The organism is Streptomyces sp. NPDC031426, assembly GCF_055581585.1.
Genome location: NZ_JBVIJE010000009.1, coordinates 145,921 through 201,759, shown reverse-complemented (window position 1 = coordinate 201,759; position 55,839 = coordinate 145,921). Strand labels below are relative to the sequence as shown.

General features: G+C 71.5%; 54 protein-coding genes (1 of these 54 only partly in view). 27 read left to right on the top strand and 27 right to left on the bottom strand.

All coding sequences use genetic code 11. The features are described from left to right. From ACZ5NH_RS20805 to ACZ5NH_RS20790, 4 genes are all read right to left on the bottom strand, one after another. On the bottom strand, nt 1-553 hold the 5' portion of the coding sequence (locus ACZ5NH_RS20805) for a gluconeogenesis factor YvcK family protein (protein ID WP_468777172.1). It extends 539 nt beyond the left edge of the window; only the first 553 of its 1,092 coding nucleotides appear in the window; its start codon is at nt 551-553; the stop codon falls past the left edge of the window. Then, complete coding sequence (gene rapZ, locus ACZ5NH_RS20800) at nt 550-1,569, bottom strand: RNase adapter RapZ (protein ID WP_388621176.1); 1,020 nt, start codon at nt 1,567-1,569, stop codon at nt 550-552. Before rapZ ends, ACZ5NH_RS20805 begins: the two co-directional genes overlap by 4 nt. Next, nucleotides 1,566-3,662: an excinuclease ABC subunit UvrC gene (gene uvrC, locus ACZ5NH_RS20795; protein WP_388621178.1), complete on the bottom strand. Its 2,097-nt coding sequence runs from the start codon at nt 3,660-3,662 to the stop codon at nt 1,566-1,568. Before uvrC ends, rapZ begins: the two co-directional genes overlap by 4 nt. 67 nt (nt 3,663-3,729) lie before the next feature. Next, nucleotides 3,730-4,104, bottom strand: coding sequence for a hypothetical protein (locus tag ACZ5NH_RS20790; RefSeq protein WP_468777170.1), 375 nt, complete (start codon nt 4,102-4,104; stop codon nt 3,730-3,732). Nucleotides 4,105-4,387: 283 nt separating this feature from the next. Between ACZ5NH_RS20790 and ACZ5NH_RS20785 the strand changes: the two genes are divergently transcribed. Further along, complete coding sequence (locus ACZ5NH_RS20785) at nt 4,388-5,335, top strand: hypothetical protein (protein ID WP_388621182.1); 948 nt, start codon at nt 4,388-4,390, stop codon at nt 5,333-5,335. A gap of 93 nt (nt 5,336-5,428) precedes the next feature. Here the strand turns inward: ACZ5NH_RS20785 and ACZ5NH_RS20780 are convergent, their stop codons facing one another. Further along, nucleotides 5,429-5,857 carry a Rieske (2Fe-2S) protein gene (locus tag ACZ5NH_RS20780; protein ID WP_468777169.1) on the bottom strand — a complete coding sequence of 143 codons (429 nt, stop codon included), beginning with the start codon at nt 5,855-5,857 and terminating at the stop codon, nt 5,429-5,431. 261 nt (nt 5,858-6,118) lie between these two features. On the opposite strand from ACZ5NH_RS20780, the gene ACZ5NH_RS20775 reads away from it, so the two are divergent. Both ACZ5NH_RS20775 and ACZ5NH_RS20770 read left to right on the top strand, forming a co-directional pair. Then, on the top strand, nt 6,119-7,249 hold the full coding sequence (locus ACZ5NH_RS20775; protein WP_468777167.1) for a LacI family DNA-binding transcriptional regulator: 1,131 nt from the start codon (nt 6,119-6,121) through the stop codon (nt 7,247-7,249). Beyond that, entirely contained in the window at nt 7,246-8,157 is a 912-nt protein-coding gene (locus tag ACZ5NH_RS20770) for a carbohydrate kinase family protein (RefSeq protein WP_468777165.1), read from the top strand. Before ACZ5NH_RS20775 ends, ACZ5NH_RS20770 begins: the two co-directional genes overlap by 4 nt. A 162-nt stretch (nt 8,158-8,319) precedes the next feature. On the opposite strand, the gene uvrA is transcribed toward ACZ5NH_RS20770, so the two are convergent. After that, nucleotides 8,320-11,346, bottom strand: coding sequence for an excinuclease ABC subunit UvrA (uvrA, locus tag ACZ5NH_RS20765; RefSeq protein ID WP_451553939.1), 3,027 nt, complete (start codon nt 11,344-11,346; stop codon nt 8,320-8,322). A gap of 224 nt (nt 11,347-11,570) precedes the next feature. Here uvrA and ACZ5NH_RS20760 point away from each other — a divergent pair, with 224 nt between their 5' ends. The 5 genes from ACZ5NH_RS20760 to ACZ5NH_RS20740 all read left to right on the top strand — a co-directional run bounded on the left by ACZ5NH_RS20760 (nt 11,571) and on the right by ACZ5NH_RS20740 (nt 15,839). Continuing rightward, the gene (locus ACZ5NH_RS20760; protein ID WP_468777163.1) at nt 11,571-12,257 is read left to right on the top strand and encodes a maleylpyruvate isomerase family mycothiol-dependent enzyme; all 687 of its coding nucleotides are present in this window, start codon (nt 11,571-11,573) and stop codon (nt 12,255-12,257) included. Nucleotides 12,258-12,302: 45 nt separating this feature from the next. Then, nucleotides 12,303-12,959 (top strand): MBL fold metallo-hydrolase, encoded by a 657-nt coding sequence (locus tag ACZ5NH_RS20755; RefSeq protein ID WP_468777161.1) that lies wholly within the window; start codon nt 12,303-12,305, stop codon nt 12,957-12,959. 341 nt (nt 12,960-13,300) lie between these two features. Then, nucleotides 13,301-14,185, top strand: coding sequence for an ABC transporter substrate-binding protein (locus ACZ5NH_RS20750; protein ID WP_388621196.1), 885 nt, complete (start codon nt 13,301-13,303; stop codon nt 14,183-14,185). Beyond that, on the top strand, nt 14,182-15,084 hold the full coding sequence (locus ACZ5NH_RS20745; protein WP_468777159.1) for an amino acid ABC transporter permease: 903 nt from the start codon (nt 14,182-14,184) through the stop codon (nt 15,082-15,084). The genes ACZ5NH_RS20750 and ACZ5NH_RS20745 overlap by 4 nt, the downstream gene beginning before the upstream one ends. Then, a complete protein-coding gene (locus tag ACZ5NH_RS20740) occupies nt 15,081-15,839 on the top strand; it encodes an amino acid ABC transporter ATP-binding protein (RefSeq protein ID WP_388621202.1) in 759 nt (252 codons plus the stop codon). Before ACZ5NH_RS20745 ends, ACZ5NH_RS20740 begins: the two co-directional genes overlap by 4 nt. Before the next feature lie 22 nt (nt 15,840-15,861). Here the strand turns inward: ACZ5NH_RS20740 and aroQ are convergent, their stop codons facing one another. Continuing rightward, entirely contained in the window at nt 15,862-16,335 is a 474-nt protein-coding gene (aroQ, locus tag ACZ5NH_RS20735) for a type II 3-dehydroquinate dehydratase (protein WP_388621204.1), read from the bottom strand. Between the two features lie 211 nt (nt 16,336-16,546). Between aroQ and ACZ5NH_RS20730 the strand changes: the two genes are divergently transcribed. Beyond that, on the top strand, nt 16,547-17,818 hold the full coding sequence (locus ACZ5NH_RS20730; protein ID WP_468777404.1) for an MFS transporter: 1,272 nt from the start codon (nt 16,547-16,549) through the stop codon (nt 17,816-17,818). Between the two features lie 64 nt (nt 17,819-17,882). Here the strand turns inward: ACZ5NH_RS20730 and ACZ5NH_RS20725 are convergent, their stop codons facing one another. From ACZ5NH_RS20725 to ACZ5NH_RS20700, 6 genes are all read right to left on the bottom strand, one after another. Further along, on the bottom strand, nt 17,883-18,983 hold the full coding sequence (locus ACZ5NH_RS20725) for a calcium:cation antiporter (protein WP_468777156.1): 1,101 nt from the start codon (nt 18,981-18,983) through the stop codon (nt 17,883-17,885). 88 nt (nt 18,984-19,071) lie between these two features. Continuing rightward, nucleotides 19,072-20,073: a TerC family protein gene (locus ACZ5NH_RS20720; protein WP_468777154.1), complete on the bottom strand. Its 1,002-nt coding sequence runs from the start codon at nt 20,071-20,073 to the stop codon at nt 19,072-19,074. A 222-nt stretch (nt 20,074-20,295) separates the two neighbouring features. After that, nucleotides 20,296-22,386 (bottom strand): TerD family protein, encoded by a 2,091-nt coding sequence (locus ACZ5NH_RS20715; RefSeq protein WP_468777152.1) that lies wholly within the window; start codon nt 22,384-22,386, stop codon nt 20,296-20,298. A gap of 60 nt (nt 22,387-22,446) precedes the next feature. Continuing rightward, complete coding sequence (locus ACZ5NH_RS20710; RefSeq protein WP_388621212.1) at nt 22,447-23,025, bottom strand: TerD family protein; 579 nt, start codon at nt 23,023-23,025, stop codon at nt 22,447-22,449. 157 nt (nt 23,026-23,182) lie between these two features. Continuing rightward, nucleotides 23,183-25,321, bottom strand: coding sequence for an excinuclease ABC subunit UvrB (gene uvrB / locus ACZ5NH_RS20705; RefSeq protein ID WP_468777150.1), 2,139 nt, complete (start codon nt 25,319-25,321; stop codon nt 23,183-23,185). 40 nt (nt 25,322-25,361) lie between these two features. Beyond that, nucleotides 25,362-26,228 carry an MHYT domain-containing protein gene (locus ACZ5NH_RS20700; protein WP_468777148.1) on the bottom strand — a complete coding sequence of 289 codons (867 nt, stop codon included), beginning with the start codon at nt 26,226-26,228 and terminating at the stop codon, nt 25,362-25,364. A gap of 277 nt (nt 26,229-26,505) precedes the next feature. Between ACZ5NH_RS20700 and ACZ5NH_RS20695 the strand changes: the two genes are divergently transcribed. Both ACZ5NH_RS20695 and ACZ5NH_RS20690 read left to right on the top strand, forming a co-directional pair. After that, a complete protein-coding gene (locus ACZ5NH_RS20695) occupies nt 26,506-27,375 on the top strand; it encodes a glycerophosphodiester phosphodiesterase (RefSeq protein ID WP_468777144.1) in 870 nt (289 codons plus the stop codon). 41 nt (nt 27,376-27,416) lie between these two features. After that, a complete protein-coding gene (locus tag ACZ5NH_RS20690) occupies nt 27,417-27,971 on the top strand; it encodes a methylated-DNA--[protein]-cysteine S-methyltransferase (RefSeq protein ID WP_450980570.1) in 555 nt (184 codons plus the stop codon). Between the two features lie 48 nt (nt 27,972-28,019). On the opposite strand, the gene ACZ5NH_RS20685 is transcribed toward ACZ5NH_RS20690, so the two are convergent. After that, a complete protein-coding gene (locus tag ACZ5NH_RS20685; protein WP_468777141.1) occupies nt 28,020-28,451 on the bottom strand; it encodes a VOC family protein in 432 nt (143 codons plus the stop codon). A gap of 116 nt (nt 28,452-28,567) precedes the next feature. Between ACZ5NH_RS20685 and ACZ5NH_RS20680 the strand changes: the two genes are divergently transcribed. Next, entirely contained in the window at nt 28,568-29,476 is a 909-nt protein-coding gene (locus ACZ5NH_RS20680; RefSeq protein ID WP_451556196.1) for a pseudouridine-5'-phosphate glycosidase, read from the top strand. After that, nucleotides 29,461-30,396 (top strand): carbohydrate kinase family protein, encoded by a 936-nt coding sequence (locus ACZ5NH_RS20675; protein WP_468777139.1) that lies wholly within the window; start codon nt 29,461-29,463, stop codon nt 30,394-30,396. The genes ACZ5NH_RS20680 and ACZ5NH_RS20675 overlap by 16 nt, the downstream gene beginning before the upstream one ends. Nucleotides 30,397-30,577: 181 nt before the next feature. Here ACZ5NH_RS20675 and ACZ5NH_RS20670 read toward each other — a convergent pair whose 3' ends face one another. Continuing rightward, nucleotides 30,578-31,375: a methyltransferase domain-containing protein gene (locus ACZ5NH_RS20670; RefSeq protein WP_388621228.1), complete on the bottom strand. Its 798-nt coding sequence runs from the start codon at nt 31,373-31,375 to the stop codon at nt 30,578-30,580. A 217-nt stretch (nt 31,376-31,592) separates the two neighbouring features. Here ACZ5NH_RS20670 and corA point away from each other — a divergent pair, with 217 nt between their 5' ends. Further along, nucleotides 31,593-32,720 carry a magnesium/cobalt transporter CorA gene (gene corA, locus ACZ5NH_RS20665; protein ID WP_450980575.1) on the top strand — a complete coding sequence of 376 codons (1,128 nt, stop codon included), beginning with the start codon at nt 31,593-31,595 and terminating at the stop codon, nt 32,718-32,720. Between the two features lie 34 nt (nt 32,721-32,754). On the opposite strand, the gene ACZ5NH_RS20660 is transcribed toward corA, so the two are convergent. Then, nucleotides 32,755-33,387, bottom strand: a complete 633-nt coding sequence (locus ACZ5NH_RS20660; protein WP_468777138.1) for a nucleoside/nucleotide kinase family protein — start codon at nt 33,385-33,387, stop codon at nt 32,755-32,757. A gap of 233 nt (nt 33,388-33,620) precedes the next feature. On the opposite strand from ACZ5NH_RS20660, the gene ACZ5NH_RS20655 reads away from it, so the two are divergent. From ACZ5NH_RS20655 to ACZ5NH_RS20640, 4 genes are all read left to right on the top strand, one after another. Then, nucleotides 33,621-34,001, top strand: a complete 381-nt coding sequence (locus ACZ5NH_RS20655) for an NAD(P)-dependent oxidoreductase (RefSeq protein ID WP_468777137.1) — start codon at nt 33,621-33,623, stop codon at nt 33,999-34,001. Between the two features lie 44 nt (nt 34,002-34,045). Continuing rightward, complete coding sequence (locus tag ACZ5NH_RS20650) at nt 34,046-34,741, top strand: DUF2293 domain-containing protein (RefSeq protein WP_468777135.1); 696 nt, start codon at nt 34,046-34,048, stop codon at nt 34,739-34,741. Between the two features lie 101 nt (nt 34,742-34,842). Next, the gene (locus ACZ5NH_RS20645; RefSeq protein WP_468777402.1) at nt 34,843-35,322 is read left to right on the top strand and encodes an anthrone oxygenase family protein; all 480 of its coding nucleotides are present in this window, start codon (nt 34,843-34,845) and stop codon (nt 35,320-35,322) included. Between the two features lie 201 nt (nt 35,323-35,523). Continuing rightward, the gene (locus tag ACZ5NH_RS20640) at nt 35,524-37,011 is read left to right on the top strand and encodes a glutamate synthase subunit beta (RefSeq protein ID WP_468777134.1); all 1,488 of its coding nucleotides are present in this window, start codon (nt 35,524-35,526) and stop codon (nt 37,009-37,011) included. 183 nt (nt 37,012-37,194) lie between these two features. Here ACZ5NH_RS20640 and ACZ5NH_RS20635 read toward each other — a convergent pair whose 3' ends face one another. After that, nucleotides 37,195-37,713 carry a carboxymuconolactone decarboxylase family protein gene (locus ACZ5NH_RS20635; RefSeq protein ID WP_468777132.1) on the bottom strand — a complete coding sequence of 173 codons (519 nt, stop codon included), beginning with the start codon at nt 37,711-37,713 and terminating at the stop codon, nt 37,195-37,197. A 46-nt stretch (nt 37,714-37,759) separates the two neighbouring features. Here ACZ5NH_RS20635 and pdxR point away from each other — a divergent pair, with 46 nt between their 5' ends. Further along, nucleotides 37,760-39,181, top strand: a complete 1,422-nt coding sequence (gene pdxR / locus ACZ5NH_RS20630) for a MocR-like pyridoxine biosynthesis transcription factor PdxR (RefSeq protein ID WP_468777130.1) — start codon at nt 37,760-37,762, stop codon at nt 39,179-39,181. A gap of 151 nt (nt 39,182-39,332) precedes the next feature. Here pdxR and ACZ5NH_RS20625 read toward each other — a convergent pair whose 3' ends face one another. The 3 genes from ACZ5NH_RS20625 to ACZ5NH_RS20615 form a co-directional block, all read right to left on the bottom strand. Further along, entirely contained in the window at nt 39,333-40,094 is a 762-nt protein-coding gene (locus tag ACZ5NH_RS20625; RefSeq protein ID WP_468777129.1) for an SAM-dependent methyltransferase, read from the bottom strand. Nucleotides 40,095-40,191: 97 nt separating this feature from the next. Further along, nucleotides 40,192-40,446: a DUF397 domain-containing protein gene (locus tag ACZ5NH_RS20620; protein WP_388621247.1), complete on the bottom strand. Its 255-nt coding sequence runs from the start codon at nt 40,444-40,446 to the stop codon at nt 40,192-40,194. After that, nucleotides 40,447-41,307, bottom strand: a complete 861-nt coding sequence (locus ACZ5NH_RS20615) for a helix-turn-helix domain-containing protein (protein ID WP_388621249.1) — start codon at nt 41,305-41,307, stop codon at nt 40,447-40,449. Between the two features lie 221 nt (nt 41,308-41,528). On the opposite strand from ACZ5NH_RS20615, the gene ACZ5NH_RS20610 reads away from it, so the two are divergent. The 3 genes from ACZ5NH_RS20610 to ACZ5NH_RS20600 all read left to right on the top strand — a co-directional run bounded on the left by ACZ5NH_RS20610 (nt 41,529) and on the right by ACZ5NH_RS20600 (nt 45,051). After that, complete coding sequence (locus ACZ5NH_RS20610; protein ID WP_468777126.1) at nt 41,529-42,302, top strand: ATP-binding protein; 774 nt, start codon at nt 41,529-41,531, stop codon at nt 42,300-42,302. Nucleotides 42,303-42,514: 212 nt separating this feature from the next. Next, a complete protein-coding gene (locus ACZ5NH_RS20605) occupies nt 42,515-42,892 on the top strand; it encodes a hypothetical protein (RefSeq protein ID WP_468777401.1) in 378 nt (125 codons plus the stop codon). 146 nt (nt 42,893-43,038) lie between these two features. After that, a complete protein-coding gene (locus ACZ5NH_RS20600; RefSeq protein ID WP_468777124.1) occupies nt 43,039-45,051 on the top strand; it encodes an ABC transporter ATP-binding protein in 2,013 nt (670 codons plus the stop codon). A 24-nt stretch (nt 45,052-45,075) separates the two neighbouring features. On the opposite strand, the gene ACZ5NH_RS20595 is transcribed toward ACZ5NH_RS20600, so the two are convergent. The 4 genes from ACZ5NH_RS20595 to ACZ5NH_RS20580 form a co-directional block, all read right to left on the bottom strand. Further along, on the bottom strand, nt 45,076-45,252 hold the full coding sequence (locus ACZ5NH_RS20595) for a hypothetical protein (protein WP_388621255.1): 177 nt from the start codon (nt 45,250-45,252) through the stop codon (nt 45,076-45,078). A gap of 153 nt (nt 45,253-45,405) precedes the next feature. Beyond that, nucleotides 45,406-46,062 carry a DUF899 domain-containing protein gene (locus ACZ5NH_RS20590; RefSeq protein WP_468777122.1) on the bottom strand — a complete coding sequence of 219 codons (657 nt, stop codon included), beginning with the start codon at nt 46,060-46,062 and terminating at the stop codon, nt 45,406-45,408. Between the two features lie 162 nt (nt 46,063-46,224). After that, complete coding sequence (locus ACZ5NH_RS20585; RefSeq protein WP_468777120.1) at nt 46,225-48,075, bottom strand: FUSC family protein; 1,851 nt, start codon at nt 48,073-48,075, stop codon at nt 46,225-46,227. A gap of 148 nt (nt 48,076-48,223) precedes the next feature. After that, on the bottom strand, nt 48,224-49,009 hold the full coding sequence (locus ACZ5NH_RS20580; RefSeq protein ID WP_468777118.1) for a nucleotidyltransferase domain-containing protein: 786 nt from the start codon (nt 49,007-49,009) through the stop codon (nt 48,224-48,226). Between the two features lie 293 nt (nt 49,010-49,302). Between ACZ5NH_RS20580 and ACZ5NH_RS20575 the strand changes: the two genes are divergently transcribed. The 3 genes from ACZ5NH_RS20575 to ACZ5NH_RS20565 all read left to right on the top strand — a co-directional run bounded on the left by ACZ5NH_RS20575 (nt 49,303) and on the right by ACZ5NH_RS20565 (nt 50,578). After that, on the top strand, nt 49,303-49,626 hold the full coding sequence (locus ACZ5NH_RS20575; protein ID WP_468777116.1) for a hypothetical protein: 324 nt from the start codon (nt 49,303-49,305) through the stop codon (nt 49,624-49,626). An 83-nt stretch (nt 49,627-49,709) separates the two neighbouring features. After that, nucleotides 49,710-50,126: a RidA family protein gene (locus ACZ5NH_RS20570; protein ID WP_468777114.1), complete on the top strand. Its 417-nt coding sequence runs from the start codon at nt 49,710-49,712 to the stop codon at nt 50,124-50,126. Continuing rightward, nucleotides 50,123-50,578, top strand: a complete 456-nt coding sequence (locus ACZ5NH_RS20565) for a GNAT family N-acetyltransferase (RefSeq protein ID WP_451551364.1) — start codon at nt 50,123-50,125, stop codon at nt 50,576-50,578. The genes ACZ5NH_RS20570 and ACZ5NH_RS20565 overlap by 4 nt, the downstream gene beginning before the upstream one ends. Nucleotides 50,579-50,625: 47 nt before the next feature. On the opposite strand, the gene ACZ5NH_RS20560 is transcribed toward ACZ5NH_RS20565, so the two are convergent. Both ACZ5NH_RS20560 and ACZ5NH_RS20555 read right to left on the bottom strand, forming a co-directional pair. Beyond that, on the bottom strand, nt 50,626-51,348 hold the full coding sequence (locus ACZ5NH_RS20560) for an aspartate/glutamate racemase family protein (RefSeq protein ID WP_468777112.1): 723 nt from the start codon (nt 51,346-51,348) through the stop codon (nt 50,626-50,628). 5 nt (nt 51,349-51,353) lie between these two features. Further along, a complete protein-coding gene (locus tag ACZ5NH_RS20555) occupies nt 51,354-52,811 on the bottom strand; it encodes an NCS1 family nucleobase:cation symporter-1 (RefSeq protein ID WP_468777110.1) in 1,458 nt (485 codons plus the stop codon). A 190-nt stretch (nt 52,812-53,001) separates the two neighbouring features. Here ACZ5NH_RS20555 and ACZ5NH_RS20550 point away from each other — a divergent pair, with 190 nt between their 5' ends. After that, nucleotides 53,002-53,664, top strand: a complete 663-nt coding sequence (locus ACZ5NH_RS20550) for a GntR family transcriptional regulator (RefSeq protein ID WP_468777108.1) — start codon at nt 53,002-53,004, stop codon at nt 53,662-53,664. Between the two features lie 59 nt (nt 53,665-53,723). Here the strand turns inward: ACZ5NH_RS20550 and ACZ5NH_RS20545 are convergent, their stop codons facing one another. Further along, entirely contained in the window at nt 53,724-54,419 is a 696-nt protein-coding gene (locus ACZ5NH_RS20545) for a uracil-DNA glycosylase (RefSeq protein ID WP_468777106.1), read from the bottom strand. A 323-nt stretch (nt 54,420-54,742) separates the two neighbouring features. Between ACZ5NH_RS20545 and ACZ5NH_RS20540 the strand changes: the two genes are divergently transcribed. Next, the gene (locus ACZ5NH_RS20540; protein ID WP_468777104.1) at nt 54,743-55,510 is read left to right on the top strand and encodes an RNA-binding S4 domain-containing protein; all 768 of its coding nucleotides are present in this window, start codon (nt 54,743-54,745) and stop codon (nt 55,508-55,510) included. Nucleotides 55,511-55,839: the final 329 nt, after the last annotated feature.

Below are 55,839 nucleotides of genomic sequence, written 5' to 3'. Positions count from 1 at the left end.
CATGCCCCTTGACCAGGGCCTGCAGCTCCAGCGGCACGGCGGACATGGGCAGCACCCGGCCGTGCGCGCCGAGCAGCTTGCCGACCAGGTCCAGGGCCTGCACATGGTCGCCGAGCTGCTCCCACAGGGCGACGATCAGCAGATTGCCGACCGCGTGCTCGTGCAGATCGCCCTTGGACTGGAAGCGGTGCTGGATGACCCGGGCCCAGGTCTGGCCCCACTCGTCGTCGCCGCACAGCGCGGCCAGCGCCTTGCGCAGGTCGCCGGGCGGCAGCACACCCAGTTCGTCGCGCAGCCGGCCGCTGGAGCCACCGTCGTCGGCCACGGTGACGACGGCGGTGAGGTCGCCGGTGATCCGGCGCAGCGCGGCGAGCGAGGCGGACAGGCCCATGCCGCCGCCGAGCGCGACGACCTTCGGCTGAGCGCCCCGACGCCGGGGCCGGCCGCCGCGGGCCTCGCCGGGGCGGGCCGTCCCTTCGGTCGTGGCACGGCTGGAGCGCTCCTCCGGCACCATCCGGCGCAGCCTGCCGAGCCGCCGTGTACGTTCCGTCATTCCCGTCCCATGTCCCGGTGTACGACCACCGTCTCCACGCCCTCGGCCGCGAGGCGCGCGGCGAGCTTCTCCGACATCGCGACCGAGCGGTGCTTGCCGCCGGTACAGCCGATCGCGATGGTCACATACCGCTTGCCCTCGCGCCGGTAGCCGGCGGCGATGAGCCGCAGCAGTTCGGCGTACCGGTCGAGGAACTCCTTCGCGCCGGGCTGGTTGAAGACATACGCCGACACCTCCTCGTTCAGTCCCGTGAACGGGCGCAGCTCCGGGACCCAGTGCGGGTTGGGCAGGAAGCGCATGTCCGCGACCAGGTCGGCGTCGACCGGGAGGCCGTACTTGAAGCCGAAGGACATCACGGTGGCCCGCAGCTCGGGCTCCTCCTCGCCGGCGAACTGGGCGTCCATCTTGGCGCGCAGCTCGTGCACGTTGAGGCTGGAGGTGTCGATCACCAGGTCGGCGTCGCCGCGCAGCTCGCGCAGCAGCTCGCGCTCGGCGGCGATGCCGTCCACGATGCGGCCGTCGCCCTGCAGCGGGTGCGGGCGGCGCACCGACTCGAAGCGGCGCACCAGGGCCTCGTCGCTGGACTCCAGGAACACGATCCGCCGGGTGACGCCTCGGGTGTCGAGGTCGGCGAGGGATTCGCGCAGATTGTCGAAGAAGCGCCGGCCGCGCACGTCCACGACGACCGCGATCCGCGCCACGTTGCCCTGCGAGCGGGCGCCCAGCTCGACCATGGTGGGGATGAGGGCGGGCGGGAGGTTGTCCACGACGAACCAGCCGAGGTCCTCCAGACACTTCGCCGCCGTGGACCGTCCCGCTCCGGACATGCCGGAGATGATCACCAGCTCGGGGATGGCCGCTTCCTGGCCCGAGACCGGCGTACCGTCCGTACTCACCTGTGCTCCGTTTTCCTGGGCCGCGGGCTGTTCGCCCGCCGCGGGGGGTGGCAAATCCCGCCCCGCTTCCTTGCGGGCCCGATCTCGCTCCGCTGTGGGCTGTGCGTCGTGCTCCGTCATCTCTCCTGCCCCCGTCGTTCGTCCGGGAGGCCCGCGGTTACGGGCTCCCCCGAGGAGCCCGCCGTCGTATCGGGTTCCTCGTCATCAATGATCTCCCCGGTCGCCGTGTTCACGGCGGGTGCGGCCGGAGCCGCCTGGGCGAGGGCCGCGGCGATGGTCTCGGCCGTCTTCCGGCCTATCCCGGGCACCTCCTGGATCTGTTCGATTGTGGCGGACCGCAGCCGCTTCACCGAGCCGAAATGCTTGATGAGCGCTTGTTTGCGGGTCTCGCCGAGGCCGGGAACGTCGTCCAGGGGGCCGGCCCGGAAGCGCTTGGCGCGTTTGGTGCGCTGGTAGGTGATCGCGAACCGGTGGGCCTCGTCACGGACGCGCTGGAGCAGATAGAGGCCCTCGCTGGTGCGGGGCAGGACCACCGGGTCGTCGTCGCCGGGCAGCCAGACCTCCTCCAGGCGCTTGGCGAGGCCGCAGACGGCGATGTCGTCGATGCCCAGCTCGTCCAGGGCGCGCCGGGCCGCGGCGACCTGCGGCTGCCCGCCGTCGACCACGACGAGCTGGGGCGGATAGGCGAACTTCTTCGGACGGCCGTCGTCGTCCTTGAGGGAGTTGGTGATCTCGTCCGGGTCGGTGAGGGTGCCGTCGCCGTCGGTGAGGGCGTCCTCGCTGCCGGAGCCGTCGGCCCACTCCCCCGTCTTCTCCTTCTCCGCGAGGTACCGCCTGAAGCGGCGGGTGATCACCTCGTGCATGGAGCGGACGTCGTCCTGCCCCGCGAAGCCCTTGATCTGGAAGCGGCGGTACTCGCTCTTGCGCTGCAGTCCGTCCTCGAAGACGACCATGGAAGCGACCACGTCGTCCCCCTGGAGATGCGAGATGTCGTAGCACTCGATGCGCAGCGGGGCGCTGTCCAGGTCGAGGGCCTCGGCGATCTCCTCCAGGGCGCGAGAGCGCGTGGTCAGGTCGGAGGCGCGCTTGGTCTTGTGCAGCGCGAGCGCCTGCAGGGCGTTGCGCTGCACGGTCTCCATGAGGGCCTTCTTGTCGCCGCGCTGCGGGATGCGCAGCGAGACGTTCGCCCCGCGGCGGCCGGTCAGCCACTCCTGGACCGGCTCGACGGGCTCGGGCAGCGCCGGGACCAGGACCTCCTTGGGGACGGCGTCTCCCATCTCCTCGCCGTAGAGCTGCTGCAGGGCGTGCTCGACCAGGGCGCCGGTGGTGATCTCCTCGACCTTGTCGGTCACCCAGCCGCGCTGGCCGCGCACCCGGCCGCCGCGCACATGGAAGATCTGCACGGCCGCCTCCAGCTCGTCCTCGGCGACGGCGATGAGGTCGGCGTCCGTCGCGTCGGCGAGCACGACGGCGTTCTTCTCCATGGCCTTCCTCAGGGCCTCGACGTCGTCGCGCAGCCGGGCCGCCCGCTCGTACTCCATCTCCTCGGCCGCCTCCATCATCTGCTTCTCCAGACGGCGGAGGTAGGTGCCGGTGCGGCCGGCCATGAAGTCGCAGAACTCCTCGGCCAGCTCCCGGTGGTCCTCGGGGCTGATCCGGCCGACGCAGGGGGCGGAGCACTTGCCGATGTAGCCGAGCAGGCAGGGGCGGCCGGTGCGGGCGGCGTTCTTGAACACGCCGGCCGAGCAGGTGCGCACCGGGAACACGCGCAGCAGCAGGTCGACGGTGTCCCGGATGGCCCACGCGTGCCCGTACGGCCCGAAGTACCGGACGCCCTTCTTCTTGTGACCGCGCATCACCTGCACGCGCGGGAACTCCTCGTTCATCGTCACCGCGAGGTACGGGTAGCTCTTGTCGTCGCGGTACTTGACGTTGAACCGGGGGTCGTACTCCTTGATCCAGGAGTACTCCAGCTGGAGGGCCTCGACCTCCGTGGACACCACGGTCCACTCCACGGACGCGGCGGTGGTCACCATCGTCCGGGTGCGCGGGTGCAGGTGCGCCAGGTCCTGGAAGTAGTTCGCCAGGCGCTGGCGCAGGCTTTTCGCCTTTCCGACGTAGATCACCCGGCGGTGCTCGTCACGGAACCTGTACACCCCCGGGGAGTCCGGGATCTCACCCGGCCTGGGGCGGTAGCTGGAGGGATCGGCCATGTCTCACACCCTACTGGCGACCACCGACACCGCGTCGGGCCTGTGGACAACGCCCGCGGCGTGCCGCTCAGCCGTCCACAACCCATCCGGTGTCCGTCGGCGGCAGGCCCGTCCCGATCAGGTGCCGGACGATCCGGAACGCCTCGTCGAGCGGCACGGTGTCCTGGTCCGGGTATGTGTCGCACTGCCCATCGGCCAGGACAAAACCCCCGCTCGCCCCTGCGGATCCCACGGAGACGGCGTGGGATCCGGGGTCGTCCGCTCCGTCGAGAAGCATCACCAGCGCGCGTTCGGTGTTGCTCACCACGGACAGCAGGCGCCCGGTGGAGCCGGTCAGCCAGGTTTCGAGACGGCCCTCGGCGATCCGTCGCCGCAGCACCGCGACCGCCTCCTGCGCCGTCACGGCCGTGCGATCACCCCCGAAGGTCCAGGTCTCCGTCACGCGGCGATCTTCCCATCGGCCGGCTCCGGCGCGCCTGACGCTCGCGGCCGCAGGCCCCCGGCGCAGAGCAACGGCCCGGCCAGGGGTGGCCATGGCGGGTTCGAGGTGTTGTCGGGGTCTGGTCAACACGCTTCAATGCGGGGGAACTCGGGGCCGTGCACGCACGCGGACAGGCGAGGCGTGCTCAGCCAGGGGCGTCCACGACGTCCACGGGGGTGGCCCCGCACACCAGCGCAGGCGGTCTGACCAGCCGTAGCGACACCTCACAGAAAGGCGCCCCGGTATGCGGCATGCCACGGAGCACGCGCACCTCCCCACCGCGGAACTGGACACGGCCCTGCGGGGCGGCCCCTTCCATGTGGCGCTGCGCGCCGCGATCGCCGCGCGCGGGCTGCCGCTCCAGCGCGTCCAGCACCATCTGTCCCGGCACGGGGTCAAGGTCGGCGTCACCAGCCTGAGTTACTGGCAGCAGGGTGCCCGCCGCCCCCAGCGCCCGGAGTCTCTGCGGGCCGTACGGGCGCTGGAGGAGATCCTCCAGCTGCCGGACGAGTCGCTGATCCGGCTGCTCGCCGAGGCCGACGGGTCCGCCGCGGCCGGTCGCCCGGCGGGGCGCTCCTACCGCTCCCTGATCGAGGCCTCGGACGTCCTGGACCGGCTCCGGGCCGAGCTCGGCTGGTCCCTCGACGGCGGTCTGCACACTCTGGGGCACCACGAATGCGTCCGCATCGGCGCCCGGCGCGAGCTGGCCGGCCGCGAGGCCCATCACATCGTGCGGGCCCACCGTGACGGCGTCGACCGCTTCATCGCCGTGCACCACGGCGACCCCGGCTGCCGCCCGCACGACATCAGGGTGCGGGCGCTGGAGAACTGTCGCACCGGACGCGTCCGCTGGGACCAGGGCACCGGCGTGCTGGCCGCGGAGCTGCTCTTCGACACCCGGCTGCGCGCCGGCGAGACCTACCTCTTCCGGTACGGGATCGAGGACGGCACGGCCGGCCCGAGCCGCGAGTTCCTCCACCGCTTCGGCTTCCCCGGCGGCCAGTACGCCCTCCAGGTGCGATTCGACGCAGCCGCGCTGCCGGCCCACTGCCATCGGTTCACCCAGCACTCGACGGCGGCCCCCCGCAGCGGCCGCCACCAGCTGTCGGTCACCGGCCCCCACCACTGCGTCCACGTGGTCGAACCACGGATCCGCCCGGGGATCGTCGGGATCGCGTGGGAATGGGAGTGAACTCGCCTCGGGTGTGAGTCCCGGCCGGGAAGTGTGGCGCGGGGCCGCCGTACAGTCCGTTCTCGCACCCGGCGTGTCAGCGTGACTGTCGGGTCAGGCGCCCGGGCCGGCGATGATCCTGCCGTTCGTGGTCTTCACCGGCAGCTCGGCCAGGGGCTCGGTGGCCGGTGACTGGACCACCTTGCCCGTCGCGGCGTCGAACTGGCTGCCGTGGCAGGGGCAGATCAGGGTCGTCCCCTGGAGCTTGTTGATGGGGCACCCCGCGTGCGTGCAGATCGTGCTGTAGGCCTTCAGCGCGCCGCTCCCGTCGCGGCTGACGACCACGTTGTGGTCCCGGTAGAGCTTGGCGCCGCCCTTCGAGACCTCGCTCTCGGCACCGAGGTCCACCGGCGCGGTCGGGGTGGCCGCCACCGAACCACCCTGACCGGGCCCCGCGCACGCGGCCAGGCCGAGACCGGCGACCGGGACCGCGGCGGCCCCTCGAAGGACGGTACGACGGCTCGCGGACGGTCGGGCGGGCATCTGGGACTCCACTGCTCAAGGGGTGTGCAGGGCGACGATACCCGGGCACAAGGGCCGGCCTCGGGGCGGGGGCGACGACTGCGGCGGGAGGTTGTGTCCGGCGCGGCACAGGAGAGAGAGGGAGCGCCAGGGGAGGGCTGTTGGGGATGGTGGGCGAGGGAGTCTACGTAAACGCTTGCGCAATCGTTTACGCCAGGTCGGTCCATGGGATACCGTCCCGCGCGGAAGGACAGCGCTCGATCGGTTCAGGAGGGAGCCGCGATGCCCACCATGGCGGATGTCGCACGGAGCGCCGGGGTCTCCGTGGCGACCGTGTCCCACGTCCTGAACGGCACCCGCCCCGTGCTGCCCCACACCCGCCAGGCCGTGCTCGACGCCATCGACGCCCTCGGCTACACCCCCAACACGCTGGCACGGTCCCTGGTGACCTCCCGCACCCGCTCCATCGGGCTCGCGGTGTCGGCGATCAGCAACCCGTACTTCACGGAGATCCTCCAGGGCGTGGAGGCCGCCGCCCTGGAGGCGGGCTACAGCCTGCTCCTCGCGGACCCGCACGACGACCCGGGGCACGAACGCAAGGTCGTGCAGCTCCTCCATGAGCGCCGGGTGGACGGCGTGATCGTCGCGCCCTCCGCGCGCCCGCACGAACTGGTCGGCTATCTCCGCCGCCACGCCGTACCGACCGTGTTCCTGGACCGGGTGGTCGACGCCGGCGTGCCGGGCGGCTCCGCAGTGGGTGGCGGAGCGGGTGCCGCTCCCGATCAGAACGCGCCCTGGTACGACCAGGTATGCGCCGACAGCGCCGAGCCGACCGCCCGTCTGGTCACCCATCTCGCCGGGCTGGGCCATCACAGGATCGGCCTGGTCGCGGGTCTGCCCGGCCTCAGCACCACCAGTGAGCGTGTCTCCGGCTACCGGCACGGCCTCGGCGCAGCCGGCCTGGAGCTCGATGAACGGCTCCTGGTGTCCGGCAACTCCGAGTCCACCGGTGCCGAGCAGGCCACCGCCGCACTGCTCGCCCTCCCTGAACCGCCCACGGCACTCGTCACGGCCAACAACGCCATGACGATCGGCGCCCTGCGCGCCCTGCGCCGGCACGGCCTGTCCGTACCGGACGACATCGCCCTGTGCTGCTTCGACGACTTCGCCTGGGCCGATCTGTTCTCACCCCGGCTCACCGCCATCGCCCAGCCCAGCAGGGAGTTGGGCGCGCAGGCCGTCCGGGTGCTCCTGGACCGTCTGGACGAGCCAGGTCGGCCGATCCGGACGGTCCGGCTGCCGTGCGCGTTCGTCCATCGCACGTCCTGCGGGTGCCCGGAGGAGCCCGGCGGGTCCCAGGAGCCCGGGCACACCGCATCATCCACGCCGTCGGAGAAGGGAACCGCCTCGTGATCGTCGTCGCCGGTGAGGCACTGATCGACCTGGTACCGCAGGGCTCCGGCGCCCTCGCGGCCCTGATGCCGGCGCTCGGCGGCGGCCCTTACAACACCGCCGTGGCCCTCGGCCGGCTCGGTTCCCGCACCGCTTTCTGCTCCCGGACGTCGCACGACGCCTTCGGCGAGGCCCTGCTCGACGGGCTGCGGCGCGCGGAGGTGGATGTGTCGAGCGTGCAGCGAGGGACGGAGCCGACGACGCTGGCGGTGGCCACGATCGACGACAGTGGCTCGGCCGCTTACTCCTTCTATGTGGACGGCACCGCCGACCGTCTGTTCACCGCCCCCGCCGCGCTGCCGGCCGGTACCCGCGCGGTGTCCTTCGGCACCTGCTCGCTCGTCCTGGAACCGGGAGCGAGCGCCTATGAGGAGCTGATGCACGCGGCGGCCGGGCAGGGGCTGTTCACCGCCCTCGACCCCAACATCCGGGCGGGGCTGATCCCGGACGCGGACGCTTACCGGGCGCGTTTCAAGAGCTGGCTGCCCTCGGTAACGCTGCTGAAGCTGTCCGCTGAGGATGCCGAGTGGCTGGGCGGCACCCCGCGCGAGTGGCTGGCCGCGGGACCGGCGGCCGTGGTGGTGACCCGGGGCGGGGACGGTCTGACCGCGTTCACCCGGGACGGCGCGGAGTACTCCGTACCAGGTGAGAAGGTCACCGTGGTGGACACCATCGGCGCCGGTGACACGGTCAACGCCGCCTTGCTGCACGGGCTGTCCGCCCTGGACGCGCTGTCGGAGGAAGCGCTCGCCGCCCTCGGGACGGAGGGCTGGACGCGGCTGCTGCGCTTCGCGGCACGCGCGGCTGCGATCACCTGCTCGCGGGCGGGGGCCGAGCCGCCGTTCGCGGCCGAGCTCGGTGAACTGTGAGCGGCCCCTTTTCTGTCCGGGGTTTCCCTCTCTGCTGTTGTCAAGGTGCGGCCGGACCCGGGGTGCGGGGAGCTGGCAAACCTCGGAGCCGGGGTGGCTGATGGTGGAACGAGTGGCGCCCCGCGGGGAGTTCCCGCGGGGCGCCACTTTTCTGGTGATGTGTCAGGCCTTGCGTGCCCGCGTCGTCTTCTTCGCGGGCGTCGCCTTCTTCGTGACCGCGTCGGCCTTCTTGGTCGCCGTGCTGTTGGCCTTCGCCGTCACCGTCTTCTTCGCCGCCGTCCTCGCCGCGGCCGTCTTCCCGGCCGTTGCGGTGCGCTGCGCCGGCACGGATTCGGCGTCGCTGATGCGGTCGGCACCGAGGATCTCGCGCAGGAACTTGCCGGTGTGGCTGGCCGGAACCCCGGCGACCTCCTCGGGGGTGCCCTCGGCGACCACGAGGCCACCGCCGGCGCCGCCCTCCGGACCCATGTCGACGATCCAGTCGGCGGTCTTGATCACATCGAGGTTGTGCTCGATGACGATGACCGTGTTGCCCTTGTCGACCAGGCCGCCGAGGACCTTCAGCAGCTTGCTGATGTCCTCGAAGTGCAGACCGGTGGTCGGCTCGTCCAGGACGTAGACCGTGCGTCCGGTGGATCGCTTCTGCAGCTCGCTGGCCAGCTTCACGCGCTGGGCCTCACCGCCGGAGAGGGTGGTGGCGGACTGGCCGAGGCGGACGTAGCCGAGGCCGACGTCCTTCAGCGTCCTCAGGTGCCGGGAGATGGCCGGGACGGCCTCGAAGAAGTCGGTGGCCTCCTCGATCGGCATGTTCAGCACATCGGCGATGGACTTGCCCTTGTAGTGGACCTCCAGGGTCTCCCGGTTGTACCGGGCGCCGTGGCAGACCTCGCACGGGACGTAGACGTCCGGGAGGAAGTTCATCTCGATCTTGATCGTGCCGTCGCCCGCGCAGTTCTCGCAGCGGCCGCCCTTGACGTTGAAGGAGAAGCGGCCGGGCTGGTAGCCGCGGACCTTCGCCTCGGTGGTCTCGGCGAACAGCTTGCGGATGTGGTCGAAGACGCCGGTGTACGTCGCCGGGTTGGACCGCGGGGTGCGGCCGATCGGCGACTGGTCGACGTGCACGACCTTGTCGACCAGGTCGTCGCCGTCCACGCGCGTGTGTCGTCCGGGGACGTTCCTCGCGCCGTTCAGCTCACGCGCCAGGTGCGTGTACAGGATGTCGTTGACCAGCGTCGACTTTCCGGATCCGGAGACGCCCGTGACGGCCGTGAACACGCCCAGCGGGAAGGACACGTCGATGTCCTGCAGGTTGTTCTCACGGGCGCCGTGCACAGTGAGCTGCCGGGACGGGTCGCGGGGGCGGCGGATGTCCGGAAGCGGGATCGCCTTGCGCCCCGAGAGATAGGCGCCGGTCTGCGACTCGGTGTTGGTGAGCAACTCCGTGAGGGAGCCGCTGTGCACGACCTTGCCGCCGTGCTCACCGGCGCCGGGGCCGATGTCCACGACCCAGTCGGCGACCTTGATGGTGTCCTCGTCGTGCTCCACGACGATGAGCGTGTTGCCCATGTCGCGCAGCCGGACCAGGGTCTCGATCAGCCGGTGGTTGTCCCGCTGGTGCAGACCGATGGACGGCTCGTCCAGGACGTACAGGACGCCGACGAGGCCGGAGCCGATCTGGGTGGCCAGGCGGATGCGCTGGGCCTCGCCGCCGGAGAGCGTGCCGGCCGCGCGGTTCAGCGAGAGGTAGTCGAGGCCCACGTCGACCAGGAAGCGCAGTCGCTCGTTGACCTCCTTCAGCACCCGCTCGGCGATCTTCTTGTCACGGGCACTCAGCTTCAGCCGGCCCAGGAAGTCCGCGCAGTCACTGATCGACATCGCGGCGACCTCGGCGATCGACTTCTCCATGATCGTGACCGCGAGGACGATGGGCTTCAGGCGCGTGCCCTCACAGGAGGGGCAGGGCACCTCGCGCATGTAGCCCTCGAAGCGCTCGCGGCTGGCGTCGCTCTCGGCCTCGCTGTGCCGGCGCTTCACGAACGGCACCGCGCCCTCGAAGGGCGTGGTGTACACGCGCTCACGGCCGTACCGGTTGCGGTAGCGGACCTCGATCTGGGTCTTGTGGCCGTAGAGCAGGGCCTTCTTCGCGCGCTGGGGCAGGCCCGCGAACGGGATGTCCGTGCGGAAGCCGAGCGCATCCGCGAGGGCGCCGATCAGCCGGCCGAAGTAGTCCTTGGTGTGCCCGTGCGACCAGGGGTGGATGGCGCCTTCGTCCAGGGACCTGTCCTCGTCCGGAACGATCAGCTCGGGGTCGACCTCCATCCGCGTGCCGATGCCGGTGCAGTCGGGGCAGGCGCCGAAGGGCGAGTTGAAGGAGAAGGAGCGGGGTTCCAGCTCCTCGAAGGACAGGTCGTCGTACGGGCAGTACAGGTGCTCGGAGTACATGCGCTCGCGCTCGGGGTCGTCCTCGGGGAGGTCGACGAAGTCCAGCACGATCATGCCGCCGGACAGGCCGAGGGCGGTCTCCACGGAATCGGTGAGGCGGCGCTTGGCGGACTCCTTCACCGTGAGGCGGTCCACGACCACCTCGATGGTGTGCTTCTCCTGCTTCTTCAGCGTCGGCGGCTCGGACAGCTGGATGGTCTGCCCGTCCACCCGCGCGCGGGAGTAGCCCTTGGTCTGCAGGTCGGCGAAGAGGTCGACGAACTCGCCCTTGCGCTCGCGCACGAGCGGCGACAGCACCTGGAAGCGGCTCCCCTCCGGCAGCTCCAGGACCCTGTCGACGATGGCCTGCGGCGACTGGCGGGAGATCGGGCGGCCGCACTCGGGGCAGTGCGGCTTGCCGATGCGCGCGAAGAGCAGACGCAGGTAGTCGTAGACCTCGGTGATGGTGCCGACCGTCGAGCGCGGGTTGCGCGAGGTCGACTTCTGGTCGATGGAGACCGCCGGGGACAGACCCTCGATGAAGTCGACGTCCGGCTTGTCCATCTGGCCGAGGAACTGCCGGGCGTACGAGGAGAGCGACTCCACGTAGCGCCGCTGGCCCTCGGCGAAGATCGTGTCGAAGGCCAGGGAGGACTTGCCCGACCCGGACAGGCCCGTGAAGACGATGAGCGAGTCACGCGGCAGGTCGAGCGAGACATTCTTCAGGTTGTGCTCGCGCGCGCCACGGACGATGAGACGGTCGGCCACGCCGGTCCGCACCTTTCTTGAGAGAAGTGACAGGGGCGGGGCCCCCGTGCTTCTTCAGACTAGGGGGAGCCACTGACAACGCCGGTCGGATTCTCCGGTTGCATAACAACCCCCGGCCATCCAGCATGCCCGACGCCGCCCTCGACGATATAGCACGTGCTTTCGATTTGCGGCCGAGCTTCACCACCTTCACCCAAAGGTGTGGTGGAGCTAGTGTCAGGCCCATGATTGATCACGCTCATGACCTGGCATGTGTACGTGACGCGACCGAACGGCTCCTCACCGCGGTCGCCAAACTGGACAACGCGTCGCTCGCCGAGCCGTCACGGCTTCCGGGGTGGACCCGCGGGCATGTCCTCGCCCACCTCGCGCGCAACGCGGAAGCGCTCGTGAACGTTCTCGAGGGCCGGCCCATGTACGCGAGCGCCGAGGCACGGGACGCCGACATCGAACGCGACGCCCCACGCGGCCTCGACGCCCAGCTCGCCGACCTGCGCGAGAGCGCGGCCCGCTTCCAGGCCGCGGGGGACGCGCCGGCGGACTGGACGCGCACGGTGGAGCTGCGCAACGGGGTCACCGACTCGGCGTCCCGCGTGCCGTTCCGGCGGTGGATCGAGGTCGAGCTGCACCATGTCGATCTCGGCATCGGGTACGAGCTGGAGGATCTTCCGGCCGAGTTCACGGACCGGGAGATCGACTTCCTGGCGAAGCGCTTCGCCGGACACGAGGAGGTGCCCTCGACCGGCCTGAGCGCAGGCAACGGCCGGACCTGGACCACGGGCGGCGGAGCGGAGGCCGGACCGGTCCAGGTCGAGGGTACGGCCGCCGACCTGCTCGGCTGGCTCGCCGGGCGACGCGACGGCTCCGGCCTCACCACGAACGGCCCGCTGCCGAAGCTGCCCCCGTTGTAGGTCCGCTACGGTCCGCCGGTCCGCCCCCGCTATAGGCTGATCACCATGACGTACACCGGAGAGGTCAGGGTCGGCGGACCGGCGGATGTGCACGAGCTCAAGGACCTGATGATCACGAAGATCGCGGTCGGCCCGATGGACAACAACGCCTACCTGTTGCGCTGCCGGGCCACCGACGAGCAGCTTCTGATCGACGCCGCCAACGAGGCGCAGACGCTCCTCGGGATGATCGGTGACGACGGCATCGCCTCCGTCGTCACCACACATCAGCACGGCGACCACTGGCAGGCGCTCGCCGAGGTCGTCGCGGCCACGGGAGCGCGTACGTACGCCGGCCGCGAGGACGCCTCCGGCATCCCCGTGCCCACCGATGTCCTCGTGGACGACGGCGACGCCATCAGGGTGGGACAGGTGGAGCTCACCGCACGGCACCTCGTCGGGCACACCCCGGGTTCGATCGCGCTGGTCTACGACGACCCGCACGGCCACCCGCACGTCTTCACCGGCGACTGCCTCTTCCCGGGCGGTGTCGGCAACACGCGCAAGGATCCGAAGGCCTTCGCCAGTCTGATCCACGACGTGGAGACGAAGATCTTCGACGTACTCCCCGATGAGACCTGGGTCTACCCCGGGCACGGCAACGACACGACCCTGGGTGCGGAGCGACCGCATCTGCCGGAGTGGCACGCGCGCGGATGGTGAGCGCCGGGCGCGTTCCTCTCCTGCGCGCCGGGCACGTTTCGCGTCGCGCGCCCCGGGGACGTTTCGGCCGCGCGCGCCCCGTGTGAACGTCTCGCACATGCTGGGGGCGCGTGCGCGCTCCCCGCGCGCCCAGTCACGCGGTCAACTGGTGGCAACCCCGTGGAGGATGACGGCTCCTCTGCGGCAGGGCCGCCGGCCTCCAACCCCGCCCTCGGCCGGCGGCCCAGGCCGAAGTCGCGCGCCATGGGGGATGTTCACACGCCCGCAACACCCGTTCCCAGTATGCGGACAGTTATGGTCGTGACCTGGACAAACGCGGGGTTCGCTGCCAATCTCCCGCCATGTACACAGCCCCTCGTGTCCTGCGCCGTGCGGCAGCCGCCGCCACCGTAGCCCTGCTCGCCCTCGCCGTCGGCTGTGCTCCGCAGCCGGAGCAGAAGGCGTCGGCCTCACCCTCCGGCTCGGCCGCGAAGAGCTGCGCCAAGGGCAAGTTGGCCACCAAGACGTCCGGCAAGCTGACGATCGCGACGGACGAACCGGCGTACGAGCCCTGGTTCAAGGACGACAAGCCCGCGGACGGCAAGGGCTTCGAGTCGGCGGTCGCCTACGCCGTGGCCCAGCAACTGGGCTATGGCAAGAGCGCGGTCGTCTGGCAGAGCGTGCCGTTCAACAAGGCGTTCGCGCCCGGCGTGAAGAGCTTCGACTTCGACATCAACCAGGTGTCGATCAGCTCCGAGCGCAAGAAGGCCGTCGACTTCTCCTCCGGCTACTACGACGTGCGCCAGGCCGTCATCGCGCTGAAGGGCAGCAAGGCCGCCAAGGCGACGAGCATCGCGGACCTGAAGGACCTCAAGCTGGGCGCCCAGGTGGGCACCACGAGCCTCAACTACATCAGCGACGTGGTGAAGCCGTCGCAGGAGGCGGCCGCGTACTCCAAGAACGACCAGGCCATCTCCGCGCTCAGGAACGGCCAGGTCGACGCGATCGTCACCGACCTGCCGACCGCCTTCTACGTCACCTCGGCCCAGGTGACCAACGCCAGGATCGTCGGCCAGTTCGAGAACCAGGGCGGCACACCCGAGCAGTTCGGGCTCGTCCTGGACAAGGGCAGCGGTCTCACTTCGTGCGTGACGTCGGCCGTGGACGCCCTGCGCAAGGACGGCACGCTGGCGAAGCTGGAGAAGCAGTGGCTGTCCGACGCCGTCGACGCTCCGGTGCTCAAGTGACGGTCACGAAGGAGGAGTCCGGGGAGGACTCCGGCAAGGGCGACATGCGCGACGGGTACGTCCCGTCCGAGCGGCGGCTGGAGCGCGAGCGCCACAAACGCGCGCGTGCCCGCCGCGCGACGGCGATCGCGGCCCTCTCGACCCTGGTCACCGGCGTCGTCCTCTACCTGGTCGTCGTCAGCGCGCCCGGCTGGCCGCGCACCAAGGAGACCTTCTTCGACGGGCAGTACGCGCTCGAGGCCTTCCCCAAGGTCCTCGACGGGCTGTGGCTGAACATCCGGCTGCTGCTGATCTGCGGCGTGCTGGTGCTCGTCCTGGGCATGCTGATCGCCATCGCGCGCACCCTGCCCGGGCCCGTGTTCTTCCCCCTGCGGGTGCTCGCGGCCGCGTACACGGACTTCTTCCGCGGTCTGCCGCTGATCATCAACCTGATGATCGTGGTCTTCGGCGTGCCCGCGCTGCGTCTCCAGGGCGTGACCGTCGATCCCGTGCTGCTCGGTGGTACGGCACTGACACTGACCTACTCCGCTTACGTCGCCGAGGTGTTCCGCGCCGGCATCGAGTCCGTGCACCCCTCGCAGCGCGCCGCCGCCCGCTCGCTGGGGCTGACCAACCGTCAGGCGCTGCGGTACGTGGTGCTTCCCCAGGCGGTACGGCGTCAGGTGCCGCCTCTGCTGAACGACCTCGTGTCCCTCCAGAAGGACACCGGGCTCGTGTCGATCGGCGGCGCGGTCGACGCCGTACGGGCGGCCGACATCATCGCCCAGCGCAGCCTCAACTACACGCCGTACATCGTCGCGGGCCTGGTCTTCGTGGCACTGACCATTCCGATGACCCGCTTCACGGACTGGGTGACGGCCCGGATGGACCGGCAGCGGGCCCAGGGAGGATCGCTATGAGCGACGCAGTCACGCCCGTGCTGCGCATGGAGTCCGTTCGCAAGACCTTCGGCGGCTCCGTCGTGCTGCGGGACGTCGGTCTGGAGGTCGCCCCGCACACGGTGACCGCGCTGATCGGCGCCTCCGGCTCGGGCAAGTCCACGCTGCTGCGCTGCGCCAACCTCCTGGAAGAGATCGACGACGGCGCGATCTGGCTGGACGGCGAGGAGATCACCGATCCCCGCGTCGACCAGGACGCGGTCCGGCGCCGGATCGGCGTGGTCTTCCAGGCGTACAACCTCTTCCCGCACATGACCGTGCTGGACAACATCACGCTGGCGCCCCGCCGGGTGCACGGCGTCGCCCGCGCGGAGGCCGAGGAACGCGCCAGGGAGCTGCTGGAGCGCCTCGGACTGGGTGCCAAGGCGGATGCCTATCCGGACCGGCTCAGCGGCGGCCAGCAGCAGCGTGTGGCGATCGTGCGGGCGCTCGCCGTACGGCCTCGGCTGTTGCTGCTGGACGAGATCACGGCGGCGCTCGATCCCGAACTCGTGGGCGAGGTGCTGGAGGTGGTCCGGGACCTGAAGGAAGACGGCATGACCATGGTGCTGGCGACGCACGAGATGGGCTTCGCGCGGGACGTCGCCGACCAGGTTTGTTTTCTGGACGGTGGCGTCGTGCTGGAGCGCGGCACCGCAGAGCAGGTCTTCGGCGACCCGCAGCAGGAGCGGACGCGGCGCTTCCTGCGGCGGATCGTTGAGGCGGGCAGGCTGTGACGGCATCGCACTACGCCATGGCCTAAGCCTCGGCCTCGGCCGCCCCCAGCAGGGCGGCGACCCGCTCCACACCGAACACATAGCCCTGCACTCCGCAGCCGGCGATCACGCCGTCGGCACGCAACGAGACGTACGAATGGTGCCGGAACGATTCGCGCCGGTGGATGTTGGAGATGTGCACCTCCAGCACGGGCATGCCGTCGCAGGTGTTGAGTGCGTCCAGAATCGCGACCGACGTGTGGGAGTAGGCGCCGGGGTTGATGACGATCCCGCTGTGGTTCAGGCGCGCCTCATGGATCCAGTCGACCAACTGACCCTCGTGGTTGGACTGCCGGAAGTCCACGGTGCCGCCGTGCGCGGCCGCGGCCTTTGCGCACATCGCCTCGACGTCGGCCAGGGTGTCCGTGCCGTAGATCTCGGGCTGGCGCTGGCCGAGCAGGTTCAGATTGGGCCCGTTGAGGATCATGATCGGGGCGTTGGCCAGGGTGCGGGGCACGTTTCCTCCGGTCCGTTCGGGGCGGTACGTCGACGACCGCCGCTCGCACCCGGTCTATCACGGTGGCCGGTGCACATGGCGGGCCGCGTGCGCCGGAAGCCCCGGCGGCGCACGCCACGTCGCCCGATCACCTCCGCGCGCCCCGTAACTGTTGATCACGGTGGGTGGTTGACGCGGCATGCAGCCTGTGCGTGCCGTGAGCACCCCTTCGATGCCGAGACTCGCCGCCGCGTCCCTGGCGGGGACCGCGATCGAGTTCTACGACTTCTTCGTCTACGGAACGGCGGCGGCCCTGGTCCTGGGGCCGCTGTTCTTCCCGACGTTCTCGCCGGTCGCGGGGACGCTGGCGGCGTTCGTGACGTTCGGGGTGGGCTTCGTGGCCCGGCCGCTGGGCTCGGTGGTGTTCGGGCATCTCGGCGACCGCCATGGACGGCGGCCGGTGCTCGTCGCCTCACTGCTGCTCACGGGCGCCTCGACCGTCGCGGTGGGCTGTGTGCCTTCGTACGGGACCATCGGCGTCGCCGCGCCCCTGCTGCTGCTCGTGCTGCGCTTCCTGCAGGGCCTCGGGCTCGGCGGGGAGTGGGGCGGGGCGGTGTTGTTGACCGCCGAGCACGCGCCGGCCGCGCGACGCGCTCTGTGGTCGAGCTTCCCTCAAGTGGGGCCCGCGGTCGGCTTCGTGCTGGCCAACGGGGTGATGCTCGCACTGTCGGCGGGCCTGTCCGACGCGGAGTTCGCCGGGTGGGGCTGGCGCGTGCCGTTCTGGGTCGCCGGTGTGCCGGCGCTCGCCGGGCTGTGGTTGCGCTCGTCGCTCGCCGAGAGCCCCCGGTTCCTGGAAATCGACGACCACGCGCGCGTGCCGCTCGTGGAGGTCGTACGGCATCACGGGCGGCTGGTGCTGCTGACGGCCGGCGCGCTGGCCATCGGGTACGCGGTGTTCTACGCGGTGACGACCTGGTCGCTGGCGTATGCGACGGAGCGGCTCGGGGTGAGCCGGACGGTGATGCTGACGTGTGTCATGGCCGCGGTGGTCGTGAAAGGGGCCCTCACGCCCTTGGTGGCGCTCCTCGGCGACCGCTACGGGCGGCGGCCGATGTGCCTGACGGGTTGCGCGGCCTGCGTCGTGTGGATGCTCCCGATGGTGTCCCTGCTGGCCACCGGTCAGCCGCTGCTGATGTTCCTGGGCATCCTGGGCGCGCTGATCGCCTTTGTCACCATGTTCGCGGTCATCGCCGCCTACCTGCCGGAACTGTACGAGGCGCGGGTGCGCTGCACGGGCGCCGCGGTGGGCTACAACCTCGGCGGGGTCCTCGGTGGCGCGCTCACCCCGCTCGTGGCCACGGCGCTCGCGGAGCAGAGCGGGCGTGTGCCCTGGGCCGTAGGCGTGTATCTCACGGGCATCGGGCTGATCAGCCTGGTGTGCTTCGCGCTGCTTCCGGAGACGCGGCCGGTGCCCGTGCCGGCGGTGGAACCTGCGACAGGTTGACCGGCCGGGGCCCGGAACGACGGCGACGCCTCACAGGCCTCCCGAAGAGGGCCGGACGGGCGGGCTACGGGCTGATGGCCAGCTCCAGGTAGGCCGCGAAGAGCACCAGGTGGACCCCGCCCTGCAGGGGCGTGGCCCGTCCCGGCACCACGGTGAGGGAGCTGACCACGATGGTCAGTGCGAGCAGCAGCATGTGCGTCGAGCCGAGGCCGAGGACGAGCGGTCCGGACAGCCAGACGGAGGCGAGGGCGACGACCGGGATGGTCAGGCCGATGCTGGCCATGGCCGAGCCGAGTGCGAGGTTGAGGCTGGTCTGCACGCGGTCGCGACGTGCGGCGCGCAGCGCGGCGATCGTCTCCGGCAACAGCACGAGCAGGGCGATGATCACACCGACGACAGCTTGGTGCAGCCCGGCCGCCGCCACGCCCGACTCGATGGTGGGCGACACGCCCTTGGCCAGGCCGACCACGCCGATCAGGGCCAGGCCGAGCAGGCCGAGGCTGATCCAGGCGGTGCGCGCGGACGGGGGCTGGGCGTGGTCGTCGGCGGTGACGACCACGCTCTGCTGGGTGATCGGCAGGAAGTAGTCGCGGTGGCGCACGGTCTGGGTGGCCACGAACAGTCCGTACAGGATCAGTGAGGACAGCGCGGCGAAGGTCAGCTGCACCGAGGAGAACTCGGGTCCGGGCCTACTGGTGGTGAAGGTGGGCAGCGCCAGGCTGAGCGTGGCGAGCGTCGCCACGGTGGCCAGGGCGGCGCCGGTGCCCTCGGGGTTGAAGATCGCGGTACCGTGCCGCAGGGACCCGACGAGCAGACAGAGTCCGACGATGCCGTTGCAGGTGATCATCACGGCGGCGAAGACGGTGTCCCTGGCCAGGGTGGAACTCTTGTCCCCGCCGTCCGCCATGAGAGTGACGATCAGGGCCACCTCGATGATCGTGACGGCTATGGCGAGCACCAGGGAGCCGAAGGGCTCGCCGACACGGTGGGCAATGACCTCGGCGTGGTGGACGGCCGCCAGGACGGAACCGGCGAGTACCAGCGTCACCACGGCGACGACCGCGCCCGGCAGGCTGCGGCCCCAGGTGAAGACCAGGATGACGACCGCGAAGACGGGCACGAGGACCGTCCATTGCCGAGTGAAGGCCCGGAGCCGAGTGATCATGCGGGGATGGTCGCAGAGGCGTACAGGATTCGCATTCCTCTGTTTTCCGATACTTCTGATCCTTTCCGGTGTGGGACCTCGGGCTTGGTCAGGCGTCGACGCTGTCCTTCGGGGCGGCTTCGCCGCCGGTGCGGGCTGCCTCGGCGGCAGCCTGCCTACTGTTGGCCATCAGGCTGGTGACTGTGGTGACGATCAGGACCGCGCAGATCACGCCGAGCGAGACCGGGATGCTGATCTCGGGCACGTGGACGCCGGACTCGTGCAGGGCGTGCAGCACCAGCTTGACGCCGATGAAACCGAGGATGACCGACAGGCCGTACGAGAGGTGGACGAGCTTCTTCAGCAGGCCGCCGATGAGGAAGTACAGCTGTCGCAGGCCCATGAGGGCGAAGGCGTTGGCGGTGAAGACGATGTACGGGTCCTGTGTCAGGCCGAAGATCGCGGGGATGGAGTCCAGGGCGAACAGGACGTCCGTGGTGCCGATGGCGAGCATCACGACCAGCATCGGGGTCATGACCCGCTTGCCGTTCTGCCGTATCCACAGCTCGGTGCCGTGGTACCGGTCGGCCACACCGAACTTGCGCTCCGCGGCCTTCAGCAGCTTGTTCTCCTCGTACTCCTCGTCCTCCTGGTCCGCGCGGGCCTCCTGGACTAGCTTCCAGGCGGTCCAGATGAGGAACGCGCCGAACAGGTAGAAGATCCAGGAGAAGCTGGCGATGATCGCGGCTCCTGCGGCGATGAAGACGGCCCGCAGGACCAGGGCTATGAGGACACCGACGAGCAGAACGCGCTGCTGGTACTGCGCGGGCACCGCGAACTTCGCCATGATCAGGACGAAGACGAAGAGGTTGTCGACGCTCAGCGACTTCTCGGTGATGAATCCCGCGAAGAACTCGCCGGCCGGCTGTCCACCGCCGAAGGCGAGGAGACCGAGGCCGAACAGCCCGGCCAGCGCAATCCAGACGACGGTCCAGATACCGGCTTCCTTGATGGACACCTCATGCGGCCTGCGCCCGATGAGGAAATCGACCGCGATCAGAGCGGCGAGGCCCACGATGGTCAGGACCCACAGGGTCATGGAGACTTCCACTGCACCTCCGGCATTACGTAACGGCAAACACATCAGCGTCGTCGCTGCCGGAGGTCTCCTCCACCCGCGTCGGGCCGACGCCCCGGGACCGGAACCGGTCCGTACTGGCGGGTGCGCCACAGTCGGGAAGTACTCCCCTCCGTACGGAAGACAGTACCTCAATCACCAAGGAAGGGTAAAGAGAAAAGTAAAATGAAGACCAAGTGTGCTGGTGGAAGGACTTTAGCTGTACTTGGTTCTTGCTCTGGCCACCTCGGTGAGCACCTGGTGCACGATCTGGCTCCCGACCGGCACCAGCGATGGTTCATAGGTCCAGGCGTGCCCGACCCAGGGGTCGGCGAAGTGATCGTCGGGTACGGGGGTGAGTCGCATCAGCGAACGCCACAGCGGATCGAGGAGAGGGCCGTAGGCGGCGGCGTCCTCCCGGTCCGCCACCAGCAGGAGGTGGACACCGACGTCGGGCCCCTCGTCGGCTAGATAGCGCAGCCGGGTGACCGCCCGGTCGTCGAAACCGTGCGGGAAGTCGTTGACGATCAGGAGCTGACGCGCGGTGTCGACGTCGGCCGGCAGCGATTCGGGCGCACCGCCACGCATCGCCATCTGCACGAGGTCCACCCGTCGGGTGAGCCGCTCCAGCATCTGCGTCACCCCGCCCGCGCCGGTCGCGGGCGGCATGGCGAGCACGCCGGTCCGCGTGAGCGGGGCGAACGCCGTGGACGCGGTGCCGGCCGGATCGATGACCTGCACGGCGAAGTCCCCCGCCGGATGCACGGCGAGCAGCCGCGCCGCGAGTGCCACCGCTGCCTCCACGGCCAGGTGCCGCAGCTCGGCGGAGTCCGGGAAGCCGCCGGATGCCGCCGCCGGGCCACTGTCGACCCACAGACCGCGTTCCAGCGGCAGCCTGACCAGCAGGGGGATGCGCAGCGGCACGCTCTCGGGCAGATGGAGATCGCCGAGGCGCAGGGCCATCGGGGGCTCGGCGGGCACGCGGTAGCCGTGCCAGACGGGGTTGTCCCAGCGGGCGTAGGCGGGCGGAAGCGCGGGCTCGACCACCTCGCACTCGGCGGTGAGCTGGGCGAGGTCGCGGTCGAGGACCGCACGCGCCTGATCCACCAGTTGGGTCCGGCGGGCGTGGGCCGCCTCGCGCGCGGCGTCGCTCGCGGCGCCGAGCCTGCCGCGGGGGTCGGTGAGGGCCTGGTCGAGCTCCTTCTCCAAGCGGGAGTCGGCGAAGTCGACGGCGCTGCGGTAAGCGGCGGTCGTACGGGCCAGGTCCTCGAACATGCCCCAGACCTGGTTGTACAGCCGCTCCTCCATCGACCAGCCCACGGCGTCCCCCGCTACGGGGTGCGCGGGCGCGCCGACGTCGGCCGGAGCCGCCGACGGCGGTGTGCCGTGTGGGCGGCGGCCGGGGTGCGTGTAGTCGACCCCGGTGCCGGGCTCTCGCGAGGCCGCGTCGGATTCCTGCGTGTCGTACGGATTCCGCGCGGCGTACGGCTGCACGGGCTCCGGCTGCTGCGGGGCACGGGAAGGCGTCTGTCCGGGCGTCCCGGACGCGGGGGTGTCCTGAGGATCGGGTACGTCGGTGTCGTACGGCCCGGGGTCCGACGTGACGCGCGCGGTGGAGGCGGACGCGCCGTGCGGTGGAGCCGCAGAGGTGTCCTGCGGCGCGCGAGCCGTGGTCCCGTGCGCTGACGCTGCGGAGGCCGGTGTCGGCAGCGGGCGGGACGGGTCGTGGGCGGCGGCCTCGCCGAGAGCCGCCGCCTCGCCAGGGGCCGGCGCCGCATGGGCCGCGGCAGCCACGTCGACGGCCTCGTGCAGGCCCTGGTCGGCAAGCAGTGCGGTGAGCCCGGCCGCGTAGCCCTGGCCCACGGCACGCACCTTCCAGGCGCCCTGTCTGCGGTAGAACTCCAGGGCGACCACGGCCGTCTCGCCGTCCAGGCCGGTCAGGGTGAAGCAGGCGAGTTCGGTGCCGTCGAGGCCCTCGACCGTCGTGTGCGGGGCGGCCACGGCACCGAACCGGAGCGGTGCCCCGGCCCCGGTGGGCAGGGCGAGGAAGATGTCGACGCGGTGGACGGCTTCGGGCAGAGCGCCCAGGTCGACCGCGAGCCGGTGTCCGGTGGCGGCCTGCCGGGGCACCTCGACACCGGGCAGGGCGGGGGCGCCGGGGTGAGCCACCCACTGGGGGCCGTGGACCGTGCCGTTCTCGTCGCCGAGCGTGGCGCCGGCCAGGACCGGCACCCCGGCCGAGACCCGGATCGCCAGCCGGACCTGGGACAGCGGGTGGTTCTGCCCCCGCACCAGCTCGGCCGTCATCGCCGTCGCCCCCCTGTGTTCTTGTCGTTCGGTCCTGCGCCGCCGGTCGAGCGGGCGGCCCTACAGGTGCTGCTGGATCGCCGGCATCAGGTCCTGGAACGTACGTCCGTTGGCCGGAGCGCCCAGGGCGGTCATCGTCCAGCCGGCGCCCGCGCGGTGCACCTTCGCCATGATCTGGGCGGTGTAGTCGCCGCCGCCGTCCAGCGTGTAGCGGGCCAGTTCCTGGCCGTTGGTCTCGTCCACCAGGCGGCAGAACGCGTTCTGCACCTCCTGGAAGGTCTGGCCCGTGAAGGAGTTCACGGTGAAGACGATCTGGTCGATGTGGACCGGGACGCGCTGCAGGTCCACGAGGATCGCCTCGTCGTCACCGCCCTGTCCGGCGCCGCCGACGAGGTTGTCGCCGGTGTGGCGGACGGAACCGTCGTCGCTCACCAGGTGGCGGAAGAACACGACATCGACCGGCTGGGTCTCGGCGAACAGGACGGCCGACGCGTCCAGGTCGATCTCGCGCGTGCGGGAGCCGAACAGACCGCGCCGCTTCGCCGCCTGCCAGCCGAGCCCCATACGGACCGCGGTCAGGGTGCCCCCGTCCTTCTTCTCCAGGCTGATGGCCTGACCCTTGCTCAAGTTGACGGACACCGCTGAATCCCCTCTCGAAAGTCCCCTGTTGCCGCGCAGTGCGCGGTTGTCCAGAACCCTACGCAGGGCCACCGACAGTGCCGAACCCCGGTCCGCGCTTTGTGTCGGTGTTGCAACACTTGGCGCATATACCGAGGTCCGGCGGGGTGGCGAGGGTTCAGGCGAGACCGGCTTCCCGCATCTGGCGCAGTTCCTTCTTCATCTCCGAGACCTCGTCACGCAGCCGGGCCGCGATCTCGAACTGCAGCTCCGCGGCGGCGGCGCGCATGCGCTCGGTCATCTCCTCGATCTGCTCGGCGAGTTCGGCCGCCGGGCGGTCCGTGGGAACCGCGGCCGCCGCCTTGCCCTTCGCCGACTTGCCGGCCTTGGCCGCCTTCTCGCCCAGCGCCGGGACGGGTGCCTTGGCGCCCTTGCCGTCCTTGGACTTGCGGTAGCCGGTGCCCAGGAGCTGCTCGGTGTCGACCTCCTCGCGGGCGATCTGCGCGACGATGTCGTTGATCTTCTTGCGCAGCGGCTGCGGGTCGATGCCGTTGGCCTTGTTGTAGGCGATCTGCTTCTCCCGGCGGCGGTTGGTCTCCTCGATGGCCTTCTCCATCGCCGCAGTGATCTTGTCGGCGTACATATGGACCTGGCCGGAGACGTTGCGCGCCGCGCGGCCGATGGTCTGGATCAGAGAGGTGCCCGACCGCAGGAAGCCTTCCTTGTCGGCGTCCAGGATCGCCACCAGGGACACCTCGGGCAGGTCGAGGCCCTCCCGGAGAAGGTTGATGCCGACGAGGACGTCGTACTCACCGGAGCGCAGCTCGCGCAGCAGTTCGACGCGGCGCAGGGTGTCGACGTCGCTGTGCAGATAGCGCACCTGGATGCCGAGCTCCAGGAAGTAGTCGGTGAGGTCCTCGGCCATCTTCTTGGTGAGCGTGGTGACGAGGACCCGCTCGTCCTTCTCGGTGCGCTTGCGGATCTCGTGCACCAGGTCGTCGATCTGCCCCTCGGTGGGCTTGACCACGACCTCCGGGTCGACCAGACCGGTGGGGCGGATGATCTGCTCGACGACGCCGTCCCCGCGGGACAGCTCGTAGGTGCCCGGGGTGGCGGACAGGTAGACGGTCTGGCCGATGCGCTCCTGGAACTCCTCCCACTTCAGGGGGCGGTTGTCCAGCGCGGAGGGGAGGCGGAAGCCGTGCTCCACGAGGGTGCGCTTGCGGGAGGCGTCGCCCTCGTACATGGCGCCGATCTGCGGGACGGTGACGTGCGACTCGTCGATGACGAGCAGGAAGTCGTCCGGGAAGTAGTCCAGCAGGGTGTTGGGCGGGGAGCCCGGCGAGCGGCCGTCGAAGTGCATCGAGTAGTTCTCCACACCGGAGCAGGTGCCGATCTGGCGGAGCATCTCGATGTCGTACGTGGTGCGCATCCGCAGGCGCTGGGCCTCCAGGAGCTTGCCTTGCTTCTCCAGCTCGGCAAGGCGCTCCCCCAGCTCCTTCTCGATGTCGTTGACGGCCCGCTCCATGCGCTCGGGGCCGGCGACGTAGTGGGAGGCGGGGAAGACGTACAGCTGCTGGTCGTCGCTGATGATCTCACCGGTGAGCGGGTGCAGCGTGGACAGCGCTTCGATCTCGTCGCCGAACATCTCGATGCGGACGGCCAGCTCCTCGTAGACCGGGAAGATCTCGATGGTGTCGCCGCGGACCCGGAAGGTGCCGCGGGTGAAGGCCATGTCGTTGCGCGTGTACTGGATGTCGACGAAGCGGCGCAGCAGCTCGTCGCGGTCCATCTCGTCGCCGACCCTGAGGGGGACCATCCGGTCCACGTACTCCTGCGGGGTGCCGAGACCGTAGATGCAGGACACCGAGGCGACCACGATGACGTCGCGGCGGGTGAGCAGCGAGTTCGTCGCCGAGTGGCGCAGCCGCTCGACCTCCTCGTTGATCGAGGAGTCCTTCTCGATGTAGGTGTCCGACTGCGGGACGTAGGCCTCGGGCTGGTAGTAGTCGTAGTACGAGACGAAGTATTCGACCGCGTTGTTCGGCAACAGCTCGCGGAACTCGTTGGCCAACTGGGCGGCCAGCGTCTTGTTCGGCGCCATCACGAGCGTGGGGCGCTGGAGCTTCTCGATCATCCATGCCGTGGTGGCGGACTTGCCGGTGCCGGTCGCGCCCAGCAGGACGACGTCCTTCTCACCGGCCTGGATGCGCTTGGCGAGGTCGGCGATGGCCGTCGGCTGGTCGCCGCTGGGCTGGTAGGGGCTGACGACCTCGAAGGGCGCCACCGTGCGTTCGATCTGGGAAACGGGCCGCATGTCATCCACCGTACGACCCCGCACTGACAACGGGTCCGGATCAGCGGTTCTGCGGGGTCCGGGAGAGGTGGTGCTCGGACCGTGACCCCTCGTGGACGGCGGGACGCCGGGGCGGGTGGGAGGCGACGGCGGAGGCCGGGACACCCGGTTTGTGCTCGACGGGCCTGGGGACGGGCCGGCCCGTGATCATCAGCGGGTCGAAGATCACCACGACGCCCGCGAGGAGCAGGAAGGCGAGCGGACCGATCAGCATGGGCGCGAGCACGGACGGCTCCGGCGCGCCTCCGCCGGTGTGGGAGGTGTCGTCGAGGTGAACGCCGAGGGCGGCCATGCCCGTGTAGTGCATGCCGCTGACCGCGAGCCCCATCACGAGGCTCGCCCCCACGCTCCACATGAAGCCCCGGACGCGTCCGGCGGCCCACAGCGCGGCGGTGGCGGCCACGACCGCTATGACGACGGATACGGCGACGGTGAGCGTGTTGTAGGTGAACCGCCCGTGGAAGTGCACGCCGGCCATGCCGAGGTAGTGCATCGAGGCGACGCCCAGACCGGTGACCGTGCCACCGGTGAACAGCGCGGTGCCGGTGGCACCCCGGTAGCCGACGATGAAGATCCCGAGGCCGACCATCACGATGGCGAGGCCGAGGCTCGCATAGGTGATCGGCTTGTCGTAGTGGATCGGCGTCTCCTTGATGGCGAAGCCCATCATGGCGACGAAGTGCATGGTCCAGATGCCGGAGCCGATCGCGGCCGAGCCGAGGGCCAGCCAGGCGGGCCGCCGGGAGTGCGTGACCAGCAGGGACCGGGTGGTGCAGCGCAGGCCGAGGGCGCCGCCGAGGCAGGCCATCAGATAGGCCACCAATGGAGTGACGGCCCCGTAGCTGAATCCGTCGACCGTGCCTTGCATCCGCGGCTGCCCTTCCGCCCTCTTGCGTCCCGGAATCCTTGAAATGTTCCCCCGGCCCAGGACCGCCGGGGCGGTCAGGGTTGTCGCAGAGAGTATGACCCCCACCGGAATGGTCGAACGATTTTCCGGCAAAGAAACACGGCCTTGCCGCAGTTGTGCGGCACCGGTGAGCGGACTTGGGACATATCCATTCCGTCTGTGGTCATCGCGCGCCGGGTGCCGTGACATTCTGCTGTCAGTCTGTTGCTGTCCGTGTTCGTCAATGCGAGGAGTCTGCATGCACGCGCGCGTAGTTGCCGCCACGGTCGCCGCGGTCCTGGGGACGGCGCCCCTGCTGAGCCCCGACTCCGACGCCCGGGCCGGCGGCGTCGGCGAGCCGACGGTGATCGCCCACCGCGGTGCCTCCGCCTACGCTCCCGAGAACACCCTGGCCTCGATCGACAAGGCAGCGCAGCTGGGCTTCACCTGGGTCGAGAACGACGTCCAGCGCACCAAGGACGGCGAGCTGGTCGTCATCCACGACGACAGCCTGCAGCGCACCACGAACGTCGAGCGGATCTTCCCCGGCCGGGCGCGGTGGAAGGTGAAGGACTTCACCGCGGCCGAGATCGCCCGGCTGGACGCGGGCAGCTGGTACTCGCCCGCCTATGCGGGCACGCGCGTGCCGACGCTGCAGCAGTACATGCGCCGGGTCGAGCACAACCACGAGAAACTGCTCCTGGAGATCAAGAACCCGGAGCTGTATCCGGGCATCGAGCAGCAGACCCTGAAGCTCCTCGGCAACGAGGGCTGGCTGGACCACGAACACCTGGACCGGCTGATCGTGCAGAGCTTCAGCGCCGACAGCATCCGGACCGTGCACGAACTGAGGCCCGCGATCACCACCGCCTGCCTCGGGACACCCACCGTGGCGCAGCTGCACCAGTACGCGCGCTTCACCGATCTCATCAACCCCTCGTACGGGTCGCTCTCCAAGGGGTACGTCTCGGCCGTGCACGCCTTCGGCGGGCCGCACGGCAGGCCGCTCAGGGTGCTCACCTGGACGGTGAACGACGCGACCACCGCGCGCAAGGCCGCGGGCTACGGCGTGGACGGGATCATCACCAACAAGCCCGACGTGGTGCGGGCGGCGCTCGGCTCCGAGTGAGCGCGGCGGGCGTTGTCAGTGGCGGGCCGTACCGTGGGCGCATGGACAGCCATGTGCAGGACGAGCAGCGGGTCGTGTGGGCCGTGGTGGGGACGGACATCGGGCCGCTGATGCTGGCGGCGACCCGTGACGGCCTGGTCAACGTCGTCTTCCACGCCACGGACGCGGTGCGCGACCGCGCCGTGGAGCGGCTGGCGGCCCGGCTGGGCGCCGCTCCCGTGGAGGATCCCGGCTCACCGCTGCTGGCGGAGGCGATACGCCAGCTGCGGGCCTACTTCGCGGGCGAGCGGCACGACTTCGACCTGCCGCTGGACTGGTCGCTGATCTCGGGCTTCAACCGGCAGGTGCTGCGCGAGCTCGCGACCGGTGTGCCCTACGGCACGGTGGTGGGGTACGGCGATCTCGCCGGGCGGGTCGGACAGCCCGGCGGGGCGCAGGCGGTCGGCGCGGCCATGGGTGCCAATCCGTTGCCGGTGGTCGTTCCGTGTCACCGGGTGGTGGAGAGCGACGGCGGGATCGGCGGCTTCGGGGGCGGACTGGAGACCAAGCGGAAGCTGCTCGCCCTGGAGGGCGTACTGCCCGAGCCGCTGTTCTGACCGCGCCCCGGACACCCGTCTCCGGCAGGCCCCGGACACCGGCCCCGGCTACTCGCCGTAGTGCCGGGCCTCGAAGACGTTGCCGTCGGGGTCGCGGAAGTAGAAGCTGCTCGTGGCGTTGCCGCGGGCACCGGAGAGGTTGTGGTCGACGCCCGAGACGGCGACGCCATGTTCCTCCAGGCGGGCGCGCAGGGCGTCGAAGGCGTCGGCCGGCAGGGACAGGCAGACGTGGTTCACGGGGTGGCCCGCGCTCTCGGCCGCACCGGGCAGCATCTTCATGCGTGCGGCCATGGTGAGCGGGGCGAGGTCGAAGATGGTCTCCTCGTTGACGCGCACCGAGGGGAAGGCCACCTTTCCCTCGGCGAACTCGGCGACCCTGATCGGCTCCAGACCGACTGCCTCCTGGTAGAAGCCGGCCGCGGCCACGGGATCGGCCACCCACAGGACGACATGGTCGAGACGCATGCTGTTCGTGGTCATGCGCCCCAGGCTGGTGGCGTCCGCCACAGTCCGCAAGGGCAACAAGCCATAAGCGTTTAACGGCGGCCGGCGCCCGCCAGAGATGAGGAAAGGCCGACGGACAGGAGGCGGTGCGCGTGGTGCTGGTGGTGTCGGAAGAGGTCCGGGAAGCGATCGACGCACGGCGGCCGGTGGTGGCCCTGGAGTCCACGATCATCGCGCACGGCCTGCCCCGCCCGCGCAATCTGCAGGTGGCGCTGGAGCTGGAGGACGCGGTGCGCCGGGAGGGGGCCGTCCCTGCGACCATCGCCGTTCTCGACGGCCGTCCCCTGGTCGGCCTGGACAAGGAGCAGCTGGAGCGGGTCGCGAACGAGGACGGCATCCGCAAGCTGGGTCATCGCGATCTGCCGCTCGCCGTGGCGGCCGGCGTGAGCGGGGCGACCACCGTGTCGGCGACGGCACAGCTGGCCGCGCTCGCGGGCCTCCGGGTGTTCGCCACCGGCGGGCTGGGCGGTGTGCACCGGGAGTGGACGGCGACCCAGGACGAGTCGGCCGACCTCGGTCTGCTGGCCCGCACCCGGATCACGGTGGTCTGCGCGGGCGTGAAGTCGATCCTGGACGTACCGGCGACCCTGCAGCGGCTGGAGACGCTGGGCGTGGCCGTCGCCGGGTACGGCACGAACCGGTTCCCCGGCTTCTACCTGTCCGACTCGGGGCATCCGGTCGACTGGACACTGGACACCCCGGAGCAGGTCGCGGACGTCATGCGGGCCCAGGAGGCGCTCGACGCGCCGCCGTCGGCGCTGATCGTCGCCCAGCCCGTCCCGGAGGCGGAGCAGCTCGATCCCGAACTGCACGCGCGCGTGCTGGCCGACGGCCTGCGCGCTTGCACGGACCAGGGCGTCTCCGGTCAGGCGGTGACCCCGTTCCTGCTGGACTACCTGGTCCGGCACACCGCAGGGGCCTCCCTGAGCGCCAATCTGGCAGCCGTACGCGGCAACGTACGGCTGGCGGCACGGATCGCCACGGCGTGGACGAGGAGGTGACCACGGTCCGGGACGGGGCCCTGCTGGTCGTCGGTGACGTGGTCACGGATGTGGTCGCCCGGCACCAGGGGCCGCTCGCGGCCGGCACCGACACCGCCGCCTCGATCCGCACCCTGCCGGGCGGCGCGGGCGCGAACGTGGCCTGCTGGGCCGCGCACGCGGGCTGTGCGGACGTACGGCTGCTGGGGCGGGTGGGCGCGGACGCGGCCGCATGGCACGAGCGTGAGCTGATCGCGACCGGTGTGCGGCCCCGGCTGGTGATCGATCCGACAGCGGCGACCGGGACGGTCATCTGCCTGGTCGATGCCGGTGCGGCGGCGGAGCGTACGTTCCTCACGGACAGCGGGGCGTCTTTGCGGCTCGAACCCGCCGACTGGTCGGACGCATTGCTCGACGGCGTCGGACGGCTGCACCTGTCGGGGTATCTGCTGTTCACGGAGCCGAGCCGGGAGCTCGCACGGACGGCGCTCGCGGCGGCACGCGCGCGTGGCGTGCCGGTCAGCCTCGATCCGGCGTCGGCCGGCTTCCTGGTGCGGCTGGGGGTGGACCGCTTCCTGACCTTCGCGGAGGGGCTGGACGTGCTGCTGCCCAGCCGGGACGAGGCATGTCTGCTGACGGGGCTGCCGGATCCGGGGGACGCGGCGGACAAGTTGAGCCGTCTCGTCCCGCTGGTGGTCACCAAGGCGGGTGCGGACGGTGCGCTGGTGGCCCGTTCCGGCAGCGGACCGGTCAGGGTCCCGGCCGTGCCGGCGGCTCCTCGGGACACCACGGGCGCCGGTGACGCCTTCACCGGTGCGTTCCTCGCCGCCCTGCTCACGGGAGCGGACCCCGAGGAGGCGGCGGCACGCGGCTGCCGGGCAGGTGCGGAGGCGGTCGAACGGGTGGGGGCCAGACCGCCGTGTCCGGGGCGCGACGGCTAGCGCCCGGCGGGCGCCATGGGGGCACCGGCAGCGGAGGCTCGGCTCGCGCCGCGTCGCGAACGCCGTCGCGGGGGTGGTTGGCTGGGATCCGCGCCGAGCCCGGCCGGGGCGGCTGAGGCCGGCGTCGTACCGAGGCGCGGGCGCCCAGGCCTTTCCCCCCGCTAGTACTTCCTCTAGTCCTTTAGTCCTTCCTCCCCCACGCCGAGATCATCGGCGCGGTGGCCAGGTCCATGCTGCCGGCCTCGACGTTGGCCAGGTGCTGGTCGACGTCCTCGTCGGTGGCGAGCCCGGCGGCAACCAGCCGGTTCCGGATCTGACGGACCGTCGCGGCCTCGAGAGCGGTGCAGGCAGGTGATGCCACCGGAAAGAACGCATCGGCCTCCACCCCGCTCAGTCCGGCCTCGCGGAGCAGACGCGGGAGTTTGCGGCCGTACGAGAGGTCGGCGCCACGTTGGGCGAGCAGCGTGCGGAAGCCCTGACGCAGGCGGTTGGCGAGCCGCTGCTCAGGACCGTACTCGTCGGGGCAGATCAGGGGCTGGAGAGCGGGGTCGGCATCCTCGATCAGCAGATGCCCGCCGGGCCGGAGGGCCTGGATCATGGACCGCAACGCCCTTTCCCGGTCCGGCACATGGACGAGGACGAGCCGGGCGTGGACCAGGTCGAAGCCCTCACCCGGTGGTTCCTCGGCACCCACGTCGTGGACCCGCACCTCCACCGGCGCACTCGCCGCCGCGGCGGCGAGCCGCGAGGTGTCGATGTCAGTGGCGACGACCTGTCCGGTGGGGCCCACCTTCCTGGCGAGCCAGGACACCACGGAGGTGCCGCCGGCCCCGACTTCCCAGCAGCGCCGGCCCAGCCCGATGCCAAGCGCCTCGATGTGCCGGAAGGTCGTGGGATCGAAGAGGGCGGCGAAGGCGTCGAAGCGCTCCGCGGCCTCGTTCTGCCGGTTGTCCAGGAGATATCCGTCGGATGAGGTCATGCCCGATCATCGCAGTCACCCGGCTCTGGCCGGTCCGCCGACGCTCCGGCCAGGGGCGGCCGGGGCCGAGGCCGCGGCATCGGTGCTCCGTCCACAGTCGGGAACCAAGCGGAACCTCCCGTTCCCACAGGCTTACCCGCGCTTTGCCCTCGGCTGGCAGACTTGCCGGGCAGGGCGCGAAAGCGTTGCGTGAGGAGATCCAGGCAAGGAGATCCAGATGTCGATGGCGGGGAATCTGCGGAAGGTCACGGGGCTGGGCAGGGTCGGCGGCCTGCGCAAGGTGGCGCGGCTGGCCAGGCGGCGGCCGCGCGTGGACCTGAGCCATCCCGCCCGGTCACCGCTGGGCTCCTCGGTGGTCAACTGTGTGACGTACCAGGACGGTGTGCGCGTCCCGCAGTGCACGGACCTGGTGGATGCCGTGCGGATGGTGCGCAAGACGGGCGAGGGCTTCGTCTGGCTCGGGCTGCACGAGCCGACGGACCGTGAGTTCGCCGGCATCGCCGAACTCTTCGACCTGCACCCCTTGGCGGTGGAGGACGCGGTCGAGGCCCATCAGCGGCCGAAGCTGGAGCACTACGGCGACACGCTCTTCGCGGTGTTCAAGACGGTCTGCTACGTGGAGCACGAACAACTGACGGCGACCAGCGAGGTGGTCGACACCGGCGAGATCATGGTGTTCGTCGGTGAGGACTTCGTCATCACGGTGCGGCACGGCCGGCACGGCTCACTGGGCCCGCTGCGCGAGGAGCTGGAGGCGCATCCGCACCAGCTCGCCAAGGGGCCGGCGGCGGTGCTGCACGCGATCGCCGACCATGTCGTCGACGACTATCTGAACGTCACGGACGCGGTGCAGGCCGACATCGACCAGGTCGAAACGGAGGTGTTCTCGGAGAACGGTGCGCGGCTCGACCCCGGGCGCATCTACCAGATGAAGCGTGAACTGCTGGAGCTGAAGCGGGCGGTGGTGCCGCTCGGCCGCCCGGTGGAGGACCTTGCCACCCGGCCCATACGGGTCATCGCCCCGGAGATACAGACCTACTTCCGGGACGTGCTCGACCACCTGATACGCGCCAAGGAACAGATCGCCGCCTTCGACGAACTGCTCAACTCCATTCTGCAGGCCCACCTCGCGCAGGTGACCGTCGCGCAGAACGAGGACATGCGGAAGATCACGGCCTGGGCCGCGGTGATCGCCGTACCGACGATGGTGTGCGGGGTGTACGGCATGAACTTCGACCACATGCCGGAGCTGCACTGGCGGTTCGGCTATCCGCTGGTCATGGCCGTCATGGCGGCGGCGTGTCTGGTGCTGTACCGGGGCTTCAGGCGCAACGGCTGGCTCTGAGCGGCGGGGGCACTCTGCCGGGCGGCCGCCCGGATCAGCCGCTCCAGGCGGGATGGCGCGGGTCGTCGGCGCGCACCAGCACGTCCGCCGTGCCCGCGGGGTCCGTCTCGGACTCGTAGCGCTCGAAGGCGGGGAGCGTCCAGTGCTCGCTCTCAGGGGTACGGCGGCGCAGGGCACCCGGGGAGAGGAGGAGGTGCACGGTCAGATCGAAGGGGAACCAGTGCCGCAACAGGAGGGGGCCGTGGAGCAACAGGACCCCTCCGGGCGGGAGTTGGACATACGGGCTGCGGGTGGCCCGGTCGGTGGCCGGATCCCACAGGTCGGGCAGGACTCGCCCGCTGCCACCGGGGTCGAGCGGGCCGAAGACCTCGCGCCACAGGGCGCCGGTGTCGAACCAACCGCCGTAGTACGACTCCGCGTCGCGCCGCCCGTGCTCCAGGCGCAGCGAGGCGGGGCGCAGGAAACCCTCCACGCCGACCACGAGTGAGGGCCGGCCACGCACCCGCAGCGCTTCCCCGACCCGCTCCGCGAGGTCGCCGGGCCGGGCGGCCGGGGCCCCGTCGAAGCAGACACGCGGCCAGGCGCTTCCGTCGGCCGGCTCCAGCCCGGCCAGCCGATCGGCGAGCTGCTCCGCGAGCCGGTCCCAGGTGATCGCTTCGAGTCGCACAGGGCCATGATGCCGGGTGGCGGAAGGTGGGGTGACAGTGCCTGTCGGGGACGGGCCCGGCGGCAGGGCTGACCGGGGTCGGAGCGGCGGGATCAGTTGCGGTGTCCGGACGCTCGGCGGGCCCGAGCAAGGGTTCGAGACGCTCGACGCCGGGTTCTTCGTGAAGGCGGCCGACGCACTGCTCGACGGGCTCGCCGCGGCCGAGGTGGGCCGGCTCGTCGCGGTGGGGCTGGGTGCGAATCTGGTCGGCGAGGACGGCCGGGGTGGTGGACGACCTGGTGGCCTTCCCGCCGGAGCTCCTTCCTTTCGCCCGGGCCCACACCGCGGGACTGGACCGCCTGCGGAAACGGGTGGACGGCCCCGTCGACTGGGTGATGCTCACGCCCGCCGGACACCTGGAGCACGGCGGACCGCGGACGGGGCGGTACCGCGTCGGCGGGGAGCGGCTGCCCCGTGCAGAGAGTGGCGACGGCGGGGCTGAGCCGTGGCTGTCGTACGCCGAGCTCGCCGTGGCGGCGGTGGACGAGATCCAGGCTTCGGCGCGGCACCGTATCCGGGTGCCGGTGTTCAACTTCCGGAGCGGGAAGGAGGAGGCAATGGACAAGACGGAGTAGGCAAGGCGTGGGAGGCGAGGGTGGCGGCGGGGAAAGTACCGCGTATGGCACTTCCCTCAACTCCCCACTCACCCGGACGGCTTGTCGTCATCCAGGCGCAGAAGCCCAAGCGGTGCGCCACGTGCCGGCGCGGGCCGCTGACGCTGCTCGTGCTGGAGGACGGGGCACCGCGCTGTCTGCACTGCACGGACCTCGGGCACCTGGTGTTCCTGCCGCGCGGGGACACCGCACTGACCCGCAGGTCGAGGGAGGAGAGCGGGCTGTCGGTCGTCGTGGTGCGGTTCAACCGGCGCAAGGGACGTTACGAGCGGCAGGGCGTGCTGGTGGAGGAGGCGGCGCTGGCCCGGGCCGAGGCCCGCTGCCTGGCGGACGCGGAGGCGCGGCGCAGGCGGCGGGCGCGGGACGCGCGGCGCCGGGCGGCGGAGGACGAGCGGTTCGCGGCGGCATTCGCGGCCGAGATCCTGCGGCTCTTTCCGGGCTGCCCTGCCGATCGCGCGCGGGCCGTCGCGGCGCACGCGTCCGTGCGCGGCAGTGGACGGGTCGGGCGCAGTGCGGCCGGGCGGGCGCTGTCGGAGGGAGCTGTGGTCTCGGCGGTCGTGGCGGCCGTACGGCATGTGGACACACCGTACGACCAGCTGCTGATGAGCGGGGTGTCACGGTACGAGGCACGGCGCCGGATCGCCCCGGCTGTGGAGAGTGTGCTGCGGGCCTGGCAGGACGCCGGGGCGGAGGCAGGCTGAGCGGGAGAGGGAGGGGGGTGGGGGTGGGGAGAAGGAAGGAGGAGAAAAAGAGGTGCTGCCGGGCGCGTACCGGGCGGAACGAGACGAGATGGGGCGTGGAGATGATCGACGGGCCGTTCTTCGTGCTGGTCGTGGTGGGGGTACTCGGCACCGGGCTGATGGCCGGGGTGTTCTGCGCGTTCTCGACCTTTGTGATGCGGGGGCTCGCCGGGCTGCCGCCCGCGCAGGGTGTCGCGGCGATGAACGCGATCAATGTCGCCGCCGTCCGGCCCGCCTTCATGACGGTGTTCAACGGCTCGGCGGTGCTGAGCGCGATGATCGCGGTGGTGACGTTCGTGGTGTGGCCGGACGAAGGGAAGCTTGAACTGCTGCTGGGCAGCGCGCTGTATCTCTTCGGTTCGTTCGGGCTGACGATCGTCGCCAACGTCCCCCGCAACGACCGGCTGGCCCGGCTGACCCCGGGCGCCGCGGAGGCCGCCGAGTACTGGCCGGCGTACGTACGCGAGTGGACGTTCTGGAACCACGTCCGCACCGGCGCCTCGGCAGCGGCCGCACTGGTCTACGTACTGGCCCTCGCCTGATCTGCGTGCGGGCCCCGGGGCGGCCGGCTCCTGACAAGCCCCCGCTCTGACAAGCCATGGAGAAAGCGCTGTCCACCACTCTGCGCGGTGGCCGGGGCGGACGTATCGTGGCCGAAAGAGTGCCGAAGGACGCCACCCGAATGGCGTACGGCCCGTCGTACACCGATACCCGCGCGGTATCCGTACGCGAGGAAGACGACCATGGCCGATCCCAAGGGGTTCATGAACACGCCGCGCCGGGAGTGGCCGCGGCGGCCCGTCGAGGAGCGGGTGCGGGACTGGGACGAGGTGTATGTCCCGGGAGCGCTGCTGCCCATCATCAGCAAGCAGGCCGATCGGTGCATGGACTGCGGCATCCCGTTCTGCCACGACGCCTGTCCGCTGGGCAATCTGATCCCGGAGTGGAACGACCTGGTCTCCCGGGAGGACTGGCGGGCGGCGAGCGACCGGCTGCACGCCACCAACAACTTCCCCGAGTTCACCGGGCGGTTGTGTCCGGCACCGTGCGAGGCGGGATGCGTGCTGGCGATCAACCAGCCGGCCGTCACCATCAAGAACGTCGAGTGCGCGATCGCCGACCGGGCCTGGGAGGAAGGTTTCGCCCAGGCGCGTCCGCCCGAGCGGCTGTCCGGGAAGACGGTCGCCGTCATCGGCTCCGGGCCCACCGGGCTCGCCGCGGCGCAGCAGCTGACCCGGGCCGGACACACCGTCGCCGTGTACGAGAAGGACGACCGGATCGGCGGGCTGATGCGGTACGGCATCCCCGAGTTCAAGATGGAGAAACGGCATCTGGAGCGACGGATCGAGCAGATGCGGGCCGAGGGGACGAAGTTCCGTACGTCGACGGCCGTCGGGCGGGATGTCGGGGCGGTGGAGCTGCGCGGACGGTACGACGCCGTGGTCATCGCCACGGGGGCCACGGCGTGGCGGGAACTTCCGGTGCCGGGTCGGGAGTTGTACGGGATACACCAGGCGATGGAGTATCTGCCGCTGGCCAACAGGGTGTGTCAGGGGGATCTGGAGGTTTCCCCGCTGTCCGCGGCCGGCAAGCATGTGGTGATCGTCGGCGGCGGGGACACCGGGGCGGACTGTCTGGGCACGGCGGTGCGCGAGGGGGCCGCGTCCGTGACCCAGCTGGACATCTACGCGCAGCCGGGCACCGAGCGCGACGAGGAAACCGAGCCATGGCCGACATACCCGAAGGTCTACCGGCTGTCGGCCGCGCACGAGGAGGCCCGGGACCTGCGTACGGCACCGGCGGCGGACGCGGACGCGCGGTTGTTCGCCGCGTCAACGCTCCACTTCGAGGGGGACGGCAGCGGGCGGGTGCGGTCGCTGCACCTGGTAGAGGTCGACGAGTCGCGCCGCCCCGTGCCGGGCACCGGGCGGGCGCTGCCCGCCGATCTCGTGCTGCTCGCCCTCGGGTTCTCCGGGCCGGACCAGAAGGACGGGCTGATCGGGCAGTTGGGGCTGGAGCTCGAAACGCGCGGCACGATCGCCCGGGACGACGGCTTCGCGACCAGCGTCCCCGGGGTGTTCGCGGCCGGGGACGCGGCGCGCGGGCAGTCGCTCATCGTCTGGGCGATCGCGGAGGGGCGAGCGGTGGCGGCGGCCGTCGACCGCTGGCTGACCGGGAGTTCACGGTTGCCTGCGCCGGTCTCTCCGAGGGATCGGCCGATGAGGGTGTAGGCGTGACCGACGGCTATTTGTCGCCGTCGGCTGTCCTCGGCTGTGGTGACGTCCGGTTCGCACCGCCGGGATACGCCGTTGTGATTGCCGGTGTTCCGGTATGAGGTTACCGGCGAGATCGGGTGCCGCAGGTGGAGTGGCCGGCGAGGCAGGGCGATCGACGCCCGCCTCTGTCGTCGCCGCTCAGCCCTTCCGCTCGTCCGTCCCCGCCACCTTCCCCGTCGACAGGGCCACGCGGTTCCACGTGTTGATCGTGCAGATCACGGCGATGACGTGGGCCAGTTCCTCCTCGGCGAAGTGGGCCGCGGCCTCGGCGTAGACGGCGTCGGGGACGCCCGCGTCGGCGACGAGGGTCAGGGCCTCGGTGAGCGCGAGCGCGGCCTGTTCCTTGGGTGTGAAGAAGTGCCGTGCCTCGCGCCAGACGGCGACCATGTGCAGCCGGTCCTCGCTCTCGCCTGCCTTGCGGGCGTCGTTGGTGTGCATGTGCAGGCAGTAGGCGCAGTGGTTGAGGAGGGAGGAGCGGATCTGGATCAGCTCCACCAGCGCCGGGTCCAGGCCTGCGCGGGCGGCGGCGTCGAAGCCGACGACGGCGCGGAAGACCTTGGGGGCGGACTTCGCGAAGTCCAGTCGGGTGCGCGCGGCCTCGACCTCGGCGATCGCGGTGGTGATGTCGGCTGCGGCGGTGTTCGTGTTCGTCGTCATGGCCTCAACCTAGGGGCCCGATAGACCGGTTGTAGGGTGCATTTCTATGACGGAATCGTGGGTCAATTCCGCGGAGCGGATCGGCGCCGATCTGCATCTGGAGCTGTCGGGTCCGGGTGGGCGGCGGGCCGCGCTGACCCGGGCGCTGCGCGAGGCCGTGCGCGGCGGGCGGCTGGCGCCGGGCACCCGGTTGCCGCCGTACCGGTCGCTCGCCGCCGATCTGGGCGTGGCCCGCAACACGGTGGCCGACGCGTATGCGGAACTGGTCGCGGAGGGCTGGCTGACCGCCCGCCAGGGTTCGGGCACCCGGGTCGCCGACCGGGCGGAGCCGCTGCGGGACGCCGTACGGACGCCCGTGAAAACACCTCCACGCGAGCGTGGCCCGCGACACGATCTGCGGCAGGGCGCGCCGGACGCGTCGGCGTTCCCGCGGGTGGCCTGGTCGGCCTGCTATCGGCGGGCGCTCCAGACAGCGCCGAACGAGGCGTTCGGGCCCGGGGATCCGGCCGGGCGGCGTGAGCTGCGGGAGGCTCTGACCGAATATCTGGCACGCGCGCGTGGCGTGCGGACCGAGCCGGACCGGATCGTGATCTGCTCGGGCTTCGCGCATGCGCTGCGGCTGCTGTTCGGCCAGGGCGCGGGCGGGGTGCTGCGCGGTCCGCTGGGCGTGGAGGCGTACGGGCTGGACTTCCACCGGGGGCTGCTCACCACGGCCGGGGTGCGCACGGTGCCGCTGCCGCTGGACGAGCACGGCGCGCGAGTGGACGTACTCGGGCGGGAGCGGGCCGTGCTGCTCACGCCGGCGCACCAGTTCCCGACCGGCGGCCCGCTGCACCCGGAGCGCCGGGCGGCCGTGATCGGCTGGGCACGCGCGCGTGGGACGGTGGTACTGGAGGACGACTACGACGGCGAGTTCCGATACGACCGCAAGCCGGTCGGTGCGCTCCAGGGTCTCGATCCGGAGCGGGTGATCCACCTCGGGTCGGTCAGCAAGAGCCTGTCGCCGGCGCTGCGGCTGGGCTGGATGGTGCTGCCGGAGCGATATCTGGGGCCCGTGCTGGCGGCGAAGGGCGAGCGGGAGGGCTGGGCGAGCGTCCTGGACCAGCTGGCCTTGGCGGAGTTCATCGTCTCCGGGTCGTACGACCGTCATGTGCGGCGCATGCGGCAGCGCTACCGGCACCGGCGTGACCGGCTCGTCGCCGCGCTCACCGAACACGCGCCGCAGGTCGAGGTGACGGGCATCGCGGCCGGGCTGCACGCGGTGCTGCGGCTGCCGCCCGGCACCGAGCGGTCCACGGTGAAGGCCGCCGCATGGCAGGGCGTCGCCGTGGACGGACTCGACGCGTTCCGGCATCCGCAGGCGGCCGCGACGATGGGTGACGGACTGGTGGTGGGGTACGCGGCCGCCGCGGAACACGCCTACGGCGCGGCACTGGAGGCGCTGTGCGGGGTGCTGCCTCCCGGGTGAGGAGCGGGGCGCCTCCGGCGTGCGGCGTAGTTGCCCCCGGCGCGCGCGGCGCGGGGACGGTTCAGTGGCCGACCCTCGCGCTGAACAGGCGCGCCGCGCGGGTCTACCGCTTCCGGGCCACCGCCCCGTACCCCGGGATCACCCCGTCGTCCTAGCCCGGGACCGGCTCGCCCAGTTCCGGGTGCCACTTGTGGACGATCTCGACGCCGGGCTCGACCAGGTCGAGGCCGGTGAAGAAGCGGGTGAACTCGTCGCGGGAGCGCAGGGCGAGGGTGACGCCGGCCGCCTTCAGCTTCTCGGTGGCGGCCGCCGACTCCTCGGGGGTGAAGTCGGCCGTGGCGTGGGTCATCGTCAGGTAGCTGCCGGAGGGAAGTTCGGCCAGCAGCCGGCCGACCAGGTCGTGCGCGCCGTCCTCGTCGGGAATGAAGTGCAGCAGGGCGACCAGGGAGAGCGCGACCGGCCGGTCGAGGTCCAGGACCCGCCGGGCGCCGGCGACGATCGCGTCCGGATCGCACACGTCCGCCTGCAGGTACTCGGTCGCGCCCTCCGGTGTGCGGCGCAGCAGGGCCGCGGCGTGGGCCAGCACGACCGGGTCGTGGTCGCAGTAGACGACCCGGGCCTCGGGCGCGACCTGCTGGGCGATCTGGTGCAGGTTCGGCTCGGTGGGGATGCCGGTGCCGATGTCCAGGAACTGCCGTACGCCCTGCTGGGCGAGCCACCGGGTGGCGCGGTGCATGAACGCGCGGTTGACCCTGGCCATCACCGGCACCCGGGGGTCGAGGGCCGGCATCTGACGGCCCATCGCCTCGTCGACGGGGTAGTTGTCCTTGCCGCCGAGATACCAGTCGTACATCCGCGCGGGATGCGGCTTGCTGGTGTCGATCGCCACGGCCGTCGGGTCCTGCCCTGTCATGCGGCACTCCATGAGCGTCATGAGCGTTCGGCGCAATGAATGATCAAGTTGGTACCAAGGTGAGGAAGTTGAGCGAGAAGCAACATGCGGTTCAAGGTCAGGACAGCAGGAAGTCGGCCTCCCCCGCCTTGGCACCCTCGATGAACGCGGTCATCTCGGCGGTGGTGTAGATCAGCGCCGGCCCGTCCGGGTCGGTGGACTGCCGCACGGCTATCCGGCCGTCGGCGAGCTTCATCGCCTCCAGACAGTTCCCTCCGTTGCCGCCGCTCCAGGGCTTGTGCCAGCCCTCGCTGCCCAACTCCCGCGCCGGCATGCCGTTGTAGACGTGTCCGCGCGGCGTGATGCGATCCATTCACAGCTCCTTGCGGAGATCCCGGAGGATCTCCTTCGTGCGTTGTGCCGTAGCGGCCTGCGCCGCCATGCGGTCCATGACCTCGAGGTGGGTCGCCACCTCCGTGCGCGCGTCCAGATAGACGGCGCCGGTCAGGTACTCGCTGTAGACCATGTCCGGCAGCTCCGGCATGGCGAATCGGAACAGCACGAAGGGCCCGTACGTCCCCGGGTGCGGCCCGCTCGCGAACGGGGCGACCTGGAGCGTCACATGGGGCAGCTTCGTGGCCTCGAGCAACTTGTCGATCTGCGCGCGCATCACCTCCGGAGGGCCGACCGGGCGGCGCAGGGCGGTCTCGTCCATCACCGCCCAGAAGCGCGGGGCGTCGGGACGGGTGAGCAGTTGCTGGCGTTGCATGCGCAGGGCGACGTGCCGCTCGATGTCGTCCGGGCTGGTCTGGCCGATGGCACCGGACTTGAGCACACCGCGCGCGTAGTCCTCGGTCTGGAGCAGGCCGGGGACGAAGTGCGGCTCGTAGGAGCGGATGAGGCCGGCCGCGCCCTCCAGGCTGACGTACATCGAGAACCAGCCGGGCAGGATGTCGTGGAAGCGCTGCCACCAGCCGGGTTTGTTGGCCTCCTCGGCCAGCCGGACGAAGAGTTCGGCCTCGTCGTCGGCCACGCCGTAGGACTTCAGCAGCAGTTGCAGGTACGGGATCTTGAGGGCGACCTCGGCCATCTCCATACGGCGGACGGTGGCGGGCGCGACACGCAGGACGCGGGCGGCCTCCTCACGCTTCAGTCCGGCACGTTCCCTCAGGTCCAACAGGCGTCGGCCGAGGACGACCTGGCCCACCGTCGGCGCGGACCGCGGTTCGCTCACGCTCTCACCTCCACCGAACGCCTCCACCGAACGTCTTCTGACGACCGAAGGTTTCCTGACAGATGTCTCCCGACAGCCCTGCGGCGCCATTCGAAGATGCATTCGAAGACCGGGACGGACCTCCGATGACCCCAATTGGCGCCGCTCGACGTGCTGTTGCGAGCAGTGTGCCACGGCCCCTGACCGAGTCACACAGCACTCTGCAATTTTCAGAGTGACACTTGCCAAGTGTTCACGGCGAGGAGATAGTGGCAAGCGTGATTCCGTCCGCGCCCTTAGGAACAGACGCCGCCGCAGACCACCCCGGTCTCGGTGCGGCCACGGGAGCAGCCCCTGTCGGGGGCGCTGCCGGGCGCCGGTTCCGCTTCGAGCTGGCCGCACATCCGGGTTCCGTCGCCCAGGCGAGACGCCTCGCGCATGCCCGGCTGACCGGCTGGTCGGTATGCGCGGACACCTGCGACAGCGCGGCCCTGGTCATATCCGAGCTGGTCACCAACGCGATCGTGCACACCGCGAGCAGTCGGGTGGTGTGCGAGCTGCAGGATCACGACGACACCGTGCGCATAGCCGTACGCGACGAGGGCTGCGCCCCGGGCGAACCCCACCCGTCCCCGCAGCGGCCCGATGAGGAGCACGGGAGGGGATTGCTCCTCGTCGACGCGCTGTGCCGGGCCTGGGGCGCGCAGGAACACGGGCCCGGGCTGCTGGTATGGGCCGAGCTGACCCGGGGGGACGACGCGGACCGCGACACCGCCGCTCCGCGAGCCGACCTGGGCTGGGGCGCCCGTCCCAAGCCCGGCCGCCCGGACGACTCCGGCGAGGACGAGGCACCGGAGGGCCGGCAACGGGCCGCCGGGCACCTCCGCCCTCTCGCACCCGAGCCCCAGCACCGCCCCGGGGCACCGGACCCCCACCGCCACCGATTCCTGGACCGGCCACCCCACCAGTCTCTGCACCACGCCCCCGAGCAGCACCGCGCCGGGGAGCGCCCGTGACCGCACGGCACGGCTCCGGCGGCTACGGCCCGGACGGGCACGAGTCAGACGGGCACGAGTCAGACGGGCACGAGTCAGACGGGCACGACAACAGTCACAACGTCACGAGCCCCTTCCGGCCCGGCGCCGTCGGCGCCGCGCGTGCCCCCCGTACCGCCCTTGCCGTCAGTGCCGTCGGCCAGGGCCCCGAGCGGTCCCTCGGTCTTGACACCCTGGTGCGGCTGCAACGACACAGGTCCGTCCCGGACGCACTCCGCCGACTCGCGGTGCCGGAGGGCATGACCGCACCGCTCGGCTGCGACGCCGTGGCCGTGCCCGACCGCCTCGGCCCGCTCGTCGTACCCCGGCTGCCTCGGCTGGGCTGTGTGTACACCGACGGCGCCCGCTGGTGGTGGATCGTTCCGTCGGACTCCGACTACGCCCTGCCCTGGCCCTCTCCGGCGCACTACGCCCCCGGCGCCCTGGTCACCGGCACCGCACGGCTCATCCACCGTCCGGAGGGCACGGTTCCGTACACCCCGCCGATCCCGCTGTACCTGGCCCTGTGCCGGGTGACCGGGACGACTCCGGACTGGTCCCGGGCGGCGTGAGGCCGCGCTCGCCTCGGCGGTGACGCCCGCTGCAGTGTGGGCTCGCCCTGCACTCCCTTCGCTCCCCCGCACTCCCCCCTCGCGCCCTCCCCCGCCACCCGTACGCCCGGAGATAGTGGCCGTTCCGTCATGCTCCGGGAGGCCATGTGACGAAGAAGCGGGGGACGCCCGAGCCCGTGGTGTCGGGGTCGGAGCGGCTGCTGTTCGGGGGAGCGCTGCGGTACGACATGGGCTGGAACGAGCATGCGGACGCCTTCCTGGAACTGAGCTTCCGGGCGATGGTCATCCGGCTGCCCGGCATGCTGGCGTCCAGTCTGCGGCTTGCCCTGCAGGCCGACGCGCGGGCCGCGCGGATCGTCCTGGCCGCCGAGGCGCTGCGCGGCGCCGCCCAGGCGGTGAGCCTGCTGGCCGTGAACAACGCGCTCGCCAGGCTGCTGACCGGCCCGGACATCGAGCAGCGCCTCCGGTCGGCGGCCCCCGCACTGCTCGCCATGGCCGCCGTATCGCTCGTGGCCGCGCTGCTGCGGGCGGCCTCCACCTACGCCATCGGGCGGCTTGAGCCCAAGGTGGAGCGCGTGGCGACGGAGCTGTATCTGGAGCGGGCGGCGAACGTGGAGCTGGCCGCCATCGAGGACCACGCCTTTCACAAACTGCTGGACACCGCCCGGTACGGCGCCGAGTCCGCGCGCCGCATGATCTCCTACGGCGCCCGGGTGATCGGCGCGCTGATCTCGCTGATCGCGGCCGCGGGCGTGCTGGCGGTGCTGCATCCGCTCCTGCTGCCGCTGCTGGTCACCATGACCCTGCCGAGCGCCTGGAGCGCGCTGACCAACGCCCGGCGCCGCTACGAGTCCTTCCATGTCTGGGTGCAGCACGCCCGCGCCGGCCGGCTGATCAGCCATCTGCTCACCGAGCCGGCCGCGGCCCCGGAGATCCGGGTGCACGGGGTCGGCCCGTTCCTGCTGCGGCACTTCCGGTCCATGTCGGAGACGGCGGAGGCGGAGCAGGCCCGGCTGGCCCGGCTCGCCGCCCGGACCGGACTGATCGCGGCGGGCTGGACGGGCCTCGCCACGCTGGCGACCTACGCCACGCTGGGCGCCCTGCTGCTGGCCGGCGCGATGGCCCTGTCGGTCGCGGGTACGGCGGTGATCGCGATCCGCACGGGTGCGTCGAGCCTGGACACACTGGTGCTGGAGATCAACCAGCTGCACGAGGAGGCCCTGTTCGTGGGGGATCTGCAGCGGCTGTACGTGGAGGCGGCCGAGCGGGCCGTCCCGGAGGGCGGCGAGGCCCTGCCGGAGGACCCGAAGGAGATCCGGTTCGAGCACGTCACCTTCAGCTATCCGAGTGACACGCCCGCCCCCTCCACCGGTGAGTTGCAGGCCTCCACCGGTGAGTTGCGAGCCGGCTCCGCCGAGTTGCGAGCCCGCCCCGCCCTGGACGACGTCACCCTCACGCTGCCGCTCGGCCGGATCATCGCGCTCGTCGGCGAGAACGGCTCGGGCAAGTCCACGCTGGTCAAGCTGCTCGCGGGCCTGTACACCCCGGACCGCGGCCGGATCCTGTGGGACGGCGTCGACGCGGCGCGGGCCGACCGGCGGCTGCTCGCCGAGCGGATCGCCATGGTGGCCCAGGACTTCAAACGCTGGCCGTTCACCGCCCGGGTGAACGTGGCCGTCGGGCGCTCGGCCGCGCCCATCACCGAGGAACGGCTGGCCGCCGCCGTCGCCGAAGCGGGGGCCGAGGAGGTGGTCGCGGATCTGCCGCGCGGCCTGGACACGCTGCTGGCCCGCGACTTCAGCGGCGGGCACGAGCTGTCCGGCGGTCAGTGGCAGCGGCTCGGCATCGCCCGGGCGGCGTACCGGCGCGGGCGGGTGCTGATCGTGGACGAGCCGACGGCAGCGCTGGACGCGCGGGCCGAGCTGGAGGTGTTCGAGAAGATCCGGGCGCTGGCCGGCAGCGGGCAGACGGTCGTGCTGATCACCCACCGGCTGGCCTCGGTCCGGCATGCCGACCTGGTGCATGTGCTGGAGCACGGGCGGCTGGTGGAGTCCGGCACGCCTCAGGAGCTGCTGGCCAGGGGCGGTGTCTACGCCGAGCTGTACGCGCTGCAGGCGGAACAGTTCACGGCGCAGGTACCGGCGCCGAAGCCGGCCTGAGCACGGCCGACGGCGACAGCGCGCTCACTCGGCCGCCTCGGTCCCCCGCACGATCACCAGGAAGGTGTCCGTCGAGAGGTCCATGACCACTTCGGCGGGCAGGCCTTCCAGACGCCGCGCGTGCGCGAACTCCTCCGCGGGCCGGGAGCCCCGCGGACCACCGGCGGGAAAGCGCTCGAGCACCGTTCGCCCGTTCACCATCTCGCACCTCCAGAAAGCGTCGTACTCATAGGAGTTAACGCCCAGGAGAAGGGAAACGCCTCGCTCGGTGACGGGACTGAGACATTACCTACACTCGTTCGGCGCGGAGCGTGCGGAACCGTTCACATGGAGACATGAACCGCACCCTCCGTGTCAGTAGTCGTACTCGTCGTGAAGGCGTGGCTGGTCGCTGCCGGCTGGGCTGCGGCCGAGCGCGGTGAGGTCGAGCAGACCGGCGAGGGTGCCGAGGCCGTCCAGCCCCTCGTCGTACACCGAGTAGGTGTGGAAGACCCGGTCGCGGTCCCGCAGGAAGCAGCTGACGCCCGGCCGCTCGACCAGGCCCCGGTCCGACTCCACGGTGGCCTCGAAGTCGATGTTGAAGTCGCCGTGGGACGAGGGGTACGACGAGGAGTACCAGGGCACCACCCAGCCCATCCGCGCCTTGAACGGCAGGATCCGGGTGAACGGGGCCCGGGAGACGGCCGCGAAGGAGGTGTTGCGGGCCCGCAGGTGGGCGAGATGGCCGACCTGGTCCAGGAAGGCCGAGCAGCACGGGCAGCCGGTCTCCCACTCCGGGGCGAACACGAAGTGGTGGACGACGAGCTGGGCCCGGCCCTCGAAGAGGTCCAGGAGGATGGCCTTGCCGTCACCGCCCTCGAAGACGTACTCCGCGTCGACCTCGACCACGGGCAGCCGCCGCCGCTCCTCCCCGAGCACCTCGCGGGCCCGTCTGACCGCCTCCTCCTTGCGCAGCAATTCCTCGCGCGCCGCGCGCCACTGCTCGCGCGAGACGATCTCCGGTAGCGACATGGGCCCTCCTGTCCTGCGGTCGGTTCGGGGTGGTGACCGCCGCCGGGCGTGGAACTCATCGCCGCGCGCGAAGATTTTTTCCGGCACCCGGACCCGCGTGTCGCCGGCGTCCGGCTCCCGTACTCCAACTCCCTTACGGGAGGGGCGGTCGAGGGTGAGGGATTACACCTCGATCCGCTGCACGGCGGGCAGCGGTACTTCGACTCCCTGAAGCCGCAACTCCCCCAGCGCGCCCTGGAGCTGCCCGATGTGCCGGGGTGTGAGCCGGCCCGTGTCGTCGAGGTGTACGGCGCAGGCCGTGGTCGTGTCGACAAGTCGCTCCAGGACGTCCGCGACGGCGTCGGTGCCCGCGGTGTGCCGGGCCAGGGCGGGCAGTTCGGCGGCGGCGAGCGCGATGGCGGTGCGCGCCTCGGTGAGGGTGCGGTAGGCCTCCCGGCGCAGCGCCCACCGCTCGGCGCGGTCGCCGGACTCGGCGAGGACGTGCGCCAGATAGGCGTGCGCGGCACTCCCGGCCGTGGCGAGCCGCTCCCGTACCCTGCCGCCGCGCTGCCCCGGCATCGGCAGATGCCCGACGACCAGTACGAGCGCGCAGGCCAGCACGGTCTCGCCGATCCGGCTGAGGGAGGCCTGCGGCTCACCGCCGGCCATGACCAGGGCGAGGACGAGGACGGTGACGACGGCGGTCAGCGCGGCGAAGTGCCGGGTGGCGACCGGCACGAGCGCCCCGCAGACCGCGACCAGCGCGATCAGCCCGGCCGGGCGTGGCAGCAGCGTGGCGAGCCCGGCGAACAGCAGGGCGCCCAGCACGGTCCCGGCGGCCCGGCACAGCACGCGGGAGGCGAGCGGCCCGAGGTCGGGCTTGACGAGGAACACGGCGGTGGCGGGCAGCCAGTACCAGTGCTGGTGCTGGCCGTACCAGCGGGCGTGGTGCAGCGCCTGGGCGATGGCCGCGCTGGCCCCGAAGCAGACGGCGACCCGCAGCCCGTACTCGCGTCCGCCGGTGCCGAGCGCGGCGCGTACGGCGTGTCGTACGTCCCGGCGGCGGGCGAGCGGCCGGTGTGGTGCGTCCTCGGCCCGGTCGAAGGCCTCGGCCGCGCGCAGCAGGGCGTCGTCGAGGGCGCGCAGGGCCGGGGCCGAGCGATGGGGGGCGGGCAGCGCGCCGGTGCCGGTGTTGCCGCGGACGGCGGCGGCGAGCCGCCGGGGCCCTGCCGCGGTCCGCGTGGAGACGGGCTCCCCCGCCCAGAACAGCGCGGTGGCGGCCTCGGCGAGCGGGAGGGCGGCCACGTACTGCGCATGCAGCCGGCGCTCCGCGGCGGAACTGGCGTACCGGCGCAGCCGGGGCCCTGCGAGGGCGTCCTGGGCCTGGTCGAGGGCGGCGGTGAGCGCGGCCCGCCGGGCCGTGGCGTGGTCACCGCCCACGGCGTCGAGGAGGGCGGCGACGGCGTCGTACACATCGGCCACGGCCTCCCGCTCTCCGTCGAACCGGAAGTCCCCGGCGAGCGAACCGGGCGTGGGCAGTGCGAGCCGCAGCAGAAGCAGCCAGCCGGCCCCGGCGAGGAAGGCGAGGGCCCGCTGCCAGCCGCTCTCGGCCGCCGGCATCCCGGCACCGATCGCGGCGCCGACGAGCAGTTGCGTTCCCGCGGCGGAGGCGACAGGCCCGACCGCGCTGATGCCACCGGCGAGCAGTCCGAGCAGGGTGAGTGTCAGGGTCAGCGGTACGGCGGCCAGCGCATGCCCCGCATACGTCCCCGTGACAAGCCCGAGCGCCCCGGCGAGCGCGGGCACCCCGAGCCGCTTGACGGAGGCGCGCCGGCTGCCCGGCCGGTCGTTGATGCCGGCGAGCATGGCGGCGATGGCGGCAAGGACGCCGGGGGCGGTGTGTCCCGTACCGACGCCGGCGAGCAGCAGCGGACCGGCGGCGAGCGCGCCCCGGGTCACCGCGCTCCAGGGAACGGGACCGCGCTGGGCGCGCAGGGCATGGGCGAGCCAGAGGGGGGCGGCGGGCCGGGACACGGGACTCCTGTCGTACGCGGGCGGGACGTGCCTTGCCTTCGGACGACGGCGGCCGGATGGCTGTGCTTCCACGGTAGGGGGCGTTCTCGGTGCGAACTGGACGCTCACGTTTCCGGCACGTGAAAGGTGGCCGGGCGGGCCGGTTTCTTTATGAACGCAATGCGCCGGCGACGATCTCCTCGGCCTCGGTCACGGCGGCGACGAGGGCCTCGGGTTGAGCCCGCAGCGCACCCACCACCGCGTCGATCCGCCGCAGCCCGGCCCGCTCCAGCAGCCGTTTCTCGTTCGTCACCCACTCGCCGCGTGCCGCGAGCACTCCGTGCGCGGCCTGGGCGGCGGCCGTCGCGACGGACCCGGCGGTCTCCGTGAGGCGGCCGTGGGAGGCGTGGTTGGCCTTTGCATAGGCGAGGGTGGCGCGGGCGGTGCCGTGCCAGCGCTCGGCGGCGGTGACGCGCAGCCTGGCCGGGTAGTCCGCCGGGCGGGGCAGGGTGCCTCGCAGCACCTGGTTGACGGCCAGTTCGGCCACGATCAGATAGGTGGGGATGCCGGCGAGATGGAAGAGCAGCGGCTCCACCCGGAACCGTCCCGCCCGCGCCTCCGCCAGCTCGTGCTCGACCACGTCCAGGTCCCGGTAGTGCACATCGACCCGGCGTCCGTCGATGGTCAGCCAGGCCCCGCCGTTGAAGACCCCGCCGCCCCAGCCGCCGACCTCGGACACCTCGCCCTCCCAGCCGACGGCCCGCAGGTCGCCGGGGTCGAAGGAGCCCCGGTAGTAGATCGCCAGGTCCCAGTCGCTGTCGTCCCGGTGAGTGCCCTGGGCCCGGGATCCGCCGAGCGCGACCGCCCGGACGGCGGGGAGGGCGGCGAGGCGGTCGGCGGTACGGTCGAGGAAGAGGGAATCGGCAAACCGGGGCGAGGGCATGGGCGTCGGCATGGGCTCAGCCTGCCGCAGCCGTCACGGAGTCCGCTCCCGAAATTCCGCGAGGCTTCCCGCTTCGACAACCTGGTCACAGCCCGTTGTCAGTGGCACGCGTTATCAAGGAATCGTGACGCAGTGTGACGACGGGGGAGGCAGTCGTGACGATCCAGGACGGCAGGCACAGGGGCGAGAGCGGGCACGAGCGGGCTGGGGAAGCCCCACGGCAGCAGGAAGACCGGGCGGTCGCGCCGCAGCCGCGCACGCATGTGTCGATGGCGGGGCCGCGCGCTCGGGGATGGACACCGGGCATGGCCCGTCACCTGCTCGGGGAGCCCGATCCGCTGCGGAGCAACCCGCACTTCGACTCGGCACCGCGGACGCGGTTGTATCGCCTCGACCGGGTCGAGACAGCCGAGGACAGCGAGGAGTTCCGGGCCGTTTCGGCCGCCGCGGCCCGCCGGTCCGCGGCGGCGCGGGCGGCCGCGCTCCGGCGGCGTCGGGAGGTGCCGGCGCGGATCGCGGCGGAACCCATCGACGGCGGACGCGTGGCCCGCGAGGACGGTTGGCGAGTGGAGGGTCCGTACGCCGACGCCTCCGCCGTCGGCGTCCCGTCGGCGGAGGCGTCCTGGTAATTCGGATGCGAGCAGGGCCTGGGGGCCCGATCATCGGGATTCGTCGGGAAGTCGTCCACCGCCGTTTCAGGAGAGCAGTCCCAGTGATCCAGCGCGTAACCGTCCCGGTCCTCTTCCCACCGCCCCGCTATTCCCACGCCTCCGTCGTCGAGGCCGGGACGAAGCTGGCCTTCCTCGCGGGATCCGTGCCGCTCGACGAGAAGGGGGAGATCGTCGGCCCGGGGGATCCGGTGCGGCAGGCCGAGCAGGTGCTCGCCAACCTCCGGGAGCAACTGGCCGCCGTCGGCAGCGACTTGGCGCATGTCGTCACGACGGATGTGTACGTGGTGAGCAGCGAGACCTCGGTACTGTCCGCGGTGTGGGAGGTGGTGGAGGCCTCCGGGCTGAGCGCGGGTCCGCACTCGTCCACGCTGCTCGGGGTCGCCTGCCTCGGCTACACCGGGCAGCTGGTGGAGATCACGGCCACGGCCGTGGTGCCGGAGCCGGAGGGGAACCGGTGACGGACGAGGTCGTGCTGCGCCGGGCCGTGGCGGCGGACGCCCGTGCCGCCGCGGATGTGTATCTGCGGTCCTTCGACACCGCCCTGCCCACCGTCGTCCGGCCGCACACCGACGACGAGGTCCGGGAGTACATCCGGGATGTCGTGGTGCCGTTCCGGGAGACCTGGGTGGCGGAGGCCGCCGACGGCGGGATCGTCGGACTGATGGTGCTGGACGGGGAGTTGCTGTCGCAGCTGTACCTGGACCCGGAGTGGCGGGGGCGCGGTGTCGGTGACCGGTTCGTGGCCCTGGCCAAGGAGCGCAGCCCGGGCGGGCTGAACCTGTGGACCTTCCAGGTCAACAGACCCGCCCACCGCTTCTACGAGCGCCATGGTTTCGCCGCGGTCGAGTTCACCGACGGCAGCGGGAACGAGGAGCGGGAGCCGGACGTGCGGTACGTCTGGCGGCCCTGAGCCCGGCCGGCCTCCCACTGTGGCGACGGGAAGCCACACCTGGCGGCTCACCGCGCCGACCGTCCCCACACCCTCCCCTTGGGCAGCGGTCTGTCGTAGCTGCCCGCGCGGCTGGTGGTCAGGCCCAGGGCGACCAGGGACTCGGCGAGCTTGACCGCCGCCGCCACGCCGTCGACCACGGGGACCCCGAGCTTCTCCCCCACCGTCTGCTGCAGTCCGGTCATCCCGGCGCAGCCCAGGACCAGCACCTCGGCGCCCGCGTCCCGGGCCCGCTCGGCCGCCGTCAGGAACGCGGCCTCGGTGCGGCCCGGATCGTCGGCGAGGTCGAGGACGCCGAGGCCGGTGCCGACGACGGCGGCGCAGTTCCGGGCCACACCGGCCGTCTCCAGGCTGTCCTCGATCTGGCCGCGGGAGCGGTCGAGGGTGGTGACCACGCCGTAGCGGCGGCCGAGGAGACACGCGAGGTGGGCGGCGGCCTCGGTGATGTCCACGACCGGGACGTCCACCAACTCCCGTACACCTTCCCGGCCGTGCTCACCGAAGCCGGCCAGGACGACGGCGTCGTACGCGGGTCCGTCGTACGTCCGCAGGGTGTCGAGGACGGCGGCGGCCGAGAGATAGCTGTCGAGCCAGCCCTCGGCGGACGCCGGGCCCCAGGCGGGGGTCAGACCGGTCACCGTGGTGGCCGGGCCCGCGGCGGCGCGGGCGCCGCGGACGATCTCCTCGGTCATCTCCTGCGTGGTGTTGCAGTTGGTGACGATGATCCGCACGCCGGTCAGACCTCCCTCGCCGTCGTCGCGCGCTCCCGGCGGGTCAGCAGGGCGTACAGGCCGGCGGCGAGTGCCGTGCCGATGAACCAGGAGTACGGCGCGACATCACTGAAGCTCTTCACCAGCGCCACCACGGCCGCCACCGCGGCGGAGGGCAGGAACGCCCACAGCGCCGTCGGGTTGACGCCCTTGCGGTAGTGGTACGGGGTGCCCGGCCGGGCGTCGAACAGCGCGTCGACGTCGACCTTGCCGCGCTTGACCCAGTAGTAGTCGACCATGATCACGCCGAACAGCGGGCCCAGGAAGGCGCCGAGGCCGCCGAGGAAGTAGTTGACGACGGTCGGGTTGGAGAAGAGGTTCCAGGGGGTGACGAGCAGCGCGGCCACCGTGCTGATCATGCCGCCGACCTTGAAGGTGATCTTCTGCGGCCAGACGTTGGCGAGGTCGTACGCCGGTGAGACGAAGTTGGCGACGATGTTGACGCCCATGGTGGCGACCGCGAACGTGAACGCGGCGATCACGAGCACCCAGGTGTTGCCGACCTTGGCGACCAGTTCCGCCGGGTCGGTGATGGCCTGCCCGAACGCCTTCAGCGAGCCGGCCGTGACGATCACGGAGACGACCACGAACGCGGTGGAGTTGATGGGCAGGCCCCAGAAGTTGCCGCGTCGGACGGTCCTGTAGTCGGGCGCGAAGCGGGAGAAGTCGCAGAAGTTGAGCATCAGCGTGCCGTAGGTGGCGAGGATCAGGCCGATCGCGCCGAACCACTGCCGCCACTGCTCACCGGTGGACACCGGGTGCGGGGTGGAGGTGAGCGAGATGCTCCAGTGCGCCTTGGCCAGGACCCAGAGGGCCAGCGCGATCATCACCAGCCAGATCGCCGGACCGCAGAAGTCCTGGAACTTCCGCACGGCCTCCATGCCCTGGCTGATGATCAGCGCCTGGATCAGCCAGAGCGAGACGAAGGAGATCCAGCCGAGCGCGTTCAGGCCGAGGAAGGAGTGGTGGGTGAGGGAGCCGAGGCCCGGCCAGGCCGCCAGCAGCATCACATTGACGGCGACGGAGGCCAGATAGGTCTGGATGCCGTACCACATGATGGCGATCACGGCCCTGATCAGCGCGGGGATGTTGGCGCCCCAGACGCCGAAGCTGATCCGGCTGACCACCGGGAAGGGCACGCCGTGGCGCTGGCCGATCCTGCCCATCCAGTTCATGCCGGCGTAGATGAGCACGAAGCCGACGAGCAGGGAGGTGAAGACCTGCCAGACGTTCATGCCGAGGACCAGCAGGCCGGCGGCGAAGGTGTAGTTGCCGAGGTTGTGGACGTCGGACATCCACATGGCGAAGAGGTCGAAGACCTTCCAGTTCCGCCGCTCGGCGGGGGCGAGGTCCTCGTTGACGAGACGGGGGTCGGGGGCGAACGCGGGTGCGCCGGTGGCTTCGGCGCGGTCGGCGAGGGACACGGGGCCTCCTGGACAGGGGGGACGAAGGGGCCATACCGCAGGACCCGGACGGACCACCGGCAGGGAGGCCGACGGTCAGCCGCGTTTGGTATACCAAACTCCCGACATAGTGCAGTCGTCAAGCGTTCGGACCGATGTCGTTGCCGTTACAGCCCCGTAAAAGTCGCTCCGTGTCGGCGAAGATGGGGCCATGACGAAGATCGAACCCCTGGGCGCGGTGCGCGAGCGCGTCCTGGCGAGCCTGCGGGAGGACATCATCGCCGGGCGCCTCGGCCCCGGTGACCGACTCGTGGAACGGGAGCTCGCCGAGCGGTTCGGGGTCTCCCGGGTGCCGGTGCGGGAGGCGATCCGTGCGCTGGTCGCCGAGGGCTTCGTCCTCTTCGAGTCGGCCCGCCGCACGGTGGTACGCCGACTGGATCCGACCGACGTCAGAGAACTCTTCGAGCTGCGCGAGGCGCTGGAGGTGTACGCGGCGGGGCTGGCGGCGTCCCGGGTGACCCCCGGGGCCCTGGCGGAGCTGCGGGACCTGCTCGACCAGGCGGCGCGGGCGACGAAGGAGGGCGACGCCGAGGCGATCACGGACATCAACACGCGCTTCCACGACGGCATCCGCGCCCTGGCCGGCAACAGCCTGCTGATCTCGGTCATGGAGCCGGTCGACGGCCGCCTGCGCTGGCTCACCCGGCGGAACGAGGAGTGGCCCCAACTCCTCACCGAGCACCGCGAGTTGTACGAGGCGATCGCCTCCGGCGACCCCGACCGCGCCCGCGCTCACGCGCTCGACCACGTCCGCGCCAACTACCGCTCGACGGTACGGCACCTGTTCGGAACCGACCCCAGCGACGCTGACTGAAGGACCACTGCGGGCTCTGGCGGGCGAAGGGCGGGCGAAGGGCGGCGGCTGGAGATCGGTCACCGCAGGCCGGCTGCCTCCGCTGCCGTGCGCAGTACTTCGCGGAGCATCTCCGCGGTGAGCCGGCCGGTGAAGGTGTTGCGCTGGCTGACATGGAAGCAGCCGAAGAGGTCCAGGCCGTCGAGCGCGACCCGGGTGCCGTGGGCGAAGGCCGGGCGGGGCCTGGGCACGGTCCAGCCCGCCTCGCTGAACGCGGGCAGCGCGGCCTGCCAGCCGAAGGCGCCGAGCACGACCGCGGCCCTCAGCGTCGGGCGCAGCAGCCTCAGCTCCTGGACCAGCCAGGGGCGGCAGGTGTCCCGCTCGCCGGGGGTCGGCTTGTTGGCGGGTGGGGCGCAGTGCACGGGCGCGGTGACACGGACGCCGTACAGCGCCAGCCCGTCGTCGGCGCTGACGGACGTGGGCTGCGAGGCGAGCCCCTCGTCGTACAGCGCCTGGTAGAGCACGTCTCCAGAGCGGTCGCCGGTGAACATCCGGCCGGTGCGGTTGCCGCCGTGCGCGGCGGGGGCCAGCCCGATGATCACCAGCCGTGCGTCGGCGGGGCCGAAGCCGGGCACCGGCCGGCCCCAGTACGTCCAGTCGGCGAACGCGGCCCGTTTCGTCCGGGCCACCTCCTCGCGCCATTCGACCAGCCGAGGACAGGCCCTGCAGTCCGCGACGCGCCGGTCGAGCCGGGCGAGGGCGCTGCTGTCGTCCATACGGCCACCGTATGCCCCATCGGCGCTCGTGCACGCCGCGCCCGGGGCCGCCGCCGCGACCCGCGGATCGCCACCGGCACGGGCGCCGGCCGCCGGCCACACGCACTGCGGGTGTCCGCCGCAGCCGGCTGCGGGAGGGGCTGGGGACTACGGCACCGGCGAGGCACGGCGCATTCATCCGGGGTCCGCCAGGCGGGAGCAGCCGGGCCGTGCGCTGCACCGGCACCCAGGACACCCGGCACCCGGCACCCGGCACCCGGCACCCCACGGTCCAGGGAAAATCGCCTCCGGCTCACCCGGCCCGGGGAGTTAAGGTCGGGGGCATGGCTTCCGAGGATGCGGACGAGAACGTGAACCGTGGGACCGGCGGACCGGACGGGCCCCGCCCCGCCGAGGACGCCCAGGGCTCACAGGACGTCCTCGGGTCCGGCGCCTCCACCGAGCAGCCGGCCGATCCGAAGATCGCCGCCGCGGTGGCCGCTGCCGAGGCCGCGGGGCCGGGCAAGGGTGAGACGGTCCGGATCGACAGCTGGATCTGGGCCGTGCGTCTGATCAAGACGCGTTCCCTGGGCGCCACCGCCTGCCGGGGCGGCCACGTCCATGTGAACGGCGAGCGGGTGAAGCCCGCCTACTCCGTGCGCGTCGGCGACGAGGTGCGCCTGCGGCACGAGGGCCGGGAACGGATCGTGATCGTCAAGCGCCTGATCCGCAAGCGGGTCGGCGCTCCCGTGGCCGCCCAGTGCTACATCGACAACTCCCCGCCGCCTCCGCCCCGTGAGGCCATCGCCCCCGCCGGCCTTCGCGACCGCGGCACCGGCCGCCCGACCAAGCGCGACCGCCGCGAGATGGAGCGGCTACGCGGCCTCGCGGGCCCGAGCCTTCCAGGCGCCTCCGGCGCCTTCGGCGCCGCCCCAGCCCCCGGCGGTTTCGCCAGCCCGGGTGGGCCCGGCAGCCCCAGTGGGCCCGGAGGCCGCGGTGGGCCCAGATCGGGCGGCCGCGGCGGATCCGGTGGGCGCGGTGGATCCGGCGGGTCCGGCAGGCGCGGTGGATCCGGGTCCGGCGGGACCGGTGGGCATCCCCGGGGACGGTGACCCGGAAGCGGCACCCCGCAGGAACCGATCCGCACCGCCGACCGAAAGCCCTCGACCGGCCGACACGGATCCGGATCCCACACGGCCAACGGGCATCACCGTGGACAGCGGCCCGCAAGCCGCACCCCACACGAACCGATCCGCGCCTCCGCCCCCGAACCCCACACCCAGCCGACACGGATCCGCACCCCACGCGACCGACAGGCGCCACCGTGGACAGCGACCCGAAAGCCCCACCCCACACGAACCGATCCGCGCCTCCGCCCCCGAACCCCACACCCAGCCGACACGGATCCGCACCCCACGCGACCGACAGGCGCCACCGTGGA

Coding starts and splice junctions, on each gene's coding strand:
- rapZ (WP_388621176.1), bottom strand. CDS start 1,569: ATGACGGAGCACGACGCACAGCCCACAGCGGAGCGAGATCGGGCCCGC.
- uvrC (WP_388621178.1), bottom strand. CDS start 3,662: ATGGCCGATCCCTCCAGCTACCGCCCCAGGCCGGGTGAGATCCCGGAC.
- ACZ5NH_RS20785 (WP_388621182.1), top strand. CDS start 4,388: ATGCGGCATGCCACGGAGCACGCGCACCTCCCCACCGCGGAACTGGAC.
- ACZ5NH_RS20780 (WP_468777169.1), bottom strand. CDS start 5,857: ATGCCCGCCCGACCGTCCGCGAGCCGTCGTACCGTCCTTCGAGGGGCC.
- ACZ5NH_RS20775 (WP_468777167.1), top strand. CDS start 6,119: ATGCCCACCATGGCGGATGTCGCACGGAGCGCCGGGGTCTCCGTGGCG.
- ACZ5NH_RS20760 (WP_468777163.1), top strand. CDS start 11,571: ATGATTGATCACGCTCATGACCTGGCATGTGTACGTGACGCGACCGAA.
- ACZ5NH_RS20755 (WP_468777161.1), top strand. CDS start 12,303: ATGACGTACACCGGAGAGGTCAGGGTCGGCGGACCGGCGGATGTGCAC.
- ACZ5NH_RS20750 (WP_388621196.1), top strand. CDS start 13,301: ATGTACACAGCCCCTCGTGTCCTGCGCCGTGCGGCAGCCGCCGCCACC.
- ACZ5NH_RS20740 (WP_388621202.1), top strand. CDS start 15,081: ATGAGCGACGCAGTCACGCCCGTGCTGCGCATGGAGTCCGTTCGCAAG.
- ACZ5NH_RS20730 (WP_468777404.1), top strand. CDS start 16,547: ATGCCGAGACTCGCCGCCGCGTCCCTGGCGGGGACCGCGATCGAGTTC.
- ACZ5NH_RS20725 (WP_468777156.1), bottom strand. CDS start 18,983: ATGATCACTCGGCTCCGGGCCTTCACTCGGCAATGGACGGTCCTCGTG.
- ACZ5NH_RS20715 (WP_468777152.1), bottom strand. CDS start 22,386: ATGACGGCCGAGCTGGTGCGGGGGCAGAACCACCCGCTGTCCCAGGTC.
- uvrB (WP_468777150.1), bottom strand. CDS start 25,321: ATGCGGCCCGTTTCCCAGATCGAACGCACGGTGGCGCCCTTCGAGGTC.
- ACZ5NH_RS20700 (WP_468777148.1), bottom strand. CDS start 26,228: ATGCAAGGCACGGTCGACGGATTCAGCTACGGGGCCGTCACTCCATTG.
- ACZ5NH_RS20695 (WP_468777144.1), top strand. CDS start 26,506: ATGCACGCGCGCGTAGTTGCCGCCACGGTCGCCGCGGTCCTGGGGACG.
- ACZ5NH_RS20690 (WP_450980570.1), top strand. CDS start 27,417: ATGGACAGCCATGTGCAGGACGAGCAGCGGGTCGTGTGGGCCGTGGTG.
- ACZ5NH_RS20685 (WP_468777141.1), bottom strand. CDS start 28,451: ATGACCACGAACAGCATGCGTCTCGACCATGTCGTCCTGTGGGTGGCC.
- ACZ5NH_RS20670 (WP_388621228.1), bottom strand. CDS start 31,375: ATGACCTCATCCGACGGATATCTCCTGGACAACCGGCAGAACGAGGCC.
- corA (WP_450980575.1), top strand. CDS start 31,593: ATGTCGATGGCGGGGAATCTGCGGAAGGTCACGGGGCTGGGCAGGGTC.
- ACZ5NH_RS20650 (WP_468777135.1), top strand. CDS start 34,046: ATGGCACTTCCCTCAACTCCCCACTCACCCGGACGGCTTGTCGTCATC.
- ACZ5NH_RS20645 (WP_468777402.1), top strand. CDS start 34,843: ATGATCGACGGGCCGTTCTTCGTGCTGGTCGTGGTGGGGGTACTCGGC.
- ACZ5NH_RS20640 (WP_468777134.1), top strand. CDS start 35,524: ATGGCCGATCCCAAGGGGTTCATGAACACGCCGCGCCGGGAGTGGCCG.
- ACZ5NH_RS20635 (WP_468777132.1), bottom strand. CDS start 37,713: ATGACGACGAACACGAACACCGCCGCAGCCGACATCACCACCGCGATC.
- pdxR (WP_468777130.1), top strand. CDS start 37,760: ATGACGGAATCGTGGGTCAATTCCGCGGAGCGGATCGGCGCCGATCTG.
- ACZ5NH_RS20625 (WP_468777129.1), bottom strand. CDS start 40,094: ATGACAGGGCAGGACCCGACGGCCGTGGCGATCGACACCAGCAAGCCG.
- ACZ5NH_RS20620 (WP_388621247.1), bottom strand. CDS start 40,446: ATGGATCGCATCACGCCGCGCGGACACGTCTACAACGGCATGCCGGCG.
- ACZ5NH_RS20595 (WP_388621255.1), bottom strand. CDS start 45,252: ATGGTGAACGGGCGAACGGTGCTCGAGCGCTTTCCCGCCGGTGGTCCG.
- ACZ5NH_RS20590 (WP_468777122.1), bottom strand. CDS start 46,062: ATGTCGCTACCGGAGATCGTCTCGCGCGAGCAGTGGCGCGCGGCGCGC.
- ACZ5NH_RS20580 (WP_468777118.1), bottom strand. CDS start 49,009: ATGCCGACGCCCATGCCCTCGCCCCGGTTTGCCGATTCCCTCTTCCTC.
- ACZ5NH_RS20575 (WP_468777116.1), top strand. CDS start 49,303: ATGGCCCGTCACCTGCTCGGGGAGCCCGATCCGCTGCGGAGCAACCCG.
- ACZ5NH_RS20550 (WP_468777108.1), top strand. CDS start 53,002: ATGACGAAGATCGAACCCCTGGGCGCGGTGCGCGAGCGCGTCCTGGCG.
- ACZ5NH_RS20545 (WP_468777106.1), bottom strand. CDS start 54,419: ATGGACGACAGCAGCGCCCTCGCCCGGCTCGACCGGCGCGTCGCGGAC.
- ACZ5NH_RS20540 (WP_468777104.1), top strand. CDS start 54,743: ATGGCTTCCGAGGATGCGGACGAGAACGTGAACCGTGGGACCGGCGGA.